21 protein-coding genes and 1 pseudogene (1 of these 22 running past the window's edge) are annotated in these 56,797 nt (G+C 73.8%); 14 read left to right on the top strand and 8 right to left on the bottom strand.

Annotated elements, in window-relative coordinates; all coding sequences use genetic code 11:
- Nucleotides 1-710: 710 nt before the first annotated feature.
- A complete protein-coding gene (locus AB0950_RS32600) occupies nt 711-1,010 on the bottom strand; it encodes a hypothetical protein (RefSeq protein ID WP_360161478.1) in 300 nt (99 codons plus the stop codon).
- Nucleotides 1,011-1,459: 449 nt separating this feature from the next.
- A complete protein-coding gene (locus AB0950_RS32595) occupies nt 1,460-1,621 on the bottom strand; it encodes a hypothetical protein (RefSeq protein WP_360161476.1) in 162 nt (53 codons plus the stop codon).
- Between the two features lie 854 nt (nt 1,622-2,475).
- Between AB0950_RS32595 and nhaA the strand changes: the two genes are divergently transcribed.
- From nhaA to AB0950_RS32580, 3 genes are all read left to right on the top strand, one after another.
- Entirely contained in the window at nt 2,476-4,356 is a 1,881-nt protein-coding gene (gene nhaA / locus AB0950_RS32590; protein WP_366780033.1) for a Na+/H+ antiporter NhaA, read from the top strand.
- Between the two features lie 843 nt (nt 4,357-5,199).
- Nucleotides 5,200-5,940 (top strand): alpha/beta hydrolase, encoded by a 741-nt coding sequence (locus AB0950_RS32585; RefSeq protein WP_366780032.1) that lies wholly within the window; start codon nt 5,200-5,202, stop codon nt 5,938-5,940.
- Nucleotides 5,941-6,163: 223 nt separating this feature from the next.
- Complete coding sequence (locus tag AB0950_RS32580; protein WP_360570011.1) at nt 6,164-6,601, top strand: cupin domain-containing protein; 438 nt, start codon at nt 6,164-6,166, stop codon at nt 6,599-6,601.
- A gap of 446 nt (nt 6,602-7,047) precedes the next feature.
- Here AB0950_RS32580 and AB0950_RS32575 read toward each other — a convergent pair whose 3' ends face one another.
- On the bottom strand, nt 7,048-7,326 hold the full coding sequence (locus AB0950_RS32575; protein WP_360161470.1) for a hypothetical protein: 279 nt from the start codon (nt 7,324-7,326) through the stop codon (nt 7,048-7,050).
- Nucleotides 7,327-7,635: 309 nt separating this feature from the next.
- Between AB0950_RS32575 and AB0950_RS32570 the strand changes: the two genes are divergently transcribed.
- The 4 genes from AB0950_RS32570 (at nt 7,636) to AB0950_RS32555 (ending at nt 10,209) form a co-directional block, all read left to right on the top strand.
- Nucleotides 7,636-7,875: a hypothetical protein gene (locus AB0950_RS32570; protein WP_366780031.1), complete on the top strand. Its 240-nt coding sequence runs from the start codon at nt 7,636-7,638 to the stop codon at nt 7,873-7,875.
- A gap of 473 nt (nt 7,876-8,348) precedes the next feature.
- A complete protein-coding gene (locus AB0950_RS32565; protein ID WP_366780030.1) occupies nt 8,349-9,023 on the top strand; it encodes a TetR/AcrR family transcriptional regulator in 675 nt (224 codons plus the stop codon).
- A 62-nt stretch (nt 9,024-9,085) separates the two neighbouring features.
- Nucleotides 9,086-10,018: an MBL fold metallo-hydrolase gene (locus tag AB0950_RS32560; protein ID WP_360161464.1), complete on the top strand. Its 933-nt coding sequence runs from the start codon at nt 9,086-9,088 to the stop codon at nt 10,016-10,018.
- A gap of 29 nt (nt 10,019-10,047) precedes the next feature.
- Nucleotides 10,048-10,209 (top strand): hypothetical protein, encoded by a 162-nt coding sequence (locus AB0950_RS32555; RefSeq protein ID WP_360161462.1) that lies wholly within the window; start codon nt 10,048-10,050, stop codon nt 10,207-10,209.
- 390 nt (nt 10,210-10,599) lie between these two features.
- Here the strand turns inward: AB0950_RS32555 and AB0950_RS32550 are convergent, their stop codons facing one another.
- From AB0950_RS32550 to AB0950_RS32535, 4 genes are all read right to left on the bottom strand, one after another.
- Entirely contained in the window at nt 10,600-11,814 is a 1,215-nt protein-coding gene (locus AB0950_RS32550) for a lanthionine synthetase LanC family protein (protein ID WP_360161460.1), read from the bottom strand.
- A 165-nt stretch (nt 11,815-11,979) separates the two neighbouring features.
- Nucleotides 11,980-12,150: a hypothetical protein gene (locus tag AB0950_RS32545; RefSeq protein WP_360161458.1), complete on the bottom strand. Its 171-nt coding sequence runs from the start codon at nt 12,148-12,150 to the stop codon at nt 11,980-11,982.
- Entirely contained in the window at nt 12,129-15,077 is a 2,949-nt protein-coding gene (locus AB0950_RS32540; protein WP_366780029.1) for a lantibiotic dehydratase, read from the bottom strand. The genes AB0950_RS32545 and AB0950_RS32540 overlap by 22 nt, the downstream gene beginning before the upstream one ends.
- A 1-nt stretch (nt 15,078) precedes the next feature.
- Complete coding sequence (locus tag AB0950_RS32535; RefSeq protein ID WP_366780028.1) at nt 15,079-15,999, bottom strand: thiopeptide-type bacteriocin biosynthesis protein; 921 nt, start codon at nt 15,997-15,999, stop codon at nt 15,079-15,081.
- Nucleotides 16,000-16,488: 489 nt separating this feature from the next.
- Here AB0950_RS32535 and AB0950_RS32530 point away from each other — a divergent pair, with 489 nt between their 5' ends.
- Together AB0950_RS32530 and AB0950_RS32525 are read left to right on the top strand one after the other, a co-directional pair.
- The gene (locus AB0950_RS32530) at nt 16,489-17,064 is read left to right on the top strand and encodes a hypothetical protein (RefSeq protein WP_360161452.1); all 576 of its coding nucleotides are present in this window, start codon (nt 16,489-16,491) and stop codon (nt 17,062-17,064) included.
- Nucleotides 17,065-17,202: 138 nt separating this feature from the next.
- A pseudogene (locus AB0950_RS32525) lies at nt 17,203-17,369 on the top strand (DNA repair protein); the annotation flags it as partial.
- 138 nt (nt 17,370-17,507) lie between these two features.
- Here the strand turns inward: AB0950_RS32525 and AB0950_RS32520 are convergent.
- Nucleotides 17,508-18,257: a 4'-phosphopantetheinyl transferase superfamily protein gene (locus AB0950_RS32520; protein WP_366780027.1), complete on the bottom strand. Its 750-nt coding sequence runs from the start codon at nt 18,255-18,257 to the stop codon at nt 17,508-17,510.
- A gap of 1,022 nt (nt 18,258-19,279) precedes the next feature.
- Between AB0950_RS32520 and AB0950_RS32515 the strand changes: the two genes are divergently transcribed.
- From AB0950_RS32515 to AB0950_RS32495, 5 genes are all read left to right on the top strand, one after another.
- Nucleotides 19,280-20,974, top strand: coding sequence for an alpha/beta fold hydrolase (locus tag AB0950_RS32515; protein ID WP_366780026.1), 1,695 nt, complete (start codon nt 19,280-19,282; stop codon nt 20,972-20,974).
- A 118-nt stretch (nt 20,975-21,092) separates the two neighbouring features.
- Entirely contained in the window at nt 21,093-21,344 is a 252-nt protein-coding gene (locus AB0950_RS32510; RefSeq protein ID WP_360161446.1) for an acyl carrier protein, read from the top strand.
- A gap of 7 nt (nt 21,345-21,351) precedes the next feature.
- The gene (gene asnB, locus AB0950_RS32505; protein WP_366780025.1) at nt 21,352-23,325 is read left to right on the top strand and encodes an asparagine synthase (glutamine-hydrolyzing); all 1,974 of its coding nucleotides are present in this window, start codon (nt 21,352-21,354) and stop codon (nt 23,323-23,325) included.
- Between the two features lie 16 nt (nt 23,326-23,341).
- The gene (locus tag AB0950_RS32500; protein ID WP_366780024.1) at nt 23,342-33,247 is read left to right on the top strand and encodes an SDR family NAD(P)-dependent oxidoreductase; all 9,906 of its coding nucleotides are present in this window, start codon (nt 23,342-23,344) and stop codon (nt 33,245-33,247) included.
- Between the two features lie 11 nt (nt 33,248-33,258).
- Nucleotides 33,259-56,797 carry the 5' portion of an SDR family NAD(P)-dependent oxidoreductase gene (locus tag AB0950_RS32495; RefSeq protein ID WP_366780023.1) on the top strand. The gene runs 1,775 nt beyond the window's last position, so only the first 23,539 of its 25,314 coding nucleotides appear in the window; the start codon lies at nt 33,259-33,261; its stop codon lies off the right edge, out of view.

Below are 56,797 nucleotides of genomic sequence, written 5' to 3'. Positions count from 1 at the left end.
GCTTCAGTACCGCCACGACGTCCTCGACGGCTGCCTCACCGGCACCGGTCTCCGACGCCAGCCACCATGACGACATCACGCATTCAAGGTCAATAACTGATCCCTACGTTGTTCTGCGGGACGCGGTGAGCCCTTCGTATGGTTCACCCACCCAGGGGCGCCGAGTGTGGCTCTAACTGGTCTGCTGCTCGTCCAGGCGGTGGCAGGACGGTTGGCCGGGGCCGCGGATGTTGCTCAGCGGGCCCGTGCAGTCACACCCCGGCACCCGCCCACGCGGGCGCGCCCATGTGCCCCGCACATCCGCACTGACGTGCCCGGATCACGGGCTCAAGATCACGGGGGCCGCCCTCCGCCCCGCAAAGCGTCACTTCCCTGCACAACCCCCACACCCGGTGACCAGCGGTGCACACCCCCCGTGACCTGTGCATACGGGCCCGCTACACCCCCCTGTGCACACACCTACCGGCACACCGCTGCCCGCACACCTTCTGATCTAGGGAGATCGCGCGTCATTGTTGTTCAGGCGCCTACCCTGGGCACGCGGCGTGCCGTGCGCGTCTGGCGGGGGCGAATCGGGACACAGCCGTTTCGATCACGGGTGCCATCCGAGTCGGGTGCGCTCTTGCACTCCTGAGAATTTTCGGGGCCCCTCCCGATCCCCCGAAATCTTGCGCGCTATGCCGACCTGATGCGTAACCGGCCCGGATCCGTCAGGCTGCGTCGAAGTCCGACCGGGGCCGGACCTCCACGATGAAGTCCGCATCCTTCCTGTCGCCCTCTTCTTCGTGCCAGAGGAAGACCCGCACGTGCATCGCGTGGTGGAGGCCGGTCATCTCCCACTCGGTCATCAGGTCGGCGACGATGCGGCCGATGGCGTGCTTGGCGCCCTCGGCCGTGTCGGGCGCGGCGATCGTGCCGTGCCACCGATCCGGGTCACTGCCGTAGGGGCGCCAGCCCTCGGAGCCGTGCGGCTCGAACACCCGGTACACCCAGTCCGTATTGGTGTTCATATCACCGATCCTGCCACCGCAAGGAGCCTCATGCGCCGCATCGGATCGACGCCCGCCGCGCGCGGGCGTTCCTCGCTGCTGGCGCCGACGTCATTGACTCCCTCCTGATTGACGCCGTCCTGATGGCGCACAGCGGGCACACTTCCACCTCCGCCACCTGCTCGCCGAGGCACGCTGCCACCTCGTCCTCGTCCCATGTAGCTGCCGCCGTGAACCCGGCCCTGACGACAGGATCGAGGCCGCGCTCGACGCGCACTGCACCGACATCAGCGCGGCCATCGGCGAGCGCGGCGAGGAGCCGGACTAGCGTGGTACCCCCGCCGCACTGGGCGTCGAGGGCGTCGGCCGGGTGTCGCCGTCGGCCCCGGTGTCCAGGGGATCTCCGTCGGTGACCGTGTGGTGGCGCATGAGGCGCCTCACCGCATTGCAGGCCCGGGACGCACCGGGGCTCACCACAGGGCAACGTCTCTGATCACCAACGGAGGCGGCAGCACCGGCTCCCTGGCCATCCAGCCGGCGGCGGCCGCCGGCGTGGAGGTGACGGCAACAACTTGCCGTCCGCCGACGAGCGCCGCCGCAGCCTCGGAGCCGCCGAGGTCATCGATGACCACGACCCGGCATGGTCTGCGGGAGCACAAGGCGGGTCCGATGCGGCCCTGGCTGCCGCCCCCGCACGTCAGCGACCGCCTTGCCCCTCCCCGCGACCGAGGGCGACCGTGCTCTGTGACCTCCGACGCGCCCAACCCCGAGCGAGAGATCACCAGTACCCATCTCTGCGTACGACCCGATTCCGCGCAGCTCGCCCGACCCACAACCGACCTCGCGCAACGGCTGCTCCGTCTCACCTCCGAACCTCTGCCACCGACGGAGGGACCGGTCGCATTCGAGCGGGTGGCCACTGGCCGGACAGCAGGCCGAAAGCTGGGCTCATACCCTGAGCCACGCATGAGGGCAGCGCCACATGACTCCAGCCGCGTGGTTTCCGGTGAGGCAGGGGCGGGGCGTGCGGGATGGTGGCACCCCCGCCTGGGGAGACACCGGCCTGGACTGTGTGCGCAGCTCCGGCCCACCGCGGACCGTAGGACCGTCGTGGTGTCTCCCGGATACTCGGATACCCGGATACGGCCAGTCGACGGAGGCATCCCGCCGGGTGCGCGCGGCGCTGTCCGGCCCAGTGGAACTCCTGGAGCCGACGCCGTCTTCCCTCGTTCCCAGAGAGCTTTCCTCGTGGGCCGGCCGGCGTTGCCATCGGCACCTCGTGGCGGATGGGCCGGACGAGTGCGACGTACGGCGTATGACGGGTCGTGTGCTCCAGCGCCTGGACCTGGCCTACGAGGCCCCCGCGAACCTGGCCGTTGCCGCTGCCATGACCCACCAGCCCGCCTGCCTGCCGAACGCCCCACAGCCGACACACCGGCTCTCCGCCCGCAGGCCGATGGCCACGCCTCGAACGAGAATCTGCCCCATGTCCCGTGAACCAGACGCTTACACAGGCCAGACGCTGGGCGGCAGCGGATGGCGTTCCCCGCTGCGTGCCTTCTTGCGCACCGAGACCGGCGGCGCCGCCGTCCTGGTGGTCGCCGCGCTCGCCGCACTCGTCTGGGCGAACGCGGCACCCTCGGCATACACGTCGTTCTGGGACACCCGCCTGTCTGTCCGCTTCGGTACGTACGGGATCTCGCTCGGCCTGCGCGAGTGGGTCAACAGTGGCTTGATGACGCTCTTCTTCTTCGTCGTCGGTCTGGAGGCACGCCGCGAGTTCGACATGGGCGAACTGCGCGAGCGCAAGCGGCTCGCGCTGCCGCTTGTCGCGGGTCTCAGCGGCATGATCGTGCCCATCGCCCTGTACCTCGCCGTCAACGCCGGCCACGGCAGCGAGCAGGGCTGGGGTGCGGCGATGTCCACCGACACCGCGTTCGCCCTGGGCGTGCTGGCCGTCGCGGGCCGCGGCATGCCGCCCGGGCTGCGGGTCTTCATTCTCCTGCTGAGCGTGGTCGATGACTTCCTTTCCCTCTGCGTCATCGCCTTCGCCTACAGCGACCGCATCGCCGTGCCCGCACTCGTCGTGGCCATCGGCACCCTCGCACTCGTCCTGCTCGGCCTGCGACTCGGCGTACGCCACGGCAGCGTGTACGCGCTACTGGGCGTCGTCGCGTGGGTCGCCCTGCTCGAGTCGGGCGTGGACCCGGTCGTGATCGGTCTCGCCCTGGGGCTGCTCACCTACGCCTACCCTGCCTCGCGCGCCGACCTTGAACACGCGAGCGGACTGTTCCGGCTGTTCCGCGAGCAGCCCACCCCGGAACTGGAGCGGTCCGTCCGCGCCGGCATCGCCTCGGCGATCTCCCCCAACGACCGCCTGCAACGGATCTACCATCCCTGGACCAGCTACGCGGTGGTCCCGCTGTTCGCCCTCGCCAATGCCGGCATCGAGATCAGCAGCGACCAACTGGCACGAGCCTTCACCTCGCCCGTCACCCTGGGCATCCTCATCGCCTACGTCCTGGGCAAGCCGCTGGGCATCGTCGGGGCCTGTGCGCTCACCACGCTCGCCTCCCGCGGGCGGCTACGCCTCCCGGTCGGCTGGGGCGCGGCAACCGCCGGCGGTTCGCTGTGCGGGGTGGGGTTCACCGTTTCCCTGCTCATCGCGACCCTCGCCTTCCACGGTGCACGCCTCAACGAGGCCAAGCTCGGCATCCTCGCCACACTCGTCTGCTCCTTCCTGACAGCCCGGCTCGTCACCGCAGCGATCGGCCTCCTGCAGCCTTCGCTGCGGCTCCGGGCCCTGCTCGGGAAGGCGGAGACGATCGTCGACCTGGCCGTGCCCGTAGACCCCGACCACGATCACATCCGAGGGCCACACCACGCCGCTGTCACCGTCGTGGAGTACGGCGACTACGAATGCCCCTACTGCGGGCAGGCCGAGCCCGTGGTCCGTGAACTCCTCGCCGACTTCGGCGACTTGCGCTACGTATGGCGCCACCTTCCCCTCACCGACGTGCACATCCACGCCCAACTCGCCGCCGAGGCCTCCGAAGCAGCCGCACGCCAGGGCCGCTTCTGGGACATGCACGACCTCCTGCTCAGCCATCAACAAGCCCTCCGCGTCGAAGATCTGCACGCCCACGCGGTTGCCATCGGCCTGGACGCTGAGCGCTTCGAACGAGACATGCGCGCCCACGCCGGCGCGGCTCGCATCGCCGAGCACGTCGAGTCAGCCGACCTCAGCAGCGTGGCCGGCACCCCCACCTTCTTCATCAACGGCCGCAGACACCACGGCGCCTACGACCTGACCAGCCTGACCGCCGCCGTCCGCGCAGCCCGCGAACGCGCCTCCGTCACCGCCTGACGGACCACGGCAGAGGGGACTCGCCGTACGCCATCGGTCATGTGGCTCGCGCCGAGGCCCGGCCCGCGACTTGAGCGCTGAGTCCCTCACGTGTGCGGATCTTCGAAGGAGCCAACGCACCGCTGCCCCCGACCGACGCGAGACCTTACGGGAGGACATCGCCAGCACGTCCTCACCCACGATCCGGCATCGCGACCCACCAGTCCCGCCAGGGCGAACACACCACCGGCGAACCGGACCTGGCCAGGCGTTGTAGACGATCGGCAAGGTTCGGACGACCAGTTGAAGCAGCCGCTCCCGTCCCTGATCACTGAGGCGGCGGCGCTGTCCGCCGCCGGAGCCGGACTCCGCCGGTACGAAAGGGGTACGGCACTGATCGGGGCGGGGGCGGACGCGGCCGTCGACATCGTTCGCCATCTGCTTCCCCCTGCTCCGGCTGCCTGGTATCGGGTCGACCCATCGGATGGGCCGGTGCAGTTGCTCAGCGCGTAGTGACGTCAGGCGGGGCACGTCGGTGGGGGAGAGGCGGTGCGGTGCCAGCGCGGCCACGCCGCCACCGGCCGCGGGGGCCCCGGGTGCCTTTGTTCACGAGAACCGACAGCATCCGACACGCCAAGTAGCCCTGCGTAGGGTCTCCGTGGCATCGGACCATGGAGGCTCCGCAAAAACCGTTTGGCGGACCAGGGGCGACCGCTGCTAGATTTCCGGGGGCCGTGCGAGAGATCGAGGAGGTGGTACCCGTGAACGCAGTATCGACATGGGTGCTCCCCTCCGGGGTCACGGTCGGGCGATAGACAGGTCGTCCGGGAGCGCCGTTCCAGTGCACTCCCGAAAGGCACGACCATGCATTTCACTTCCGAGCAGCGCCTCGACGAAGGCGTCCTCGAACGCGAATTCACCCTCGGTGAGATCCCCGGCATCCTGTGGACACCCGCATCGGCATCCGCATCCGCACCGGCGCCGCTGATCCTGCTCGGCCACCCTCCCCTCGGGTTGCGCAAGATGTACCCCCGACTGGTGGCCCGGGCCCGGCACTCCGCGGCGGATGGCTTCGCCACGGCCACCATCGAGCTCCCCGGCAGCGGCGACCGGCCCCGTTGGCCCGCCGTCGAGCAGGCGCGCGCCGACCTGCGCCGGGCGATGCAGGCCGGCGAGCCGGTCAGTGACGAGATCGTCGACGCCCTCACCCTCCCGCTGGTCGAAAAGGCCGTCCCGGAATGGCAGGCCACCCTGGACGCCCTCCTTTCTCTGCCCGAGATCGGCGGCCCGGTCGGGTACTCGGGGGGAGTGATCTCCATCGGCATCCGGCTGGCGGCGGTCGAGCCGCGCATCTCGGCCGCTGTTCTGTTCGCCGGGAGTTTCGTGCCCCGCGCCATGCTCGAGGAAGCCCGGCGGATCACCATTCCACTGCACGTCCTGCTGCAGTGGGACGACGAAGGGAACGACCGGCAGGCGGCCCTGGACCTGTTCGACGCCTTCAACTCCAAGGAGAAGTCGCTGCACGCCAACATGGGCGGGCACAAGGGCGTCCCGCAGTTCGCGGGGGACGCCGCGGCCCGGTTCTTCGCCCGGCACCTGAAGTGAGGCCGGGCTGTCAGACCACCAGCAGACGGTGAGCCATGTTGGCCAGGTGCTCCTCATCGAGGGCCGGCACCGGCGTCCCTCTGATGCCGATCAATACCTGGAGACGATGCGGTCCGATGCCGCTGGCTCCCGGATTGTGGCGGCCGCCGACGGGAGGCAGGGTGATGTCGTGGTGGCCAACGCACGACCGGCCATTCCGGGCAGGCTTACGGAGGTGTGGTACATGTCCGCAAAGAACTCAGAGCACGGGAGCGTCCACGAGGTCTCCTTGCCGCCCGAAGTCAAGTTGCTGCAGGAGGTCACTCCGCCCTTCTTTCCCGAAGGTGGTTCGGGAATGACGATCCTCGTCGAGTGGCCTCCCGGTCACCCCGGGCTCCCTCCGCATCGCCACTCGGGCCCGTCCTTCGGCTACGTGATGGAGGGCGCGCTCCGGTTCGAGCTGGAGGGTGAGCCGGAGCGTGTGGTCGAGGCCGGTGGGACGTTCTGGGAACCAGGCGGTGACGTGATCCACTACCAGGACGGCAACGCCCTGTCGGACGCACCGACCACGTTCGTGGTGACCATGGTCTGCGCGCCGGGTCAGCCGATGCTCAAGCTGGTCGACGAGGAGGAGCTGAAGGAACGGGCGCACCTGCGCGCCCCGCGTCCCTCCGAAGGCTGACCCGCGAGACCGACAAGAGTGCGGAGTCCGGAACACACACGTCCTGCCACCCGGACCGACTCATGGTGACGCACAGGTGCGCCAACACCCGTGAAGAAGGGCGTACGCCCCGACCCAGACGGCCAGGGCGATGAGTAGTAGCCGGCCGGTGGTCCTACGGCTGGTCGGGCCGGACGGCCAGGACCCCACCCGTCTTCTCGTCGGTGAGGGTGACCCGCGGCTGCACCGTGGTGCCGGCGGATCCCATCCACCTGGTGAACCTGCTACGGGCTGTGGCCTCGCGCGCCCACCATCCGTGCTGCGCCGTCCGGCCGCCGATGGCCAGCAGCAGGTGATACGGCCTGCTTGCTCAGTCATGCCGGCCGGATGCCGCGCGGGCGGTGCCTCTCGTCAGCGGCGGCCGCCCGCCCCCTTTGGGCCAGGGGCGGGCGCGGGCAGTCAGTGGCTCAGCCGGCCTTCTGCCGTTCACGCAGCTCGTGGACGTTGCTGGCGGTGAGGGTGCCGTCTTGCTGCTCGTAGTGGGAGAGGGCGAGGCCGAGGCCGAAGAAGGTGGGTGCCCATTCGCCGACGAAGATGCCCCATCGGTCGGCTCGGTCGAGGCCCACCCCGGGTTCGGCTTTGAGGCTGCCGAACCAGGCGGCGATGCTGAAGCCGATGGAGGCCATGCCGGCGAGGTAGGCGTGTTCGCTGCGGATGCCCATTTCGTGCATCTTCTTGATGATCATTCGATGGGTCTCCGTTCTGTGTGGGGGGTTGATGGGCGGGTCCCCTACCGGCCTGCCGCTATGCGTCTATTTGCCCCTTTATGTCTGCTTCGTATCGTCTGTGCCGCCCATAGTCTGCTGCTCGGGGCTACTACGGGGGTCCCACATGGGCCGGGTCCGCTACCGCAAGGTGTGCGAGCTGGAGGGCCGTGAGGTCGACCAGTCCGAGAAACGGCAAGGGCTACGAGCTGCTCCATCGAGCCGATCAGGATTGCCGAGGGCTGCTACCTGCAACCGGCCGGCCAGGTCGCGGCGAAGCCGTGCAGGTTCTTGGTCGAGGCCCTCGGCCGCTCGACCAGGCTGGACGGCCCCGGCCTCGAGGACCGCTACACCGAGGCCATCGCGCGGATCGTCGAGGCCAGGCGCGATGAGGAGCCGCTCCCTGCGGCCCCGGAGCCCGAGCAGTCGGTCGCGGTGCTCGACCTGATGGCCGCGTTGCAGGAGTCGGTGTCGAGGGTGAAGGCCTCCCGCGGGGAGAGTCCGGGCCGGCCGAGGTGCACGAGCCGGTGAAGCCGAGGCAGGGGGCGACGGCGAAGAAGACGGCCGCCGCCAAGAAGACGGCGAGCCGCCGGCCACGCACCGCACAGGCGAGCAGACCGGCTGCCCCCGGGGCCGCCGTCAGGTAGCAGCCGGGCTTGCCACCGTCGCATGGGGACTGGCGTCGATCCCGGTTCGGCGTTCCGTGACCAAGGAAAGCCTTGCTTGTCGAGGCGCTGCGGAGGTTGCCGAGCACGGCTGGGTGGTGCTCGGCACGCTGCGCACCGAGCACCACAAAGGGGGTGGAAGCCGCGCCGCAGCGGGGCAGGGCCTGGTCGAACTGGCCGACGGGGAGATGTTCCCCTCGTCCAGGTCGGCCACAGCCGCCCCGATGCTCCGGTCGGCGCCAGTGTGCCGCACCTCTGGAACCGCAGCCCCAGGCGAATTGCAGGAGGCTAAATTTGACTGTACTGTAAAGTACAGACTTCGACTGAGGAAGGACCCGCATGGACACGGACCAACCGGGAGTCCGGCGGAAAGTACCTGGACGCCGTAGGTCAGCCTCTGACGAGAAGATCCTCGCGGCGGCGAAGGAGTTGTTCCTTGCCGATCGCTACGACGGCGTCAACCTGGAGCGGGTCGCCGAGCGTGCCGGCGTCTCGCGGCAGACCGTCTACAACCGCTTCGGATCGAAGGAGACCGTCTTCCGGGAGATGGTCCGTCAGCACTGGTCCGCATTCGCCGGTCCGGACCGGCGGACGGTCGGGTGCGACGCGGACGCGAGCCCGGAGGAGGTGTTGCTCGGGTTCGCCCGGTCGCTGGAGCGCTTCGCGGCCGAGACGGACCAGATCCGTTTCGCCCGGCTCGTGGTCGCCGAGTCCGCACGTCTGCCGTGGATCGCGGACGAGTTCTACCGGCTGGGGAAGGGGCCGGTGGTGGCGGCGTTCGTCGAGTGCCTGGAGAGCCTCGTCCGCAGCGGTCGCCTGCGATGCGCGGACACCTCCCTGGCGGCACGTCAGTTCATGGGACTGGTGCAGGAGTTCCTCGTGTGGCCGAGGGTCATGGCCTTCGAGGAGGAGACCACAGCCCAACCCGCCGCGGAAGTGGTGATCGAGGAGGCCGTGCGTACCTTCCTGGCCCGCTACGAACCTGCCCCCGACGATTCGCCGCGGCCCGACTGACCGCCGCCCGCCGCGCGACCTATCTGTATCCGGACCCGTCCTGCTCCCGCGGAGGACCCATCGTGCCCGCACCCAGCATTTCACTCGGCGACGTCGAGATCACGCGTGTCGTCGAGTGGTCCGGCCCCATCCGTACTGCCCGCTTCATCATCCCGGACAGCGACGAGGAAACCTGGCGGCGCAACCAGGAGTGGCTGGCGCCTGACTTCTGGACGCCCGCCGACGACGCCTACCGCTGCCACATCCAGACCTGGGTCCTGCGCAGCGAGGGCAGGACCATCCTGGTGGACACCGGGGTCGGCAACGACCGGGAGCGGCCGCAGGTGCCGCAGTTCGCCGGACTACGGACCGACTACCTCGCCCGCCTGCGCGAGGCCGGTGTCGAGCCCGAGGACGTCGACGTCGTCGTCAACACACACATCCACTACGACCACGTCGGCTGGAACACCGAGTTGCGTGACGGTGAATGGGTACCCACCTTCCCCAACGCCACGTACCTGATCCCCCGCGCCGACAACCTGTACTTCGACCCGGCAAGCCCCCGTCGCAGCCGGGCACCGCGCGACGAGCACGAGCGCCTCCGCTGGGAGGGCAGCAAGATCGTGTTCAACGACAGCATCGCCCCCATCCACCACGCCGGGCAGGCGGTGCTGTGGGAGGACACCCACCGCATCGACCGCAACCTGCTGCTGGAGGCCGCACCGGGCCACACCCCCGGTTCGTCCGTCCTCACCCTGCGCTCGGGCACCGAACGCGCCGTCTTCGTCGGGGACATGCTGCACAGCCCTGTACAAGTCCTCGAACCCGGCTGGAACAGCTGCTTCTGCGACGACCTCCAGCTCGCGGCCAAGACCCGCCGTGCCTACCTCTCCCGCGCTGCCGAGCTGCGCGAACTCATCATCCCGGCCCACTGGCCGGGGCACGGGGCCGCCGAAGTCCGGCGAGACGGCGACGGCTTCGCCCTCACCGCATGGGCCGCATTTCCGCGCGGCTGATTCCGGCTGATTGGGATGAGCAGTAGTCGATGAGTTCCAGCCTCGTCTACCTCGTCCTCTGTGAGCTCGCGCGTCTCGTCCATGACCTGATGATGCGGATCCGCCGAGGCCGGCTCAGGCGGCTTGTCGAGGCCGGCGGCGGTCAGGTCGTGGTCGCGCGCGAACCTGCTGCACTGTCAGCCGGGCATTGACGGCCTCCACCCCGAACACCCGGTGGACGCCTCCGGCATCGGCAGCACACTCACGGCTCCCGGGGTGCGGCACCAGTAGTGCTGAGGCCCGGAGGGAGGATCGGCCAGATCGACGCCGGCGACGAAAGTGGCCACGGTCGGTGGAGTCCCCCGGAAGCTGATGCCCGCCAGGTGCCGTACCGCACCGTCCGCGCCGTCCGCGCCGGCCAGATGACATCCTTCGTATGTCCTCCCACCGGCCGTTCCCCTGACCCGTCGGCATCCTGCTCATCCGCTGCCCGTCGGTGGTCCTCAGCAGCGTGAGCACCTCCAGCGTGTGCGGGTGCACGGCGATGGCCTTGGCCAGTCTGCTGGGGCCGCCGTCACGTTCAAAGACGCACCCCAGGCGCCTCAGCGCAGCCCGAGGCACGGCAGCCACGCCCGGGGCGCGCCGTGCGCCGTGGTCAGCAGGACGCACAACGGGCCCGCCGCTCCGCCGAGGAGCCCCATGCCCTCCGCGCCGAGCACGCGCACCTGGGGCAGGCGCTCCAGCAGGTGCGCGAGCAACCGTGCCTTCAGCGCGGCCGCGGCGGGCAGGCGGGCGTGGTGGTCGAAGGCGTCGGCCACCGCCAGCACCCCCGCCGCGCCGTGACACAGGGCCAGGACGTCGGACGGGCGGTCGCCGAAGAGGTGGAAGCTCTCGTCGTAGTGTTCGGCGAGTGTGGTGAAGGCCGCGCCGGCCCACGCGGCCGCGTCCCGGTCGCCCAGCGCGTCCGCCGCGTCCCACAGCGCCCAGGAGACCCCGGGCGTCCCGTAGCACCAGGCCTGACGGGCGCGCGGTGCCGTGGGCGGCGGGCCGTCGAGACCGGCCCCGTCCCAGGTGCGGATGGAGCGGGCGTCGTCGAAGGACTGGCGCATGAGCCATCCGGTCGCGTGACGCAGGGCGCGGGTCAGGTCGGGCCGGGGGCCTGTGTGGCGTACCGCGGCGGTCAGGGCGGCGACGACCCCGGCCACGCCGTGGCCCATGCCGGTATTGATCCGCCCGTCCAGCCAGCCAAGGTACGGATGTCCGGCATAGCCGGCGGTCCGCAGCCGCGGCAGGTCCTCGTCGTCGCAGAGCGCTGCCAGATGGCCCACGAACGGCGCGAGTTGCGCCGGTGTCGGGCGGTCGCCGGCGCACAGCGCGAGCAGCGTGCCGGCGGGCCCGACGATCAGGTCGTAGTCGGGAAGGGTCACATGGTCCAGGCGGCGGCCGCGCGGCGGCGCGGTGCCGAGCAGGCGGTCGCGCAGCCGGTCGGCGGCCAGGTGCAGTCTCGGGTGCAGCCGGGCGCCCAGGCGCAGGCCGACCAGGGTTCCGGCCAGGCCGCCGTCGTACAGGCCCGCGCGGCCTGGTCCCCGGCCGGCGGTGCGGGCCCACACGGCGACCGCGCGGGCCGCCGACCGGGCGGTGCCCGGCCCCCCGACAGCGTGCGCGAGGGCCGCCAGGGTGGGCACACCAGGATCGGACGGATGCTCGGCGGATGGGGCGCCGTCGCGCGGCCGGGCGGACCAGGCGTCGAGGACCTGGCCGACGAGGACGGGCACCGCGGTCCGGGCGCGCTCGCCGTTCTCGGTGCGCTGCGACATGGCATCTCCTCGGTGCGAAGGCGACGGCTACGGCCCGCGAGGGGAGCGGAAGACATAGGCGGTGGAAGCTACCGCCAACGGGGCGCGAGGTGGCCGGCGCCCCGCCCGGGCGGGATCGGGCCGGGCCGGGCGGGACGCCGGTGCTGTGCGACGGCGCGCTGAAGGTCAGCGGACGGTGCCGTAACAGACCACCGCCGTGTCGCAGACGATCACGGTGCACAGGCCGCTGCACGCGGAGCTGTCGGCCTCCGCCGTCGGGAGCGTGCTCTCGGTGATGCGGGCGTCCAGGTCGCCGATGAGGGCGTCGAGGTCGGTCAGTGCCATGGTGTCGGGCATTGCTGTCCTCCTTCAGGAGAGCGGATGGTGTGGGCCGCCCCGGTGACGGCGCGCCCCTTGGGCGCGTGCGTCCCGGGGACGTCGGGACCGCCGGACAGCGCGGCGGCGGCGAGCGTCGCGAGTTCCCCGGCGCTCTGGTCGCAGGGAAGTCTCAGCAGCAGTTGAGCGGCCACGGCGGCACCTTCGTGCAGGGGGTCGCGCAGCAGCAGCCCGCCGGGGCCGGGGAGCATCTCCTCCACCAGGAGATCCGCGCCGGATTGCCGCGCGGTGATCCGGTCCAGCAGGTGCAGGGAGGTCAGCGCATCGAAGTCCACGGGCACCGGTTTCGCGCCGGCGGCTGCCCGCACGAACGCGAAGCGGGGCAGTCCGGCAAGCACGCGCTGGGCGGCGAGCGTGCGCGCCTTGGCGGTTTCGCTGTCGCCGGGCCGCCACAGCCGTTCCCGCGGTACCCGCCACACGGCCGGGCTGACGACCAGTTCCCCGCCGACGGTCACCCGGGGCAGCCGCTCGGTGCGGGGGAACGCCTCGGCGAGGCCGTCCAGGCGGATGACACGCGAGGCGGCGGGGTGGCCGGCGGCCAGCAGCAGCCGCACCAGCACGTCGTACGGCGGCAGGGGCGTGCGGGTGGCGTGATGGACGGGCAGGAGGCGCCTGCCGTCGGCCTCGGCGACCACCTGAGGGCCGACGCGCCGCAGCGTGATGCGATCCAGCGGCAGATAGCGGGCCGCAGAACCGGCAGGGCCCAGGTACGGCCCGGGGTCCGGATCCCCCGTCCACCAGTCGGTGACGACCGGGCGGCGCACCGCGTTGGCGGCGCGCTCGGCCAGCGGCGGCACCAGCAACTCCACGAAACGTGCGCCCGTCAGCCGCTCAACGCGGGAGAGGAAGGCCCGGTAACCGGGTGGGTTGGCATAGCTCCCGTACAGACTGTGCAGCGCGTCGGCGAACCGGGCGTCCAGCACGCCGGCGGGCGAGGCCGTCTCCAGTACCGCGACCGGTTCTGGGCCAGGCAGCGGGCGCATCAGGCAGTCCAGGGGCCAGGGCGGCAGCGCTGTCCGCGCCGGTGGGGCCCCCAGGGCATCCAGCAGGCCTTCGTCCAGATCGACCTGCTCCTCGCCGGCCCGGGCGGCCAGATGGGCCAGCAGCCTGGCATAACCGGAACCGCAGGTGACGGCGGGATGCCAGCCGGCGTACCGGCGCAGGCTCTGCGGTGCCGGTGGCGGGCAGGTGCCGTCGGGCAGGAGACGGGCGAGGATCTCCCCCAGGGGGCGCGGCCGTTCGTCGAGCACCGCCGCTTCCGGGGGCACCGCACCTGTGTCCGGCGCCTGTTGCCGGTCGGCCTCCCGCAGCCATGCCACGCGTGCGGCGATCCCGAGTCCTCGCTGCACGCGCTCGACCGCTCGGCGGGGCACCGCGGTGCTCACAGTGCGGTAGGAGTCGAGGAACCAGGCACCGCGGTGGGCGGCTTGGGCGGGCGCAGGTCCGCACGCGGGCCCGTGCAGGGGCGAACAGCCGGGTGCAGATGGCGGGTTGGCGGCTCGGCTCGGCGGTGCGGAACGCGGCGGTTCGGGTACGGCCGGGCCTCCCGTTGCCGGTACGGAGCAGGAGACTGCGGGTGGGGGAGCACAGTCGGCCTCCGGCGCGGGCAGGGCCCTCGCTGAGCCGCTGTAAGTCACCAGCGGGGCCTCATGTCCGACAGTACAGAGGCACGTGCCGCTGCCGTAGCCGCCGTTCGGTGTCTCGGGCGGTGGTGCGGGGCACGGTAAGGCATCGGCCTCGCAGATCTTCTCGGCGGCGACCCACTCCGTGCCGTGGCGGCGCGGGACCGTGCAGATCTGGAGGACTCCGAGTTCGAGGAGGTGGGCGAGGAATCCCCGCAGGACGCCGGGGCCCGGGTCCGCCGCGCGGATCGCTGCCGTACCCAGCAGGGCCGCTTCGCAGACTTCCAAGGTCCGCGGGCCGTCGGAAAGTTGGGCCAGCACGCTTTCCAGGGGGCGGGTGCGCCGGAGGACGACCTGCCGCATCCTTCCCCGCTCGCGCGGGTCGATGACCCAGCAGCGCAGGACGCCGGGGCCGGTGCCGGTTCCCGCCGGGTGGAGGAAGTGCAGCGGTGCGGGCGCCAGGAGGGTCGTCGGGCCGGCGGCCCTGAGGTCCAGGGTCCGGAGCCGACCACGCATGAGGTGGACGTTCTCCACCGCCTCGGCGGCGACGGCGCCGAGGACCGTGCCGGGCGGGACGAGTGGCGGCGGCTCGGTGTCGTGACGGGTATCGGCGTCCGTGGTTGCCCTGGTGAGCGGGACCGGAGCGACCTGGCCGGCCCACCCGCGCGGGGTCGTCTTCGCGGCTGCCCGGCCGAGGGCCCGCCACAGATACGCGCCGCTCTTGCGCAGCCGTTGGCCGCTCCAGGACTCGCCCTTGGCAAGCCGCCGTCGCACATCGGCCATGACGGCCGGTGCCGATTCATGAAGGAACGCCCGCATGATCGGGTCGGCGCACACCAGGGACCAGGCCAGGGCGCCGATCCGCTCCCGCTCGGCCGCCACCGCGTGCTCCAGCGTGCGCAGGGTGCGGTCTGCCGACTCGGCGTCACGGCGCAACTGGGCGGCCTGCCCGGAGACTTCCCGGGCGGCGGCCAGTCCCGCGAGCAGTCGGCAGTCCGCCGGGCCCGGAGCGGCGCCGGAGTGCAGCCGTCGCCGCAGGTCGAGTACGGCGCGACGGTCGGTGGCGGTCAGTTCGGGGTGCGGTACGACGGTGGCGCCCAGCCGTTCGGCCAGTGAGCGGGCGCGTTCGGCGCGATGTTCGCTGTCGCGGGCGTGGTCGGCGAGGTGTGCGAACAGTTCCGGGTTGCCCGCCGCCGCCCACGCGTCCAGGGGCATGCCCGCCACCCGCAGCAGCGCCGCAGCGCCCAGAGCCGGTTCCTCGGCCATCTCAGCACCTCCCGTCGCCCGCGAGGGCGTGGGTCAGCAGGCTCTGGCGGGCCAGGGACAGCCGCCCCCGGTTCCAGTGGAAGATGACGTAGTAGGCGGCGGCGCGGCGCGGACCGATGGTCGCGGCGCCGGACTCGAAGTAGCCGGTGCGCCACTGCCCGGCGGCCCGGCGCACCGCGTCCGCGTGTGCCTCCACCGCCGTACGCCGCGCCTCGGACAGGGAGCCGAGCAGGGCTTGCGGGCCGGCCTGCCAGGCGCCGAGGATGCCGGCGGCGGCGCGCAGGGTGCTCTGGTCCGGGCAGGGGCCCAGCCTGCGGCCGGTGTCGTCGCGTACGACCTCCCACACCCCGCGGTGTTCCCAGCCGACGACGCCGAGGCCGTCGAGGAGTCCGCCGAGAAGCACCAGGGACAGTCGCCAGTCGGCCAGCGGCGCCGGGCCGCCGTCCGCCGTGGCGGCGGTGTGGTGTTCGAGCCAGGCGAAGGAGTCCACCGTGAACAGGTCGTGCACGAGCCGCATCGACAGCGGGCCTCCGAAGAGGTATGTCTCGGGCTCGTACACTCCGCAGACCGGTGGACGCGCCTGCCCTTCGAGCGCGCGGAAGCGGCGGGTCAGCTCCGCCCGCAGCCGGCCCCGGTCCGGTGCGCAGGCCTCGAACCGGACGCGTAGACCCGGGGGTTTGTGCATGAAGAAGAAGCGACGGACCGCGCCCGAGGCGATCAGCTCCTGGGCGGTGTCCGCGACTGCCTGGTAGGTCCGGCGCCATGCGGCCGGGCCGGGTGCGAGGTTGACCTGGACCCAGTTGGTGTCCGGGGCGCCCTCTTGCAGCGCGGACAGTCCCGCTGTCAGAAAGGTGCGCCGGGCCGCCGCGTAAGCGGGGCCGTCGGAGGAGACAGGAACCGGGCTCAGGGGAATGTCACGCACATCCCGGAGGCAATCGGCCAGCAGGTGTTCGACTTCCACCATGGTCCCTTCCCTCGCGGCATTCGCTCCTCTCCTCGGATTTCCGCACTTACGCACACCCGAAAAACAGAATCCAATTCTTCATATGATCAACAGGGTTACGCCCGGTGCACCGGCGGCACGCAACGCGCTCACGGCGCACCCCGAGCGCCCCATGAGGGCCCGGTGAACCCCTCCCTGCGTGCTGCTGCGAGCTGAGAGTGGGGGTCGGCCGCCGGTCAGGACCATGAACACCTGGATTCTGCCCGACGCATGTGATGTTTGCCGCAGTTGTTTGAATGTAGTGCCCGAGTTCGACAGGGGAGAGATCTGGGCTTCCCTCACATGAGTGTAACGGGCACGTTCTTGTCGGCGGCTGGGTCTCCGTGAGGTGTCATCTCTGCGGGAGCCCGCGGCAACAGCCGCAGGCAGCGGCCGGTGACGGCCGCCCGAGCAGAGAGGACGTCCACGATGTCCACCCCCCACCGCATCCTTGCCCGCCTGGTGCCGGCCATGGCCGCCGTAGCTCTCTGTGCTACCGCCACGCCCGCCCAGGCGGCCGGTCCCGACATCCGTCACCAAGAGATCGTCGACAAGGCCGACGGCGGTCGGCTCAGCACATGGGACGACAACGCCAGCGCCGGCGTTGCGGCGTCCACCATCCGTCAGCCCAACAGTGACTACGAGAGCCGCACCAGCGTCATGTGGGAACTGGAGCAGCAGGACGACGGCTCCTGGGTGATCCGCAACGAGAAGAACGCCACGCTGTGCCTTCAGCCGTCCTCTGATCCCGCCCCCAACGTCCTGGTCGTCGTCCAGGTGTGCAACGGCTCGGCCCTGCAGTCCTGGCGACTGGTGCCCGAGCAGACGGACCTGGCCGCCTCCGCCGGGAGCACCGGCTGGTGGAGCCTGCGCCCCGCTTCGAACACCAGGTTGGCCGCGGCACCGTCCACGACCGGCGGCGCGTACAGCGACATCCGCCTCTTCCGCGCCACCAACAGCGACGACCGCCTGTGGCACCACCAGCCGGCCCGCCACAGCTGGTGACAGCCGGCGAGCGGCCCGGGATGTCGGCCTCCGCAACAGGCCGTCATCCCGGGCCGATGGTGGGGGGGCAGGGGGGTGGTTCCTGCACGGGGAGTCGAGGTGGTTACCGATGGAACTTGCCGCTGGCGGGCGTGACGCGAGGTGGTTCCCTGGCGCTGCCAGCGCAGGCTGATCACCGACGCGTTGATCGCCGCGGGGTGGAGGTCGTGCACATCAAGTCCCCCACGACCGCGAAGCCCGCGATCCTGGACAAGCACGCGCGGGTCCGGCACGGGCACGTGAGCTCCCCACCCGACTTCTCGTAATCTCCGCACCTCTGCGTTCTGCGGTTCCGTCTTGGGGGGCGGTGAGAGTGCGGGGCAGGGCCCGGCATCCCCTGATGTCCGAACGCGGGCGCTTGGAGAGGGCAGGGCCGGCGGGCGCAGGCCGCGGTCGCGGGATTGCTAGACGTGAGTTCGGTCCGAGGGCCCGGGGGACGTGACCGCGGCCGTGGTGGAGGCGGGGGCCAGGACGGCGGTCACCACCAAGCCGTCGTCGACCAGCCAGCGGCCCGTGAACTCGCCGGCCGGACCGGTCACCGCCGCGACCGCGGGCGGCAGCGGCACCAGCAGCCGCGCCGTGAACGTGCCGCGAACCCCCGGCCCGGCCGCGTCCGGCTCGACTGCCAGTCGCAGCCACGCCTCCTTGAAGCCCAGCATCCGGCCGGCGTGCGGCGACCACGCCTTGTAGACCGACTCCTTGGCGCTGAACAGCAACCGGCCCCACGGCACGGCGGGTTGCTCCCAGGCGAGCCGTGCGAGGTCCGCGCGCTCCGCCGGCAGTGTCACCGCCTCCAGGACGCCGTCCGGGGACGGTTCGGCCGGCTCGGCGTCGATGCCCAGCGCCGCCATGTCGGCGGTGCGCGCGACGGCCGCCACCCGGTAGCCGGGACAGTGCGAGATCGCGCCGACGAACCCAGCGGGCCATCCCGGCGCACCGCGGGGGTCCGGCAGCAACGGCACAGGCGGATGACCGAGTTCGGCCAGCGCACGCCGCGCACAGCGCCGTCCGGTCGCGAACTCCCGGCGGCGCTTGTCCATGGACTTCTGCACCAGCGCCTCCTCCGCGGGAAACAGCGGAGGTTCCGTCAGATCGCCGCGTACCTCGCCCACCGCCACCGTCTCCGGCAGCAGCCGGCGCATCAGCGGGCGCACGGCGCGCCCGACGACCTGGGGGACCAGTGATGCCGGTGCGGTGTGCGGTGGTGCTTCCGGCGGGCGATGTCCGCGACGGGGCTCACCACCGGGACCCCTCGCGGGACGTGGACCGCGCCCCGGCAGGACGACCGTGCACTGGCAGGGGACATGGGAACACTCTCTGTGCGGTGGGGCGCGCCCTTGAGCGCCGAGGCGGCGTGGCTCGTCAGGTGCCCAGTGGTCAGTTCTGTTCGGGGGCCGATGAACGGCACATGCCGTCCATCGTGCGCCTGGGCCGGAACCGAATCCGTGTGTGGCGCGGAAAACTGCGGCTTTCCCCAAAAGTGGGCCGGGGATAACCGGCCTGGTGTTGTGCGCCGGAGGGCGAGACCGGCCGTGGAGGGTCCGGTCCGCGGCACCAGGGCCGGCCGTGCTCCATGGAACTGCCCCCTCGCCGGCCGAGTGAACCCCGCCGCGGGTCGCGTGCGGCAGGCCTGCACCCTCGGTGACGGCACCGACCGGCCCGGCCCTCGCCGCCAACGGCGTTGCGGCAGAACGGCCTGCCTTCCGAACGCCGAAGGACCGACAACATGCCCACCCGTGCCGACGCCCCCCGGTCCGCGCCGGGCACGGCCGGGCCGACGCGGCGGAACCGGCCGCGCCGGCCGTCGCCCCGCCCGCCGGCCCCTCCGCCTCCCGGCGATACCCGCGCACCACACTCGCGCCGGGTTGCGCACGGGAACCGCCTGGCTTGCGCGCGCGTACCGTCGATCGCCGCTCGCCCGGCGAATGGCCTGCTGAAAGGCCGGAAACGTCGTGACTAGGGAATTCCTTAGCCGATCACTCACTAGCGTTGCGAGAGTAGATGCTGATCCCTGATCCCCCCACGAAAGGCTGGCGGAAGTGACGGCCGCGCGGAGCTGCGAATTCTGCTACTGCAGGAGCGTTGGGCACTCACGGAGAGCCGGTGTCCCGGCTTCCGGCAGACCCTCGTCCTCACTGGCCCGGTTATCCCTTCCGCAGCGGCCGGTGAAGCCGACGTGAGCTGGACCTCCGCCCCCCAAAGGGCCGTTCCCGCGGTGCTGTTCCCCGGGCAGGGATCACAGCGCCGGGGCATGGGCGCCGGACTGTTCGACCGCTTCCCCGCGCTGACGTCGCTCGCCACGGACGTCCTCGGTTACGACCTGCCACGGCTGTGCCTGGAGGACCCCGACGGCAGGCTCGACGACACGCGCTTCACCCAACCCGCGCTCTACGTCGTCAACGCGCTCTCCTACCTGGCCTCGCTGGAGGATGGTGAACCGGAGGGCACCTACCTGCTCGGGCACAGCCTCGGGGAGTACAACGCGCTGCTCGCGGCGGGCGCCTACGACTTCGAGACCGGTCTCAAACTCGTCATGAAACGGGGCGAGTTGATGGCCGGGGCCGGACACGGCGGCATGCTGGCCGTCGTCGGCATGGAGGACTCCGACCTCACGCGCTTCCTCGCCGACGAGGGACTGCGGGGACTCGACATCGCCAACCTCAACACCCCGGTGCAGACCGTGCTGTCAGGGCCGGCCGAGGACATCGCCCGTGCCGAGGGCCTGCTGACGGGCCGCCGGGTGCGCACCTCACGCCTGCGTGTGTCGGCCGCGTTCCACTCCCGGTACATGGAGCCGGCCCGCGCCGAGTTCCGCGCGTTCCTCCAGGGCTTCGGGTTCGCACCGCTGCGCGGCACCGTGATCGCCAACGTCACGGCACAGCCGTACACCGACGGCGAGATCGCCCGGCTGCTGAGCGACCAGATCTCAGGGCCCGTGCGGTGGGTGGACAGCGTCCGCCTCCTGCTGCGGCACACGTCTCCCGAAGCCTGCCGCGAGGCCGGCGGCAGCGGTGTGCTCACCCGCATGCTGGGGCAGATCGCCCCGCCCCGGACGGAGACCGGCAGGGCAGCCGCTCGTCCGGCGGCGCCCGGGGCCGCCACCGAGGCTTCCTCGGCGCACCGGCATCAGGCCGCGGGTGCCCCGGTGACCCGGCCGCGCCTGTTCTGCGTCGCCTACGCGGGCGGCGACGAACGCGCCTACGCCGGACTCGCCGAGCAGTGCCCGGACGTCGAGGTCGTCACCCTCGAACGCCCAGGACGCGGCCGGCGGCTGTCCGAGCCGCTGCTGCGCGACCCCGGCAGCATCGTCGACGACCTCGTCCGGCAGCTGCGCGACCGCCTCGACGCGCCGTACGCGCTCTACGGGCACAGCCTGGGCGCCCGTCTGGCGTTCCTGCTGTGCCGCAGGCTGCGCGCCGAGCGGCTGCCCGCGCCACGTCATCTGATCGTCTCCGGCGAGTGCGGGCCGGCGCTGCCGAGCCGTGAGCGGGACACCTGGCGGCTGCCCGCCGACGCCTTCTGGGACCACCTGAAGCAGTTGGGCGGCCTCCCCGCGGAACTGCTCGACCACCAGGACCTCATGGCGTTCTACGAGCGGATCCTGCGCGCCGACTTCGAGGCGCTGGGTGCGTACACGCACCGCACCGAGCCACCACTCGACGTCCCGGTCACCGTGCTGACCGGCTCCGACGAGTGGCTCACCGAGCAGGACATCGGCGCCTGGCAGCAGGAGACCACCCGTCCCCTGACCGCGCACCGGCTTCCCGGCGGCCATTTCTTCATCCGGGACCACTGGGCCGAACTGGCGCGGATCGTCGTGTCCGCGCTGCGCACCGACGGCGCGGCGGACCCGCTGCCGACCGTCGTCTGACCCCGCCTCACACCATCCACCGCCCACTGCGGGCCGTGCCGTGGCGAGGCGTGTCGAGACATGCCTCGAAAACACCTATATGTACACCTTCATCCTCAGGGAGCGAGAGAGGTCGATCATGGATGAGCTGAAGCGGTACATGGAAGAACGTTTCCTCTTCACCTTCGACGAGAACACCACCGAGGACACCGACCTGTTCAAGGCCGGCATCCTCGACTCCTTCGGCTACATCGAGCTGATGTCGCACGTCGAGGAGACCTATGGGGTGAAGTTCAGCGAGGAGGACCTGCTGAACGGGGTCATGGTCTCCTTCTCCGGCATCCGCGACTTCGTCGGCTCCGCGCTGCGGCAGAGCACCGGGAGCAGGTGACGACCTCATGTGCGGGATCGCAGGGTTCTACGGCAGCCGGCTGCCGGCCCCGTCCTACGGCGACGTGATGCGCGGCATGCTCGCCCATATCGAGCACCGCGGTCCCGACGAGGCCGGCTGCTTCCTCGGCGACCACCTGGCGATGGGCACGGTCCGGCTCGGCATCATCGACCTCACCAGCGGATCCCAGCCCGTCGGCAGTGCGGACGGCCGTCACTGGCTCTGCTACAACGGCGAGTTGTACAACTACGTCGAGCTGCGCGAGGAACTGACGGCGCTCGGCTTCGCCTTCCGCACCGAGTCGGACACCGAAGTCGTCCTCCAGGCCTGGATCGCCTGGGGCCGGGACTGCCTGCGCCGCTTCAACGGCGCGTTCGCCTTCGCCCTCCACGACACCGTCACCGGCGAACTGCACCTGGTGCGCGACCGGTTCGGCAAGCGCCCGCTGTACGTGGCCCGCCACCAGGGCGCCTGGCTGTTCGCCTCCGAGATGAAGGCGTTCCTGGCCTACCCCGGCTTCGAGTTCGCCTTCGACCCCGACCAGCTCGCGTCGATCTTCGCGACCTGGACGCCGCTGCCCGACCAGAGCGGCTACCGGGGCATCGAGCAGATCCCGATGGGCTCCTACCTCCGCCTCGACGGCCACCGTGTCGAGCGTGGCCGCTGGACCGGCCTCGACCTCACCGCGGGGCCGGCCCCCGCCACCGAGGAAGAGGCCCTGGAACGCATCCGCGAGGAAGTGGCACGCGCCGTCGACGTACGGCTGCGCAGCGACGTCGAGGTCGGCGTCTACGCCTCCGGCGGCCTCGACTCCTCGATCGTCGCCCACCTGGCCGCCCGGCGCACCGGCCGGCAACTGCGCACGTTCTCCGTCCGCTTCGACGACCCCGAGTTCGACGAGTCCGCCGAACAGGACGAACTCGCCGCCCACCTCGGCACCCGGCACACCGCCGTGCAGGTGTCCGACGCCGACGTCGTCGAGGCGTTCCCGGACGCCGTACGGCACGCCGAGGTCCCCGTCTTCCGCACCGCGTTCGTCCCGATGTACCTGCTGGCCGAGGAGGTCCGCCGGCAGGGCATCAAGGTCGTGCTGAGCGGCGAGGGCGCCGACGAGGCGTTCCTCGGTTACGGCATCTTCAAGGACACCCGGCTCCTGGCAGCCTGGCACGAGCTCGACGACGAGACGCGGCTGCGCCGCATGGCCCAGCTCTACCCCTATCTGCGGCACTTCAACGGCGAGGACGGCCACCGCCGCATGCTGGGCCTCTACCAGCAGTTCACCGAGGAACGCCTGCCCGGCCTGTTCTCCCACCAGATGCGGTTCCAGAACGGCCGCTTCGCCACACGCCTGCTGAAGAACCCCGGCGATCCCTTCGCCGCCGCCCGGCGCCTCGTCGCCGAGGAACCCGGCTACGACCGGCTGACCCCCGTCCAGAAGGCCCAGTGGCTGGAGTTCCGCACGCTGCTCGCCGGTTACCTGCTCTCCACCCAGGGCGAACGCATGGCGCTCGCACACGGCGTGGAGAACCGCTGCCCCTTCCTCGACCCCGCCGTGGTCCGCCTGGCCGCCTCGGTCAACCTGCGCTTCGACGACGGCTACGACGAGAAGTACCTGCTCAAGCGGGCCTACGAGGACGTCCTTCCGCGCCGCATCCTGCAGAAGGGCAAGTTCCCCTACCGCGCCCCGGACAGCGCCGCGTTCGTGCGCTCCCGGCCGGACTACCGGGACCTGCTCCTCGACGCCGGCACCCTCGAGGACATCGGCGTACTCGAACCCCGCTTCGTCACCGCCTTCGTCAACCGCGTGTTCGACACCCCGCCCGAGCGCATCGGCACCAAGGAGAACCAGGCGTTCGTCCTGCTGTCCTCCCTGGTCTGGCTGCACCACTGGTTCGTCCGGCGTGCCGGAGCCGAACGCGCACCCAAGGACCTGGCCCTGCACGTCGTGGACCGGCGCAGCAGCAGCGCCGTGTCGGTCTGATACGGAGAAGGACCCCATGCCCCAGGCACACACGGCCCCCGTCACCACCGACGGCGACCAGGACGTCGCCGTCGTCGGCACCGCCCTGCGGCTGCCGCGGTCGCACACCATGGACGAGTTCTGGACCCACCTCGCCGAGGGCCACTCGCTGATCAGCGAGGTACCGGCCAGACGGTGGCGGAAGGAGGACCACGCGGGCGATCCGCGCCGCGAGTTCAACAAGACCAACAGTGTCTGGGGCGGCTTCGTCGACGACATCGACTGCTTCGACGCCGAGTTCTTCCATCTGTCGCCGCGCGAAGTGCAGTCCATGGACCCGCAGCAGCGCATGGCCCTGGAACTGAGCTGGCACGCCCTGGAGGACGCCGGCTACCGCGCCGACCGGCTCGCCGGCTCACGCACCGGCGTGTTCATGGGCGTCTGCCACTGGGACTACGCCGAGCTGATCGAGCAGGAAGTCGCGGAGATCGACGCCTACTACCCCACGGGCGTCGCCTACGCGATCATCGCCAACCGGGTCTCCCACCACTTCGACTTCCGCGGCCCCAGCGTCGTCAACGACACCGCCTGCGCCAGCTCCCTGGTCGCCGTGCAGCAGGCCGTGCAGGCGCTGCGCGCCGGGGACTGCGACTACGCCCTCGCCGGCGGCGTCAACCTGTGCTGGTCGCCGCGCCACTTCATCGCCTTCAGCAAGGCCGGCATGCTCTCCCGCGACGGCCGCTGCCGCGCCTTCGACGCCGACGCCGGCGGCTACGTCCGCGGCGAGGGCGGCGGCGTGCTGCTGCTGCGCCGCGCCGAGGACGCCGTACGCGACGGCGACCCGGTGCACGCGCTCGTCAAGGGCATCGGCAGCAACCACGGCGGCCGCACCAGTTCGCTGACGGTGACCAACCCGGCCGCGCAGGCCGAGCTGATCGCCGACGTCTACCGGCGCGCCGGGGTGGCGCCGGAAACGGTCACCTACATCGAGGCGCACGGCCCGGGCACCCGGATCGGCGACCCGATCGAGGTGCGCGGCCTCAAGCAGGCCTTCGCCGAGCTGCGCGACGGCCGTGGAACGGCACCCGGCTCCGACGCCGGGCCCCCGGCCGGGACCGGGCACCGCTGCGGCATCGGCTCCGTGAAGTCCAACATCGGCCACCTGGAGGGCGCCGCCGGAGTCGCCGGCATCCTCAAGGTGATCGCCGCCATGCGGCACCGCAAACTGCCCGGGACTGTCGGCTTCCACCGGCTCAACCCGCTGATCAAGCTCGACGGCACTCCCTTCTACATCGTGGACCGCCTCACCGACTGGGGCACCGACGAGTCCGCCGTCCCGCTGCGCGCGGGCGTCAGCTCGTTCGGCTTCGGCGGCACCAACGCCCATGTACTCCTGGAGTCCCCCGGGCGCGGGCGGGACGAGACCGGCCACGGCACGCAATGCGCGGACCACGACGGCGAGGCGGGCCCGGGCGAGCAGTGGCTGCCGGTGTCCGCGCGCGACGAGGAGCGCCTGCGGGAGACCTGCGCCCACCTCGCCCGCTGGGCGCGCGCCCGGCTCGCCGAGGACGAGGACGCCGTGCCGGACCTCGCGGACATCGCGCACACCCTGCGCGAGGGCCGGGTGCCCATGCGGGAACGCGTCGTCTTCCGCGCCGCCGACCTCACCACCTGGGCCGGGCAGCTGGAACGCTTCGCCGCCGGCGAGGACCTGCCCGACGACTGCCTGCGCGGCCGGGCCGGTGCCGACGGCGAGACCCCGCAGCTCGGCGCGTTGGACACCGAGGACCTGGTGGCGCTCGGCGCGCGCTGGATCGAGGAGGGCCGCCCGGAGAAGTTCGCGGCGGCGTGGGCCGGCGGACTGCCCGTCGACTGGTCCCAGTGGCCCGGCGGCGGCCGGCGCATCCACCTGCCGGGCTACGCCTTCGCCCGCACGCCGCACTGGTTCCGGCCCACCGCCCCCGCGCCGGAGCACACCGCGGCCCCGGCCACGCGGCCGGCCCCGCCGCTCGGCGAGGGCCGCCGGGAGGACGGCGAGTGGCGCTTCCCGCTGCTGTTCGACGCCGGGCACGACTTCGTCCGCGACCACCTCGTGGGCGGTGCGCCCATCGTGCCGGGCGTCATGGTCCTGGAACTCGTCACCGCCGCCGCCCGGCACACCGCCGCGCACGGCGACGTACCGGCCGACGGCAGCCCCTGCGTGCGCAACGCCGTGTGGATCCGCCCGCTGCGCGTCGACGGCCCCCGGCTGTCCGCCCAACTGCGCCTGGTACCGCGGGGCGACGGCCACGAGTACACGGTCCTCGACGCCTCGGGCGCGCCCTGTGCGCGGGGCCGCGTCGAATGGCGCCCGCTCACCGAGGAGACGACCGACCTCAAGGCGCTGCGCGGCCGGCACACCCGCCCCGTCGACGTCGCCGCGGGGTACGCCGCCCTGCGTGCGGCCGGCATCGCGCACGGCACCGCACTGCGCGGCCTGGACGCCGTGTACGGCGGCCCGGACGGCGTCCTGGCCCGGCTGGTCCTGCCGGCCGGCGCGGCCGGCGCAACGGCGCTGCAGCCGGCGATCCTCGACTCCGCGCTGCAAGCCGCCCTCGCCGTGGGCGCGGACGCCGACGGCACCGGCTGGCGGCGGCCCGACGCCCCGCAGGTGCCGTTCGCCCTGGACGCCCTGGAGGTCCACGCGCCCACCACGTCCGTGATGTGGGCCCTGCTGAGGACCGGCGAAGGACGCCACACGGAGGTGCCCAAACTCGATGTGGACCTCTACGACGACAGTGGCCGGCTGTGCGTGCGGATGCGCGGCTACGCGGCCCGCCCGCTGACCGCCGCCGCGGCCGAGGCGCCCGCCCCGCAGGAGGCAGCCGCCGCTGCCGCACCGGCGGCACCCGCACCCGCCGCGACCGTCCCCGGCCGACAAGACACCGTGCCCCCGCGGTCCGCCCCCGAGGACCGGCTCATCGAGGTCACCCGCGCCTGGCGGGCCGCCCCGGCGGCCGCCGGCCCGCCCGATCGGCCCGCCCCGGTCGTCGTCCTCAACGCCGCCCTCGACGACGCGCACGTCCCGGCCGCCGCCGCCCGCCTCGGCGCGGACATCCTGCCCCTCCCGGTCGCACGGCCGGCCGGGGAGGGCGGACCGCATGACGAGGCCGCCGCCGCGAAGGACGCGTTCGACGCCTGCTGCGCGCACCTGCGCCGGCTGCTCGGCGACCGCGACTCCGCCCGGCGGGTCCTGGTCGTCGCACCCGGCGCCCCGGACTCCCCGGTGCACGCCCCGCTGGCCGCCGTGCTGAAGACCGCCCACCAGGAGGAGCCGTCGCTGCGCGGCAGGCTCGTCCTCGTCGACGGCCTCGACCCGCACGACAGCGCCCGGTTCGAACGCGTCGTCCGCGCCGAGGCCGCCGCCGACGACGGCGACGAGAGCGCCTGGGACCGGCAGGACCGCCGTACCCGCTGCGTGACCGTGGAACTGCCCGCCCCGACCACCGGCGGCGACAGCCTGCTGCGCGCGGGCGGCGTGTACTGGGTCACCGGCGGCGCCGGCGGCCTGGGCACCCTGCTCGCCGAACGCCTGGTCCGCCGGTACGGGGCGACCGTCGTGCTGAGCGGACGCAAGGAGCACAGCGAAGCCGTCGACCGGCTCCGGGACCGCCTCGCCGGTCTCCCCGGTGAGGCCGTCTACCGCCCGGCGGACGTCACCGACGCCGACAGCGTGCGCGAGGCCGTCGCCGGGATCCGCGGCCGGTTCGGGCGCCTCGACGGCGTCTTCCACGCGGCGGGCGTCCTCGACGACGGCTACCTCGTGGCCAAGCCCCCGGCGCGCACCGCGGCCGTCCTCGCGCCGAAGCTCGACGGCACCGCCCACATCGACGCCGCGACCCGCGACGCCCGGCCGGACTTCCTGATGCTGTTCGGCTCCGTGGCCGGCGCGTTCGGCAACGCCGCGCAGGCCGACTACGCCGCCGCCAACGCCTACCTCGCCTCCTACGCCGTCACCCGGACCGGCCCGGAGTGGGCCCTGCGCGTCGTGGAGTGGCCACTGTGGGCCGAGGGCGGCATGCGGGTCGACCCCGCCAGCCTCGCCTATCTGCGCAAACGCAACGGCGTCGTCCCGCTCCCCACCGAGGCCGGCCTCGACGCGCTGGAGCGCGCCCTGGGCACCGACGGGCCCGTACGGCGCGCGGTGCTCTTCGGGGAACCGGAGAAGCTGCGCCGCTACGCGGGCATTCCCGGCGCGCACGAGGAGCGTGCCGCGGCGCGGTCCGGCGGGCGGCGCGAGATCGGGGAGCAGGAACTGCGCACCCTCACGCACGCGTACCTGCGCCGCGCCTTCGGCGAGGTCACGCGGCAGGACCCCGACACCATCCAGGTGGAGGAGAAGCTCGAGCACTACGGCATCGACTCCATCGCCATCGTCGACCTGACCAGCCGGCTGGAGGACGACTTCGGCTCGCTGCCCAAGACGCTCTTCTTCGAGTACGTCGACCTCGCGGGCGTCGCGGACTACTTCGTCACCGAGCACCGGGACCGGCTGCTGGACCTGCTGGCGCCGGCCGAACCGGACCCGGAACCGCAGGCGCGGCCGGAACCCCGGCCCGCAGTCGGCCCGGAGGCGGACACCCCCGCGACACCCGCCGCCCCGCAGCCGGCCCCCGTCGCGGTGACCGCCCCCGCTCCCGCTCCCGCACCGGACACCGACCCCGGCCGGCACGACATCGCCGTCGTCGGCATGGCCGGCCGCTACCCGGGCGCCGACACACTGGAGGAGTTCTGGCGGCTGCTCAGCGAGGGGCGGCACAGCTTCGAACCGGTGCCCGAGTCGCGCTGGCGGCACAGTGACCTCTACCACGACGAGCGCGACGTCCTCGGCAAGACGGTGGTGCGCACCGGTACCTTCCTGCGCGACATCGACGCCTTCGACCCCCGCTACTTCTCCATCTCCCAGCGGGACGCCGAAATCCTCTCCCCCGAGGTCCGCCTGTTCCTGCAGGCGGGTGTCACGGCCCTGGAGGACGCCGGCTACTCGCGCGAGACGCTGCGCCGCCGGTACGACGGCGACGTCGGCGTGCTCGTCGGGTCGATGAACAACAGCTACCACCTGTACGGCTTCCAGAACATGCTCACCCGCGGCTCGGTGACCAGCGGCAGCGAGATCGGCGTGATCGCCAACATGCTGTCGTACTACTACGGGTTCACCGGCCCGTCGATGTTCCTGGACGCCATGTGCGCGTCCTCCTCGGCCTGTGTGCACCAGGCGGTGCGCATGCTGCGCGCGGGGGAGTGCCGGATGGCCGTCGTGGGCGGCGTCAACCTGATGCTGCACCCGTACGACCTGATCGCCACCTCGCAGGCGCACTTCACCAGCAGGACCGCCGAGGTCGTGCGCAGTTACGGCGTCGGCGCCGACGGCACCATCCTCGGTGAGGGGGTGGGCGCCGTCGTCCTCAAACCGCTCGCCGAGGCCGTCGCCGACGGCGACCACGTCTACGGCGTGATCAAGGGCACCGGCATGACCAACGCCGGGGTGCGCAACGGCTTCACCGTGCCGAGCCCGCACCTCCAGGCCCGCGCGATCGAGAAGGCCCTGGACGACGCCGGGGTCGACGCGCGCACCATCAGCTACCTGGAGGGCCACGGCTCGGCCACCGCGCTCGGCGACCCCATCGAGATCAAGGGCGCCGGCCTCGCCTTCGGCCGGCACACCGGTGACCGGCAGTTCTGCGCCCTCGGCTCGGTCAAGTCGAACGTGGCCCACCTGCTGTCCGCCTCCGGCCTGGTCGGACTGACCAAGGTGCTGCTGCAGCTGCGGCACCGCACGCTGGTGCCGTCGCTGCACTCCGAAACGCCCAACCCCTCCGTCGACTTCACCACCACCCCGTTCGTGGTGCAGCGCCGCCTGGAGGAGTGGCGCCGCCCGCGCGTCCCTGCGGGCGACGGCACCGTCGAGGCACCGCTGCGCGCCGGCATCACCTCCATCGGCGCGGGCGGCGCCAACGTGCACATCGTCGTCGAGGAGCACGGCGGGCCGGCGGTGTCCGCGCCGGAGAGCGGACGGCCCCAGCTGCTGGTCTGTTCCGCGATGACCTCCCGCACCCTCGGCCGCGTGCTGCGCGACCTGCACGCGTACGCGCGCGACACGGGCCCCTCCCTGGACGCCCTGGCGCACGCCCTGCAGACCGGCAAGAACGAACTGCCCTGCCGGCTCGCCTTCGTGGCCACCGACCGCGCCGACGCCGTACGGCAGCTGGAGCGGCTGAGTGCCGTCGACTGGACGGCCGACGCGCCCACGTTGCCCGGCGGCGCGCACTACACCGCCAGCATCCTGCGGCAGCGGCGCACCACCGACGCCGCCGCCGTCGAACGAGCCCTCGACGAGCGGGCCCTGGACGACCTCGGCCGGTACTGGGCGCAGGGCGCGGCCCTCGACTGGGACCGGCTGTGGCCCCGGGGCGCCCGCCCCGCCAAACTGTCCCTGCCGGCCTACCCGTTCGAGAAGGTGCGCTGCTGGTACCCCGGGCACGAGGACGCGCCGAGCGTGCTGCGCCCGCTGGCCTTCGCCCGGCGCGCCCACCCCTGGATCGGCGCCAACCGGTCCGACCTGCGCGGCGTGCGCCACGGCCTGACCCTGCGCGGTGACGAACTGCTCGACTACGTCCACACCTCGGGCCGCACCCGCCGCTACGTCACGCTGGCGCTGGCCGACGCGGCGTCCGCCTTCGCGGAACTCGCCGGACTGACCGGACCGTTCCGCGTGGAGCGCGCCCGCTGGGGTGCGTTGCCGCTGCCGGCCGACGGCCCGGCGGAGCTGGAATGGCGGCTCGGCGCGGCCGGGGAGGGCCGGCACCGCGTGGAGCTGTGGCACGTCGGCGGCGCCCGGCCCACGCTCCGCTTCCACGCCGACGTGGTCCCCGCACCGCCCACCACCGCCGAGACGGCCCCCGAAGCGGCCCGTCACACCATGGCGCTGGACGGCGAGGCGTTCTACGCACGGCTCGCCGAGGCGGGCGTGGACACCCGGCCCTACGGCCGCTGCGTGACCGGCGCGACCGCGCTGGACGACGGGCGCCTGCTGCTGCGGATCGCCGCGCCCGCCCGGTGCCAGGACCCGTACAAGCAGCGCGTGCGCGTGCCGGCGTGGGTACTCGCGGGCGTCACGCAGGGGGTGATGTACCTCCACGCGACCACCGGCCCGACCGGCCGGAACGAGGCCGGTACCCTCTCCCCGGCCGCCCTCGGCGCCCTGCACGGCGACGGCTTCGACCGGACCCGCACCGTGGTGCTGACCTCGGAGCGCGGGGAGACATGGCGCGTCGGCGCGGTGTTCCTCGACGAGCAAGGCGAGGTGCTGGGCCGCCTGGACGACGCCCTGTTCGGCAGCGGGCCGCTTCCCGAGTCCCTGGGCGGGGAATCCGCCCCCGCCCACGGCACGCCGCCGGCCGTGGCGACGGCGGCGTCCGTCCCCGCGCACACCACCGCCACGCCGGCACCGGTGCCACCCGCGGCGCCGGCACCCCGGGCCGCCGCGCAGCCGGTCGGCGGCGACCGGCCCGACACGCTGGTGGAGACGCTGCGGCACATCGTCGCCGACCTGCTGAAGTTCGAGGTCGCGGACATCGACGCCGACACGCAGTTCTCCGCCTACGGCTTCGAGTCGATCTCGCTGGCCAACCTCGCCACCGAGGTCAGCGCCGCGCTCGACGTCGAGGTCACCCCCACGCTGTTCTTCGAGTGCCCGGACATCCGCAGCCTGAGCCGGCACCTGGTCGAGCGGTACGGCGACGGCCTGCGGCCCGCGGAGACCGGACCCGGCGCCAGGAGCGCGGCGCCGGAACCCGTACGACCGGAGCACGACAGCCGGCCGCTGACCGCACCCGCGCCGGCCCCGGCGGTGGCGGATCCCGCCCCGGCTCCGGGGGCGGCGCCCGTCGCGCCCGAGCCCCGGCACCACCGCACCGCCGCCGACCGCCCGTCGGCCCCGGCCGGCGCGGTCGCCATCGTCGGGGCGGCGGGACGCTTCCCCGGCGCGGACGACCTGGACGCCTTCTGGGCGAAGCTGCGCGAGGGCGCCGACCTGGTCCGCCCCTACCCCGGGGACCGCTTCGACGGGGCCTACGCCGATGTCGTACGGCGGTCGGACTTCCCGAAGTGGGCGGGGCAGCTGGACGGGGTCGACCGGTTCGACGCGGACTTCTTCCACCTGTCCCGGCTGGAGGCCGAGCTGATGGACCCGCAGCAGCGCCTGGCCCTGGAGACCGTGTGGGCCGCGCTGGAGAACGGCGGCTACGCACCCGCCCGGCTGCCCGGGAACACCGGCGTGTTCTTCGGCGTGTCCGGCTACGACTACCACCAGTTGCTCAACGCCTCCGGCGTCGCCCCCGACGGCTACACCGCCACCGGCAACGCCCACTCCGTGCTGGCCAACCGGATCTCGTTCGTGCTCGACGTGCACGGTCCCAGCGAGCCGGTCGACACCGCCTGCTCCAGCTCGCTGATCGCCCTGCACCGCGCCGTGGAGAGCATCCGCAGCGGCCGTTGCGAGATGGCCATCGCCGGCGGGGTCAACCTGCTGCTCAGCGTCGACACGTTCGTATCCACGCAGATGTCCGGCATGCTCAGCCCCGACGGCCGCTGCAAGACCTTCTCCGACCGGGCCGACGGCTACGTGCGCGGCGAGGGCGTCGCCGCGGTGCTGCTCAAGCCGCTGGAGCAGGCACGCCGCGACGGCGACGCCATCTGGGGCGTGGTCATCGGCAGCGCGGAGAACCACGGCGGGCGCGCCCAGTCGCTCACCGCGCCCAACGGCGCGGCGCAGGCCGCCCTCGTCCAGGACGCCCTGCGCGGCATCGACCCCGACAGCATCGGCTACGTCGAGACCCACGGCACCGGCACCCGGCTCGGCGACCCGGTGGAGATCAACGCGCTCCACCGGGCCCACCGCACCCTGCGCGAAGCCCGCGGCGCGCGACGCGCGGACGGCACGCCCAACCCGCCGTGCGCGCTCGGCTCGGTGAAGACCAACATCGGCCACCTGGAGGCCGCGGCCGGCCTCGCCGGCGTGCTGAAGGTGCTGCTCGCCATGCGGCACGGCGAGCTGCCGCCCACCCTGCACTGCACCGACCTCAACCCGCTGCTCCCGCTGGACGACGGCGACTTCGAGGTCGTACGCGAACTGCGGCCGTGGCGGCGGCGCGTGGACGCCGAGGGCCGGCCCTGGCCGCTGCGCGCCGGAGTCAGCAGCTTCGGCTTCGGCGGCGCCAACGCCCACGTGGTCCTTCAGGAGCCGCCCGTCCCGCCGGTCCTCGCGCCCGCCCCGTCCGAGCCGCAGGCGTTCGTCCTGTCCGCCCGCGACCCGGAGCGGCTGCGCGCCTCGGCCCGGCAACTCGCCGACCACCTCGACCGGGCCCGCCACGAGGGCCGCGCGCCGGACCCGGCCGACCTGGCGTTCACCCTGCAACTCGGCCGCGCCGCCCTGGAGGAGCGGCTCGCCTTCGTCGCCCGTGACGTCGACGAGGTGAGCGGCGTGCTGCACCGGTTCGCCGACGGCACCCCGCCCGCCCACGTCAGCACCGGCAGCCTGCGCCGCTCCCGCGGGACCGGCGTGCCACGCGATCCGGCGCCCTCTCCCGAGATGGCGCAGGCGCTGCGCGAACGGCGTCTGGACGCCGTCACGGCCGCCTGGTGCCGGGGCGAAACCGTCGACTGGCGGCCGCTGCACCCCGCCGGACGGCGGCGCACCCTGCGCCTGCCCGGCCATCCCTTCGCGCGGGGACGGTACTGGGTGCCCGCCCCGGACGCCGTCCTGCCGCAGCACGCCCCGGACACCGGCCGGTTCCCGACGCCCGCCCCGCCCGCACAGCCCCCGTTCGACGCCGAGGCCTACGCGGCGGCACTCGACGCGGTGCTCGACGACCGCGCCGGGCTGGACGCCCTGACCGGAACCTGACGGAGCCCGCCATGACCGTCGAGCCCCCCATCCCGGAGCCGAGCCTTCCCCCTCTCGCACGAAAGACCTCCATGGACACCACACCCCCCGCACGGCAAGACCCCGCGAGCCGGGACCTCCTGCTGACGCCGCACTGGCACGACCGGCCCCTCGGCGAACGGACCCGCGCCGTCGCGCCCGCCCGGCGTCTGATCGTGCTGTGCGACGCCGACGACGCCCACGAGGCCGCCGTGCGCCGCCGCCTGCCCGGAGTGTCCCTCGCCCGAGTGGACAACGCCGGTGACGGCCCGGCCGCGACCTACCGGCGGGCCGCCACCCGGCTCCTCGGCGAACTGCAGCGCCTGCTCGGGCAGCCGCACCGTGAACGGCGCGTCGTCCAGGTGGTCTGCCCCGCGCGCAGCCCCCACGGTCACGCCGGGCTGCTCGGCATGCTGCGCAGCGCCGCCCTGGAGGAGCCGGCGCTGGCCGTGCAGCTCGTCGAGTTCACCCCGTGGCCGTCCGCCGAGGACCTGGCCGGGATCCTCCAGGCCGAGCAGGACGCCGGGGACGAACACGTGCGCTACGTCGACGGGCACCGGCAGCTGCCGCAGTGGCGGCCCGCCAGGGACCTCCCGGCGGCCGAGGCGCGGCTCTGGCGCCCCGACGGGGTGTACCTGGTCACCGGCGGCGCGGGCGGCATCGGCCGGCTGCTCGCCGCCGACCTCGCCCGGCACGCTCCCACGGCCCGCCTGGTCGTGTGCGGGCGCCGTGCGCCCGACGGAGTGGACCGGCGCGGGCTCGCCGCCGCCGAGTACATCCAGGCCGACGTCACGGACGCCGCCGCGGTCGCCGAGGCGGTCGACGGCGTCGTACGGCGGTACGGGCGCCTCGACGGCATCGTCCACGCGGCCGGGCTGCTGCGCGACGGCTACGTCCTGCGCAAGAGCCACCAGGAGCTGCACGAGGTGCTGGGGCCCAAGGTGGCCGGCCTGGTCCACCTCGACGAGGCCTGCAGCCACCTTCCGCTCGACTTCCTCATCGCCTTCTCCTCCGGCTGCGGCAGCCTCGGCAACCCCGGTCAGGCCGACTACGCCGCCGCCAACGGCTTCATGGACGCCTACCTGTCCCACCGCCGTCACCTCGTGGCGTCCGGACTGCGGCACGGACGGAGCCTGTCCCTCGCCTGGCCGCTGTGGCGTGAGGGCGGCATGCGCGTTGCCGCCGACGACCTGCCCGCACTCGCCGAGCGCTTCGGCCACCCCCTCGACACGGCCACCGCGCTGGGCGCCCTGCACCGGGCCGTGCGGCTGGACGCGCCACACCTGCTGGTCACCGACCGGCACGGGACCGGGACGGACACCCTCGCGCGGCAGGCCACCGGGGCGGCGGTTCCGCGCTCCGCCGCTCCCGCGCAGGCGGCACCGTCCGGCACCGCATTGCGCGCCGACGTGCTCCCCAAGGTCAAGGAACTCCTCGCCACCACGCTGCGACTGGATGCCGACCGGCTCGACGCCGACGCGCCACTGGACGGCTTCGGCATCGACTCCCTCGCCGTCACCCGGCTCAACCGGCACCTCGAGCGGTGGTTCGGCACCCTGCCCAAGTCGCTGCTGTACCAGCACCCCACCCTGCGGGAACTCGCCCACCACCTGGCCGACCAGCACCCGGAGGGCTGCCGGAGCTGGCTCGACGGCGAACCGTCCGCGGCCGCGCCGATGACCGCGTCCGGGTCCACGGACACCGCCGCACGCCCCACCGTCCCGGGCGAGCCGGTGGCATCCTCCGCGCCCACCGCCCCCGCAGCCGCTTCGCGGGCCGCCGCGACCGCCCGCCCCCTGCCGGCCGACGAGCCGATCGCCGTCATCGGGCTGAGCGGCCGCTACCCCGACGCCCCCGACATCGCCGCGTTCTGGCGCAACCTGCGTGCCGGACGCGACAGCGTGCGCGAGATCCCCGCCGAGCGCTGGCCGCTGGACGGCTTCTTCGAGCCGGACGCCCAGCGCGCCGTACGGCAGGGCGCCAGCTACAGCAAGTGGGGCGCGTTCCTGGACGACTTCGCCCGGTTCGACGCCGCGTTCTTCGGCATCGCCCCGCGCACCGCCGCCGACATGGACCCGCAGGAGCGGCTGTTCATCGAGTGCGCCTGGGCCGTGCTGGAGGACGCCGGGTACACGCCCGGGCGGCTCGCCGAGCGGCACGGCTCCCGGGTGGGCGTGTTCGTGGGCGTCACCAAGACCGGCTTCGACCGGCACCGCCCCGACGCGCCGGACGGCGACGTGCCGCCGGCGCCCCGAACCTCGTTCGCCTCCCTCGCCAACCGCGTGTCGTACCTCCTGGACCTTCGCGGCCCGAGCATGCCGGTCGACACCATGTGCTCGGCGTCCCTGACCGCCGTCCACGAGGCGTGCGAGCAACTGCGGCGCGGCGCTTGCGAACTGGCCATCGCCGGCGGCGTCAACCTGTACCTGCACCCCTCGACCTATGTCGACCTGTGCCGCTCGCGCATGCTCGCCTCCGGCGAACGCTGCCGCAGCTTCGGCGAGGGCGGCGACGGCTTCGTGCCCGGCGAGGGAGTCGGCGCCGTCCTGCTCAAGCCGCTGTCCCGGGCGGAGGCCGACGGCGACCCGGTGCACGCGGTCATCCTCGGCTCCAGCGTCAACCACGGCGGCCGCAGCAACGGCTACACCGTGCCCAACCCGCGCGCCCAGGCCGCCCTGGTGCGCGAGGCCCTGGCACGCGCGGGCGTGACCCCGGCTCAGGTCGGCTACGTCGAAGCGCACGGCACCGGCACCCGGCTCGGCGACCCGGTGGAGATCGACGGCCTCACACAGGCGTTCACCGAGGGCCTGCCGGACACCGCGGACCGCCCGTCGTGCGCCCTCGGCACGGTGAAGCCGAACATCGGCCACCTGGAGGCCGCCGCCGGCATCGCCGGTCTGACGAAGGCGGTCCTCCAGCTCAAGCACGGCGAGCTGGTGCCGAGCCTGCACGCCGAACCGCCCAACCCGGAGATCGACTTCGCCGCGACCCCGTTCACGGTGCAGACCCGGCGGACACCCTGGGCGGCCCCGGCCGACGGCCGGCCCCGCGTGGCGGGCGTGTCCTCCTTCGGCGCGGGCGGGGCCAACGCGCACGTCGTCCTCGCCGAGTACCGGGCCCCCGCCGACCGCGTCGCCCCGCCCCCGTCGTCCGGCCGGCCCTTCCTGCTGCCGCTGTCCGCGCGCACCCCGGAGGCGCTGCGCGCCCGCGCCGAGCGGATGGCGGCGTGGCTGGACGACGCCGGTGCGCCCGTCGACCTCGGTGCCGTCGCCTTCACGCTGCAGACCGGACGCGAGGAGATGGATGAGCGGCTGTGCTTCGTCGCGGCACGCGCCGACCAGTGGCGGGAGCAACTGGCCGCCTACCTCGCGGGCCCGGACGCCGACGGACCCTGGGGCCGCGACCGCGTGCGCACCACCCGGGAGACCCGGGCGGCGCTGGCGGACAAGCCCGAGGTCCGCGAGCTCGTCGGCCAGTGGACCGCCCGCGGCGAGTGGCTGCGACTGGCCGCCTTCTGGGCCAAGGGCATGCCGCTCGACTGGACCCGGCTGCACGACGGCGACCGCCCCCCGGCGCGCCTGCACCTGCCGACGTACCCGTTCGCCGGCCCCCGCTACTGGTTCGACACGACCAGGTCCCTCGCCGGCCCCGCGACCGCCTCCGCCGCGGTGGCCGGCGAGGTCTGCGCGCCCACGGCACCCGCCGCCACCCCCGGGGCCGACGCCCGTGAGGTCGAGCGCGTCGTCCTGGCCACGGTCGGCGACGCCCTCCAGATGCCGGCCGAGGAGATCGACCGGCGCCGGCCCTTCGCCGACCTCGGGCTCGACTCCATCCTCGGCGTGAACGTGGTGCAGAGGCTCAACGAGACGCTGGGCACCGCACTGGAGACCACCGACCTCTTCGACCACGGCTCGGTGGAGCGGCTGCGCACGTTCATCGTGCGGACCTACGGCGACACCCTGCGCCCCTCCGCGGCGCCGGCCGCCTCCCCGGCGGCCCGTCCGCGCCCCCTTCCGGCCGGCGAACCCATCGCCGTCGTGGGCCTGGCCGCCCGCTTCGCCGACGCGCCCGATCCGCGAGCCCTGTGGCGCCACATCGCCGCCGGGGACGACCTGGTCGGCCCGGTCACCCGCTGGGACCTCGACCGCGAGGCACCCGGCGTGTCCTGCCGCGCCGGCAGCTTCGTCGACGGCATCGACCGGTTCGACCCGGTGTTCTTCGGCATCTCCGGCGTCGAGGCCGCCGCCATGGACCCGCAGCAGCGGATCTTCCTGGAGGAGTGCTGGAACGCCCTGGAGGACGCCGGTTACACCGGTGAACGCCTCACCTCCGGCACCTGCGGCGTCTACGTCGGCTGCTACGCCGGCGACTACCACGAGCACCTGGCCGACCAGGCCCCCGCCCAGGCCCTGTGGGGCACCATGGGGTCGGTGGTGGCCTCCCGCATCGCCTACCACCTGGACCTGACCGGTCCCGCCCTCAGCGTCGACACCTCCTGCTCCAGCTCCCTGGTCGCCCTCCACCTCGCCTGCCGCGACCTCAGGGCGGGCGCCGCCGACATGGCCCTGGCGGGCGGCGTGTTCATCCAGACCACCCCCCGCCTGTACGTCGCCGCCGACCGCGCCGGCATGCTGTCCCCGAGCGGGCGCTGCCGCAGCTTCGACGCGGACGCCGACGGCTTCGTGCCCGGCGAGGGCGCCGGCGTCGTCGTCCTCAAACGGCTCTCCGACGCCGAACGCGACGGCGACCACGTCTACGGCCTGATCCGCGGCACCGGCGTCAACCAGGACGGCACCACCAACGGCATCACCGCGCCCAGCGCCGTCTCGCAGGAGCGGCTGCTGCGCGCCGTGCACGAGGAGTGCGGCATCACCCCCGGCGGCATCCAGCTCGTCGAGGCCCACGGCACCGGCACCCCGCTCGGCGACCCCATCGAATTCCGCGCCCTGCGCCGGGTGTTCGAGGGCGCCCCCGCGGGCGGCTGCTCCCTCGGCTCGGTCAAGACCAACCTCGGCCACACCCAGTTCGCCGCGGGTGTCGCCGGGGTCATCAAGGCGCTGCTCGCGCTGCGCCACCGGCAACTGCCGCCCACCCTTCACTTCAGCCGCGGCAACCCGGCGATCGCCCTGGAGGGCAGCCCGTTCCGCGTCGACACCCGGCTGCGCCCGTGGCCGCGGCCGGACCACGGGCCGCGCCGCGCCGCCGTCAGCTCGTTCGGCGCCAGCGGCACCAACGCGCACGTCGTCCTCGAGGAGTACGCACAGCCCGCGCACACCGACGAGGGCGGCACCGAGCACGCCTTCCTGCTGTCCGCCCGCACCCCCGAGGCCCTGCGCGACGTGGCGCGGCGCCTCGTCGACCACCTCGGCGCCGCGCCCGCCCTGGCGGCCGGCGCGGTCGCCCACACCCTCGCCGCCGGCCGACGGCACTTCGGCCACCGGCTGGCAGTCGTCGCCGCCGACCTGCCGGCCCTCGCCGCGCACCTGAGGGCCTGGCTCGCCGGCACCGGAGGCCCCGACGTCCACCAGGGCGAGGTCTCCGCGCAGGCCGCCCCGTACGCCGCCCCCGCGGCGCGGCCGGCCCCGCGGGAGCTGGCCCGCGCCTACGTCGAGGGCCGCGTCGACCGGTTCGCCGACCACCTCCCGGCCGGCGCCCGCCGGGTGGTGCCCCTGCCGACGTACCCGTTCGAACGCGACCGCTACTGGGCCGAGCGGGCCGTGCCCGCCGACGGGCAGGCCACCGCGCCCGCCGCGTACCGGTGGCCACTGACCGGCACCGAGTTCTTCCTGGCCGACCATCACGTCGGCGGTCGCCCGGTCCTGCCCGCCGTGGTCTCCCTGGAGGCCGTGCGCCGCGCGGTGTCGGGGGAGTCCTTCACACCGCTCGGCCTGCGCGACGTCGTCTGGCCGGCCCCCTTCGCACCGGATGCCGACGGCTCGGGGACCCGGCCGGCGGAACTGCGCGTCGAACTCGGCACCGGCCGCACCGGCTTCCGCGTCCACCGGGCCGGCGCCGCACCGCACGAGGTGCACGCCCAGGGCCGGATCGCCACCCCCGCCGCGGCACCGGCCGACCGGGTCCGGCTCGAGGAACTCCGGGCCCGCTGCGACCGGCACACCCTGACCCGCGAGCAGTGCTACGCCGCCCTCGGCGCCGTCGGCATCCGGCACGGAGAACGCCTGCGCGCCCTGGACTCCCTCGCCGTCGGCGACGGCGAGGTGCTGGCCCGGCTGGTGCTGCCCGAAGCGGCCGGTGACGCGTCGTACGCGCTGCACCCGGCGATGCTCGACGCCGCGATCCAGGCGGTCGTCGGCCTGTACGGCGACGGCACCGGCGCCCTGGCCGACCACGCCGGCGCCCCCGCCCTGCCGTTCGCGCTCGACGCCGTCGACGTTCTCGGCCCGACCACCGACCGCATGTGGGCCCACCTGCGGCACAGCGACGGCTACGCCCCGTCCGCGCGGCGCGGCGTACAGAAAGCGGACATCGACGTGTACGACGACGAAGGACGCCTTCGCGTCAGCCTGCGCGGCTACTCCTCCCGCCACCGCACCGCACCGGACGCCATCCTCGGCACGGCACCGGCACCGGAGCCCGCGCGGACCGCGCCCGGGGCCCCGCAGTCCCCGTCCGAGCCCGTCCGCACCGCGTCCGGGCAGCCGCGTCCCGCGTCCGACGCGCCGAAGGCCTGTCTGCTGGCCCCCGTCTGGGACGCCCTGCCGGCCGGCCCCGCGCCCCGCTGGCCCGCGCCCGCCACGCGCCTGGCCGTCCTCGGCGGCACCGCCGGGGAGCAGGCCGAGATACTGCGCCGCTACCCGAACGCCACGCTCCTCGGCCTCGGCGACGCCGACTCGCCGCAGCGGCTCGCCGCGCTGCTGCCGTCCGGCGTCGAACACGCCGTGTGGCTGGCCCCGGAGCGCACCGCGCCGCCCGGCAGCGGCACCGACACCGTCCTCACCGCGTTCCGCCTCGTCAAGGCGCTCCTCGCGGACGGCGCCGACGCCCGCGAGCTCGGCCTGACCGTGATCACCCGGCAGGCGTGCCGGCTGACCGGCGACCGTGCCGTCGACCCGGCGCACGCCGGCGTGCACGGCCTGTTCGGCACCGTCGCCAAGGAGTACCCGCACTGGCGGATCCGGGTGGCCGACATCGGGGCCGGCACCGCCGTCCCCTGGGACGAGGTGCTGGCCCTGCCCGCCGACCCGCGCGGCGAGACGCTTGCCCACCGGGACGGCGAGTGGTACCGCCGGCGCCTGCTCGAACTCACCGCGCCCGTACCCACGCCCGGCGAGGAACACCTGCGGCCCGGTGACGTGGTCGTGGCCATCGGCGGCGCCGGTGGCATCGGCACCGTGTGGACCGAGCACGTGATGCGCCGCCACGGCGCCCGGGTCGTCTGGATCGGCCGCCGCCCCCTGGACGAGACCATCGAGGCCCGCCGCACCGCGCTCGCCGAGCACGGGCCGCGCCCCGACTACGTACGGGCGGACGCCACCGACCCGGCCGCGCTGCGCGCCGCCTGCGAGGAGATCGTCCGCCGGCACGGCCCCGTGCGCGCCGTCCTGCACACCGCCATCGTCCTCGGCGACCAGAGCCTGGCCCGCATGGACGAGGACCGGTTCCGCGCCACGTACGCCGCCAAGGCCGACGTGTCGGTCAACCTCGCCGACGCCTTCGGCGACCAGCCGCTGCGGTTCGTGGCGTTCTTCTCCTCCATGCAGGCGTTCTTCAAAGCGCCGGGACAGGCCAACTACGCCGCCGGCTGCACCTTCTCCGACGCCTGGGCGGAGCACCTGCGGGACCGCCTGCCCTGCCCGGTCAAGGTGATGAACTGGGGCTACTGGGCCGGCGTCGGCATCGTCACCGCCGACGACTACCGCCGCCGCATGAAAGAGGCCGGGCTCGCCTCGATCGAACCCGACGAGGGCATGGCCGCCTACGACACCCTGCTCACCTCGCCGTACCCGCAACTCGCCCTGCTGAAGGCCACGCACCCGCGCAGCATCGACGGCCTGTACGGCGAGGACGCCGTCGAACACCACGCGGTCCGCACCCCGTCCCTGATCGCCGCCCTGCGCGACGGCCGCCCCGACCGGCGCGACGAGATCGGGCGACTGCGCGTCGCGGCCGACGGGCACGCCGGCTCCATGCACGACGCGCTGCTGCGCATCACCTGGGCGCTGCTGCGTTCCCTCGGCCTGTTCGACGGCACACGCGCCGCCACCGCCGACGAGTGGCGCGCGACGGGCGGCATCACCGACGACTACGCCCGTTGGACGGCGCACACCCTGCACGTGCTGACCGAGGCCGGTCACCTGCGACGCGACGCCGACGGCCGCTACGCGGCGACCGCCCCCGGCCCCGTGGACCTGGACGCCGCCTGGCGGGACTGGGACGCCGCTCGCGCGCTCTGGGAGGCCCAGGACGCCAAGCGCGCCCAGGCCGTCCTGGTCGACACCACGCTGCGCGCCCTGACCGACATCCTCACCGGCCGCCGCCCTGCGACCGACGTGATGTTCCCCAACTCCTCGCTGCGCCTGGTCGAGTCCGTCTACCGGAACAACCCGGTCGCCGACTACTTCAACGACGTCCTCGCCGACACCCTCGTGGACTACCTGCGCCGCCGGATCGCCGACGACCCGGCCGCACGCATCCGGATCCTGGAGGTCGGCGCCGGCACCGGCGGCACCAGCGCGGTCGTCTTCCGGCGGCTGCGGCAGTGGAGCGAGCACGTCGAGACCTACTGCTACACCGACCTGTCCAAGGCGTTCCTGCTGCACGCCCGCCGGGAGTACGGCGACATCGCCCCCTACCTCGACGAGCGGCTGCTGAACATCGAACGGCCGCTCGCCGGACAGTCCGTGCGCCCCGGCGACTTCGACGTGGTCGTCGCCACCAACGTGCTGCACGCCACCCGCAACATCCGCACCACCCTGCGCAACGTCAAGGCCGCGCTGCGCCCGCACGGCGTGCTGCTCCTCAACGAGCTGAGCGACAACGTCTTCTTCAGCCACCTGACGTTCGGACTGCTGCAGGGCTGGTGGCGCTACGACGACCCGGCGCCGCGCATCGCCGGCTCGCCCGGCCTCACCCCCGCCACCTGGCGGCGCGTGCTCGGCGACGTCGGTTTCCGCGGTGCCTTCGTCGCCGCCGAGGGCGCCGACGACCTGGGCCAGCAGGTGATCGTCGCCGAGAGCGACGGCGCGATCCGCCAGCCGCGCCCCGACGGGGTCTCCGCTTTCCGCGGTGTCGCACCCCCGCAGGACCGGCCCGCTCCGGCGGACGTTCCGGCTCCCACGGCAGCCCCGCCCGGACCCGACGGCACCCCTGCGCCCGTGCAGGCTCCTTCCGCGCCCACGGCCACCGCGACCGTCCCCGCACCGGGCGAGGACCTGGCGGCGCGACTGCGCGAGGCGGCCCGCGACTTCTTCCGCGCGCTCGTCGCCGACACGCTGCGTCTGCCGCTGCCGGACATCAAGGCCGATGTGCCCCTGGAGCGTTACGGCATCGACTCCATCCTCGTCGTGCAGCTCACCGAGGCGGTCCGCGCGCATCTGCGCGATGTCGGAAGCACCCTGTTCTTCGAGGTCCGCACCGTCGACGGCCTGGTGGACCACTTCCTGCGCACCCAGCCGGACGAACTCGCCGCACTCGTCGGCGTCGGCACCACGGCACGAGCCGCCACGGCGGCACGGCCGGACCAAGGAGCCGGACGGGCCGCGTCCGCCGAGGAGCGCCCTCCGGCCCCCGCACCCCTCACCCGGGAACCGGCCGCCCGCGACGGCGGCGGCACGGCCATCGCCGTCGTCGGCATGGCCGGCCGCTACCCCGGTGCCCGGGACCTGGACGCCTTCTGGGAGAACCTGCTCGCCGGCCGGGACAGCATCACCGAGATCCCCGCCGAGCGCTGGGACCACGACCGGTTCTACGATCCGCGCCGTGGTGTCCCCGGCCGGACCTACAGCAAGTGGGGCGGCTTCATCGACGGCGTCGACGAGTTCGACCCGCTCTTCTTCGGGATCGCGCCCAGCGTCGCGTCCACCATGGACCCGCAGGAGCGGCTGTTCCTGCAGTGCGCGTACGAGACGTTGCAGGACGCCGGCTACACGCGTGACGCGCTGCGCTCGGCCGCGCGGCGCCGTGTCCACCGCGACGCCGGGGACATCGGCGTCTTCGTCGGCGCGATGTACACCGAGTACCAGCTCCACGGCGCGGAGGCCATCGCACGCGGAGAGCACGTCGTCGTCCCCGGCAGCCTGGCGTCCATCGCCAACCAGGTGTCGTACTTCTTCGACGCGAGCGGCCCCAGTGTCGCTGTCGACACCATGTGCGCCTCCGCGCTGACCGCCCTCCACCTGGCGTGCGCCGCGATCCGCAGCGGCGAGTGCGCGATCGCGCTGGCCGGCGGCGTCAACGTGTCGGTGCACCCGAGCAAGTACCTGATGATCGGCCAGGGGCAGTTCGCCTCCAGCGACGGCCGCTGCCGCAGCTTCGGCGAGGGCGGCGACGGCTACGTGCCCGGCGAGGGTGTCGGCGCCGTCCTGCTGCGCCCGCTCGCCGACGCCGTCGCCGACGGCGACCGCATCCTCGGCGTGATCCGCGGCACCGCCGTCAACCACGGCGGCCGCACCCACGGCTTCACCGTGCCCAACCCGCACGCGCAGGCGGCGGTGATCCGCAGCGCCTGGCGGCAGGCCGGCATCGACCCGCGGGACATCCAGTACGTCGAGGCCCACGGCACCGGCACCTCGCTGGGCGACCCCATCGAGATCGCCGGTCTGAAGTCCGCCTTCACCGAGTTCACCGACGACCGGGCCTTCTGCGCGATCGGCTCGGCCAAGTCGAACATCGGCCACCTGGAGAGCGCGGCGGGGATCGCGGGCCTGGCCAAGATCCTGCTCCAGATGCGGCACGGCCGTCTCGTGCCGTCGCTGCACGCCGAACGCACCAACCCGCACATCGACTTCGCCGACACCCCCTTCGTCCTGCAGCGCGAGGCCGCGCCGTGGCCGCGCCCCGAGGGACGGCCCCGGCTCGCCGCCCTCTCCGCCTTCGGCGCCGGCGGATCCAACGCCCACCTCGTCGTGGAGGAGTACGTCATGTCCGACCCGGGCCCCCGGCGCACCGGTTCCGTCGTCGCGGTGCTGTCCGCCCAGGACACCGACCGGCTGCGCGACTCGGCGCGGCGGCTGTCCGGCGCACTGCGCTCCGGCTCCTGGAGCGACGACGACCTCGCCGACATCGCCTACACCCTCCAGGTCGGCAGGGAGGCGATGGACGTCCGGTTCGCCGTGGTGACGGACAACCTGGCGGACCTGCTCGCCGCGCTCGACGCGTGCGCCGACGGCACCGAGCCGCCGACCGGGGCGTACCTGCGGGACGGCACCCGGCGCACCGAGCCGGCCGCCGCGTTCGCCGCCGACGACGACTTCCAGGACACCGTCGCCCGCTGGGCCGCCCGCGGCAAGCTCGCACCCCTCGCCGAGGCGTGGACGCACGGCCTCACGGTGGACTGGACCCGCCTGTACGGCGACGGGCCGGCCCCGCGTCGGGTGGGTCTGCCGACCTACCCGTTCGCCCGCGAGAGGTACTGGTTCACCGACACGCTGCCGCAGACGGCACAACCGTCCGCCCCGCAGCCCGCCCCCGCCCGGGAACCGGCACCGCGGGCAACCCCGGCGCCCGCAGCGCCGGCAGCCGACGCCCCCGCCGTACTTCCCGCCGGACACCTCACCCTCGCCCCCGTCTGGGAGCCGGTACGCCGCGACAGGGCCGCGGATGAGCCCGGCACGGCGGAACGCGTCCTTGCGGTGAACCCGTCCGCGCGGGACGCCGACACCCTGCGCCGCCTGCACCCGGACCTGCTCACCCTCCACACCGCCGACCGCGCGATCGACGACCTGAGCCGCGAACTGGCGTCGTACGGCCCCCTCGACCGCGTGGTGGCCGCCTTCCCGACGACCCCGGCCGCGTCCGGCGCCCGCCCCGGCCCCGGCGCGCGCGGCGACGCACTGCGCCGCGCCTTCCGCTTCGTCAAGGCGCTGCTCGCGACCGGTGCCGCCGACCGCCCGCTGGAGCTCACCCTGGTGACCCGGCACGCTTTCGATCCCGGCGGCACCGCGGGCACCGACCCCGAACAGGCCGGGCTGCACGGCCTGTTCGGCGGACTGGCCAAGGAGTGCCCGCAGTGGCGGGTCCGTGCGGCCGACCTCGCCGACGGCGAACCCCTCGACCCCCGCGAGGTGTTCGCCCTGCCGGCCGACCACCGCGCGCACCCCTGCGCCCGGCGCGGCGGCCAGTGGCTCCAGCGGCGCCTCATCGCCGTCGACACCACCGGGGCGACGGCCGCGCCGGACGCCCCCGCATTCCGCCGCGACGGCGTCTACGTCCTGATCGGCGGCGCCGGCGACCTCGGTGTCCGGCTGAGCGAGCACCTGGTCCGGCGCTACGGCGCACACGTGGTGTGGGTCGGCCGCCGCGCCGAGGACGCCGCGATCCGCGAGGCCGCCGCCCGCGTCGGCACGCACGGCCCCGCTCCGCTGTACCTGTCCGCCGACGCCACCGACCGCGACGCGCTGGCCCGCGTGCGCGACGAGGTGCTGCGCCGCCACGGCCGTGTCGACGGACTCGTGCACATGGCGATGGTGTTCACGCACACCCCGCTGACCGAGATGGACGAAGCCGAACTGGACGCCGCACGCACGGCCAAGGCCGCACCGTGCGAGCACCTCGCCGAGGTGTTCGCCGGCCACCGCCCGGACTTCGTGCTTCTGGTGTCCTCGCTGGTCAGCCAGATCCGCAACCCGCACCAGGCGCACTACGCGGCGGCCTGCGCCATCGAGGACGCGAGCGCGTCCGCGCTGCGCAGGGCGCTCGGCTGCCCGGTGAAGGTCGTCAACTGGGGCTACTGGGGCAACACACCCGCCGAGCACCTGCGGGAACTGGCCTCGCTGGGCGTGGCGGCGATCGACCCGCAGGCCGCCATGGCCGCCCTGGAGCGGCTGCTGGCCGGCCCCCTGGACCAGATCGGCTTCATGCGGACCAGCCGCCCGCTGCCCGTCGAGGGCGCCGTCGCGGGGGAGGTGCTGAGCCCGCAGCCCACCGGGCCGGTCGCGCACCACGACGTCCCGGGCCTGCCGCTCCCGCCCGCGCTCGCCGCGTACGGCGCCGGACCGGTGCCCGGCGAGATCGACGACCACCTGTGCCGCTGCCTCGCCGCCGAACTGCGCCGCGTCGGCCTGGACCAGCCGCGCGACGCCGACCACTGGGCGCGGCGCACCGGCGCCGGCACCCGCTTCGGCGCCTGGCTCACCGCCACCCTGCGCGCCCTGACCGAGCACGGACTGATCGACGCCGAGGGCCGCTGGGCGCCCGGCGCGCCCGGCGGTGCCGACGCCGACGCCCTCCGTGCCGGCCTCGCCCGCGCCGGCACCGGCTGGGCCGCGGCCAACGCCGACCTGCGCGCCCCGCTGGCCCTGCTCGGCACGACCCTCCCGGCGCTCGGCGACATCCTGCTCGGCCGCCGCGCCGCCACCGACGTGCTCTTCCCCGGCGGCAGCTTCGCCCTGGTCGAAGGCGTCTACCGGGACAACCGGGTCGCCGGATACTTCAACGCGGTCCTCGCCGACCAGGTCGTCGCCCACCTCAGGGCCCGCCGGCGCGTGGACCCGCAGGCCCCGCTGCGCGTCCTGGAGATCGGCGCCGGCACCGGCGGCACCACCGTGCCGGTCCTGGACCGCCTGGAGGAAGAAGGCCTGCGTCTGGACGCGTACTGCTTCACCGACGTGTCGCAGGCGTTCCTGCAGAACGCGCAGGACACCTTCGGCAGCCGGTACGCCCCGCTGGACTACCGCGTCCTCGACATCGGCCGGGCACCCCGGGAACAGGGCTTCGGCGCGGGCGAGTACGACGTCGTCATCGCCGCCAACGTGCTCCACGCGACCAGCGACATCCGCCCGGCCCTGCGGCACGCCAAGTCGCTGCTGCGCGGCGGCGGACTGCTCGCGCTCAACGAGATCAGCGGCTTCTACCTCGTCAACCACCTCACCTTCGGGCTGCTCGACGGCTGGTGGCAGCACGACGACACCGAACTGCGCGTCCCCGGCAGCCCGGCGCTGTCCCCGGAGAACTGGCAGGCGGTGCTCGCCCAGGAGGGCTTCACCGGGATCCGGCACCCGGCCGCCCCGGGGCTGGTCCTCGGCCAGCAGATCGTGGTCGCCGTCAGCGACGGCGTCGTCCGCCTGCCGCGCGCGGCGGACACGACGCCCGGGCGGGGCACCGCGGAGGCGGTCGTCCCGACGGCGGAACCCACCGAGGTCCCCGCCGTCCGGACTCCAGGTCCGGCTGCGGCACCGTCTCCGCTTCCCGCCGAGGCCGTGGCGGACGTCGTCCTCGGCGAACTCGCCGGCGCACTGCGCATGCCGGCCGAACGGATCGACACCGACCGGGCGTTCGCCGACTACGGCCTGGACTCCATCGTCGGCGCGAAGTTCATCCAGCGCGTCAACGACCGGCTCGGCCTGGACCTGATGACCACGGTCATCTTCGACCACCGCAGCGTGCGGCAGCTGGCCGCCCACATCACGGAGAGCCACGACCCGGTGCTGCCGACGGCAACCGCGGCACCGGCCGCTGCCGAGGCACGCACCGCGACCGGGGAACCCGCCGCGCCCGCGCAGGCCCCCGGCCCTGCCCCCGTCCCGGCCGCCTTCGCCGGTCCCGCCAGGCACGTGACCCGCGAGCCCATCGCCATCGTCGGCATCAGCGGCCGCTTCGCGGGCTCCGCCGACCTCGACGCCCTGTGGGAGCACCTGGCCGCCGGCCATGACCTGGTCGGCCCCATCGAGCGCTGGGACCTCTCCGGCGTCGGCGAGGACGAACTGAGCTGCCGGGCGGGCAGCTTCCTCGACGGCATCGACCGCTTCGACGCCCGGTTCTTCCAGATGACGGGCCTGGAGGCCACCTACACCGACCCGCAGCAGCGCCTCTTCCTGGAGCAGGCCTGGATAGCGCTGGAGAACGCCGGTCACGTCGGCGCCTCCCTCGCCGCACTGCGCGGCGGGGTCTACGTCGGCTGCACCGGCGGCGACTACACCGAGTGGTTCGACGACGCGCCGCCCGCCCAGGCGGTGTGGGGCAACGCGCCGTCCATCGTGCCCGCTCGCATCGCCTACCACCTGGACCTGCACGGCCCGGCGATCGCGGTCGACACGGCCTGCTCCAGCTCGCTGGTCGCCGTCCACCTGGCCTGCCAGGGGCTGTGGACCGGTGAGACCGACATCGCCGTGGCCGGCGGTGTCAGCGTGCAGACCACACCGCTGACCCATCTGGCCGCCGGCCGCGCCGGCATGCTCTCCCCGACGGGCCGCTGCCACACCTTCGACTCCCGCGCCGACGGCTTCGTGCCCGGCGAGGGCGTGGGCGTGGTGGTGCTGCGGCGGCTGTCCGACGCGCTGGCCGACGGCGACCACGTGCACGCCGTGATCCGCGGCTCCGGCCTCAACCAGGACGGCGCCACCAACGGCATCACCGCTCCCAGCGCGCTCTCCCAGGAGCGGCTGATCCGCCAGGTGTACGGCGACTTCGGCATCGACCCCGCCGACATCGGCCTCGTCGAGGCGCACGGCACCGGCACCCAGCTCGGCGACCCGATCGAGTTCGACGCGCTGCGCAAGGCGTTCGGCCCGGCCGCCGGCCCCGGTTCCTGCGCGCTCGGCTCGGTCAAGACCAACCTCGGGCACACCACCTCGGCGGCGGGCGTGGCCGGCCTGCTGAAGGTCGTACTGTCCCTGCGCCACGAGCAGATCCCGCCGACCCTGCACCACCACGAGCCCAACCCCGCGATCCGGCTCGACGACAGCCCCTTCTACGTCAACACCGAACCGCGCCGCTGGGCACCCAACGCCCATGGCCGGCGCATGGCGGCGGTCAGCTCCTTCGGCTTCAGCGGCACCAACGCCCACCTGGTCGTCGAGAGCGCGCCCGCCCGGCCCCCGCGGCAGGCCGACGGACGACCGCACCTGTTCGTGCTGTCCGCGCCCCAGCCCGAGGCGCTGCACCGGCTGACCGCCGACCTGGCGGCCCATCTGCGCCGCACGCCCGACGTCCTGCCCGGCGACGTCAGCCACACCCTGGCGCTCGGCCGGCGGCACTTCGCGCACCGCGCGGCCTACATCGCCGACGACTGCCAGGCGCTCGTGCAACTGCTGGAGGGCGACGGCGGTGCGCCGCCCACCGACTGCGGCGACCCGGCCCTGGAAGACGCCCGCAGCCGCTACCTCGACGGCGCCACCGTCGACTTCGCGCCCCTGTTCGCCGGACGCGACGTGCGCCGCACACCCCTGCCGACCTACCCGTTCCAGCGCAAGCGGTACTGGGTGGAGGGCTCCCGCCGCCCGGACCTCGACGTCGGCCGTGGCCGCCCGGCGCGCCGATCCGCGCAGTCCGTGCCGCGCCGCGCGCCCGCCGTACGGCGCAAGCCGGAGCACGACCCGCGGCAGACCGCGATGAACGGCCTCCTCCTCGACCTGCTCCAGGTGCAGCTCGACGCCTCGGGCCTCGACCTGCGCGTCCCGTTCACCCCGGACGAGGCGGTCGCCCGCACCGGCGCGCAGGGCGTGCTCGCACGCTGGCTGACCGCGAGCACGGACCGGCTGGAGCGTGAGGGCCGACTGCGCCAGGAGGGCGAGCGGCTGTGCGCCGACCGCCTGCCGGACGCCACCGCCACCTGGCGGGCCTGGGAACGGGCCGTGCCCACCTGGCGGGACGACGAGGGCCTCAGCGCCCAGGCCGATCTCGCCACGGCCATGCTGCGTGCCCTGCCCGCCATCCTCTCCGGGCGGGTCGCCGCCACGGACGTCATGTTCCCCGACGGCTCGCTCGGCCAGGTCGAGAACCTGTACCGGAACAACGGGGTCGCCGACTACTTCAACCACGTCGTCGGCGACGCCCTGGTGGCCCGGATCGAGGAACGGCTCGCCGCCGACCCCGGCGCCCGGCTGCGCATCATCGAGATCGGCGCCGGCACCGGCGGTACCAGCGCCCTGCTCTTCCCCCGGCTGCGGCCCTACGCCGAGCACGTCGAGGAGTACCGCTACACCGACCTGTCCAAGGCGTTCCTGCTGCACGCCCGCGAGAACTACGGCCCGGACAACCCCTACCTGCGCTACCAGACCTTCGACGTCGGCCGGCCGCCCCAGGAGCAGGGCCTGACGCCGGGCTCCTACGACGTCGCCGTGGCCACCAACGTGCTGCACGCCACCGCCGACATCCGCACCACGGTACGGCACGTGCGGGCCCTGCTGGCCGACGACGGGATGCTGCTGCTCAACGAGATCAGCGGCGACCACATCTTCGCCCACCTCACCTTCGGTCTGCTCCAGGGCTGGTGGCTCTACCGCGACGACGAACTGCGCATGCCGGGCAGCCCGGCGCTGCATCCCCACACCTGGCGCCGGGTGCTGCGCGAGGAGGGCTTCGCCGCGGTGACCCAGCCCGCCGCGGACGCCGACGACCTCGGCCAGCAGGTGCTGGTCGCCGAGGCCGGCCCGGCACGCTCCGCCCCGGGCGGCCGTACGCCGTCGGCGTCGCGCTCCGGCACGCCGGCACCGGCCGCACCGTCCGCCGACCCGGTGCCCGCCGCCGCGGCTTCGGACGGGGACGCGCTGCGGGACGCCGTCGCGGACCGGCTGCTCGCCGAGATCTCCCGCGTGCTGATGATGGAACCCGAGGAGATCGACCCGCAGGCGTCCTTCAGCGACTTCGGCGTGGACTCCCTCCTCGGCGTCAAGCTCGTCGGCGAGATCAACCGCGCCTTCGGGCTCGACCTGGCGACGACCACCCTGTTCGAGCACAGCACCCTCGACCGGCTGGCCGACCTGCTCGTCACCCGGCACGAGGCCGACGTCCGCACGGCCGTACCCGCACCGACGGCACCGACGGCATCGTCCGCCCCGTCCTCCCCGGCCCCCGCCCCGGCGGCCTCGCCCCTCACTCCCGTGCCCGCCTCCGACGACGCCGTGGCCGTCATCGGCATCGCCGCCCGCTACGCCCAGTCGTCCGACGCCGAGGCGCTGTGGGCGCACCTGGCCGCCGGCGACGACCTGGTCACCGAGGCCGACCGGTGGGACCTGACGCGGGCGCTGGGCGAGGGCGCCGGTCAGCAGTACGGCAGCTTCCTGGACGACATCGCCCGCTTCGACGCCGGGTTCTTCCGGATCTCCGGCAAGGAGGCCACGTACACCGACCCGCAGCAGCGCGTCTTCCTGGAGGAGTGCTGGCACGCCCTGGAGGACGCCGGCTACGCCGGTGAGCGGCTCGACGGCCGGGACTGCGGCGTCTATGTCGGCGCCTTCCCCGGCGACTACCACGAGCTGATCGGCCGTGACGCGCCCCCGCAGACCATGTGGGGCAACATGGCCTCGGTCATCGCCTCCCGCATCTCCTACTTCCTGGACCTGCAGGGCCCCGCCGAGTCGATCGACACCGCCTGCTCCAGCTCCCTCGTCGCCATCCACCACGCCTGCCAGGACCTGCGCCTGGGCGTCACCTCGATGGCGCTGGCCGGCGGTGTGTTCGTCCAGTCCACGCCCCGCCTCTACCAGTACGGCACGCGTGCGGGCATGCTCTCGCCGAGCGGCCGCTGCCACACCTTCGACTCCCGCGCCGACGGCTTCGTGCCGGGCGAGGGCGCCGGTGTCGTCGTCCTCAAGCGGCTCGCCGACGCCCTGCGCGACGGCGACCACGTGTACGGCGTCATCCGCGGCTCCGGCGTCAACCAGGACGGCACCACCAACGGCATCACCGCGCCCAGCGCCACCTCGCAGGAGCGTCTGCTGCGCGGCGTGTACGAACGGGCAGGCGTGGACCCGGGGAGCATCCAGCTCATCGAGGCGCACGGCACCGGCACCCCGCTGGGCGACCCGATCGAGTTCGAGGCGCTGTGCCAGGCGTTCGGCGACGCCCCCGAGGGCGGCTGCGCGCTCGGCGCGATCAAGACCAACCTGGGCCACACCCAGTTCGCCGCCGGTGTCGCCGGTGTCGTCAAGGTCCTCCTGGCGCTGAAGCACCGTCAACTGCCGCCGTCCCTGCACTTTTCCGAGCCGAACCCGGCGATCGCGCTGGAGGGCAGCCCCTTCCGTGTCACCACGGAGCTGGAGACCTGGCCGGCGCCGGCCACGGGTCCGCGCCTCGCGGGCGTCAGCTCCTTCGGCGCCAGCGGCACCAACGCCCACGTGCTGATCGAGGAGGCCCCCGTGCCGGGCGGCCCACGGCACCCCGAGCGGTCCCACTGGCTGCTGGTTCTGTCCGGGCAGGGCGAGGCCGCGCGCCGCGCCCAGGTCGAACGGTTCCTCGCGCACGCCGAGACGCACGACGACCTGGACCTCGGCGACGTCACCTACACCCTGGCCACCGGCCGCCGCCACTGCACCCACCGGCTCGCCCTCGTCGCCACCGACCGCGCGCAGGTGGCCGGAGTGCTGCGCGCCTGGCTGCGCGACGGCCACGCCGAGGGCGTGGTCACCGGGGAGAGCACCGACAAGCGCGGCCGCGGCGACCGCGTCGGCGCGCCCGTGTCCGGCGACGCCGGGCCCGAGGCGCTGGCCGAACTGGCCGCGGCCTACGTCCGGGGCGCCACGCCGCGCTTCGCGGACCTGTTCTCCGGCGGCGGCTTCCGCGTCGTACCCCTGCCGGGCTACGCCTTCGGCGGCGAGCGCCACTGGGTGGCGCCCGCCGTCACCGGGCGCACCCCGACTCCGGCCGCCGAGGCGCCGCCGCCGTCGCCGCTGGCCGGGCACGCCGTCCCGGGGGACGGCCCGGACTCCGTGCGCCGTACCGAGCTGACCGGTGGCGAGTTCTTCCTCGACGACCACCGCGTGCGGGGGGTGCCGGTGCTGCCGGGCGTGGCCTACCTGGAGCTGGCGTGCGCCGCAGCCCGCGCCGAGGGCCTGCCGGCCACCGGCCTGGTACTGCGCAACGTCGTCTGGTCGCGGCCCGCCCGGATCGAGCGGCCCACCACCGTGGAGACCGTCCTGCGCCGCCGCGAGGACGGCAGTCACGCCTACGAGGTCGCCTCCCGCGGGGCCGGCGGACGCCTGACGCACGGTCAGGGCCGGATCGAGCACGGCCCGGCACCCGCCGCCGAGCGCCTGGACATCGACGCCCTGCGCACCCGCTGCGCCACGCGCGGGCTGGACCACGAGGCCTGCTACCGCGTGTTCGACCGCATGGGCATGGGCTACGGCCCGGCCCTGCGCGCACTGGACCGCCTCGACACCGGCCCCGGTCTGGCCGTGGCCCGCCTGCGCCTGCCCCGGGCGGCGGGGGAGACGGCCGGCTGGACCCTGCACCCTTCCCTTCTCGACGCCGCCGTGCAGGCGACCGTGGGTCTGGCCCTGACCGGCGACGGCGACGACGTGCCGGCCGCGCTGCCGTTCGCCGTCGACGAGGTCCACGTCCTCGCGCCGACGCCCGCGACCGGCTGGGCGGTGGCCCGCTCCTCGGCCGACGACCGCGGCGGCCCGGTACGCCGGGTCGACATCGACCTGTGCGACGACACCGGCCGGGTGTGCGTACGCCTCCTCGGCTTCCAGGCCCGCACCCTGTCCGCGCCCGACGCCCGGCAGGAACAGCCGTCCGAGGGCGACGACGCCTCGCTGATCCTGATGCGCGTCGACTGGCAGGAGGCCGAACCCGCGCCCGGCGAGCGGCCGTTCGCCCGGCACGACGTGCTGCTGGCCGGCCTCGACCCGGTCGACCCGGCAGCCGTCACCGCCGCACTCGGCCGCCCCTGCACCGACCTGTCGGCCGGCCCCGGCGACGCGGCCCAGCGCTACACCGCCCGCGCCGCAGCACTGCTGACCCATCTGCGGCAGGCGGTCCTCGCCACGCGTGACGGCGAGGTCCTGGTGCAGCTCACCGTCCCCGCGTACGGCGATGACCGGCTCACCACCGGCCTCGGCGGCATGCTGGCCTCCGCCCGGCAGGAACACCCCCGCCTGATCACGCAGCTGATCGAGGTGGACCCCACGGCCGGCGCCGAGGCCCTGGCGGCCGTACTGCGGCAGGAAGCCGCCGGCGCCGCCGACGAGACCGTGCGCCGCACCGGAGGCCGTCGTCTGGTGCCCCGCTGGGAAGCGGTCGAGGACGCCGTCCCCGACCAACCCTGGAAGGCCGGCGGCGTCTACCTGGTGACCGGAGGGGCCGGCGGCCTCGGCGCCCTGTTCGCACGGGAGATCGCACGACAGGTCCCCGGCGCCACGCTGGTGCTCTGCGGCCGCTCGCCGGAGGGCCCGCGCCAGGCCGAACTGCTGCGTGAGCTGCGGGCCTCGGGCTCGGACGCGCGCTACCGATCGCTGGACGTGGGCCGGCGCGACGACGTCACCGCCTGCGTCCGCGAGACGGTCGCCGCCCACGGCCGCCTCGACGGCATCCTGCACACGGCGGGCGTGCTGCGCGACGGCTACCTCGCCCAGAAGACCGCCGAGGACCTGCGCGAGGTCTTCACCGCCAAGGTGTCCGGCTTCGTCCACCTCGACGAGGCCAGCGCCGACCTGCCGCTGGACTGGTTCATCGGGTTCTCCTCGCTGTCCGCGTTCGGCAACCCGGGCCAGGCCGACTACGCCGCCGCCAACGCCTTCCTGGACGCCTACGCCGCCCGCCGCGCCGACCAGGTGACGCGCGGCGCACGCCACGGCCGGACGCTCGTGGTCGGCTGGCCGCTGTGGGCCGACGGCGGCATGCGCGTCGACGAGGCCACCGCGCGCGGACTGCACCGGCGGGCCGGCATGCTGCCGATGCCCGCCCGGCAGGGCATCGCCGCCCTCTACCACGCCTACGGCACCGGGCTGCCCCACGTGATGGCGGTCTACGGCGACCGCGCCCGCGTCGAGACGACCCTGCTGGCCGCGCCGAAACCCGCCCCCGCCGCCCGGCGGGCCGCCGCCCGCACCGAGGCACCCGCCCAGGACCGCGCCGCACGGCGCACGGCACTGCTGCGGTCGCTGATCACCGACGTGTCGGTGCTGCTGGAGGTCCCTGAGGACGACATCGACGGAGCGGTGGAGATGAGCGAGTACGGATTCGATTCCATCTCGCTCACCGAGTTCGCCACCAGGCTCAACGACCGCTACGACCTGTCCCTGGCACCGACACTGTTCTTCGAGTACCCGACGCTGGGCGAGGTGGCCGACCACCTCCTCGACGAGTACGGCGACCGCGTGGCCCCCGTGGCCGCGGCGGAGCCCGGCGACACGGAGGCGGGCGAGGCGAAGGAGCCCCAGCCACGGGCCCCCGAGCCGCCGGCCGCCGGGGCCGCCGCCGAGCCGCACGTCCCCGGGGACGGTCCGTCCGCCGCACCGACGTCACCGCCCGAACCGCGACCGCGGACCCGGAACAACCCGGCGCCGGCGTCCGAGCCCGTCGCCGTCGTGGGCGTCAGCTGCCGCTTTCCGCAGGCCGGGGATCTGCACGCCTTCTGGGAGAACCTGCGGGAGGGCCGCGACTGCATCGGCGAGGTTCCCGCCGACCGCTGGGACTGGCGCGCCCACTACGGCGACCCCGTGAAGGAGCCCAACACCACGAACGTCAAGTGGGGCGGCTTCATGGACGGCGTCGGCGACTTCGATCCCATGTTCTTCGGCATCTCGCCGAAGGAGGCCATGCTGATGGACCCGCAGCAGCGGCTCCTGATGCTGTACGCGTGGAAGGCCCTGGAAGACGCCGGCTACTCCGCGGACGCGGTCGCCGGCAGCGACATGGCGATCTTCGTCGGCACCACCAACACCGGCTACGGCAACCTGATCGCCCGCCACGTGCCGGTCGTCGAGGGGTACTCCGCCACCGGCTCCGTGTCCTCCATGGGCCCCAACCGGATGAGCAACTTCCTGGACGTGCACGGGCCGAGCGAGCCGGTCGAGACGGCCTGCTCCAGCTCCCTGGTCGCCATCCACCGCGCCGTCCAGGCCCTGCGCGAGGGACAGTCCCAGCTCGCCGTCGCGGGCGGCGTCCAGACGATGGTCGGCGTCGACGGGCACATCAGTTTCTCCATGGCGGGGATGCTGGCGGTGGACGGGCGGTGCAAGACGTTCTCGGACCGGGCGGACGGCTATGTGCGCGGTGAGGGCGTGGGGATGCTGGTGCTCAAGCGGTTGTCGGACGCCGAGCGTGACGGCGATCATGTCTATGGGGTGATCCGGGCGACCGGTGAGAACCATGGCGGCCGGGCGAACTCGCTGACCTCGCCGAACCCGCGTGCGCAGGCGGACCTCATCCGCAGGGCGTGGACGCGGGCCGGGGTGGATCCGCGCACGGTGGGCTACATCGAGGCTCACGGCACGGGGACGTCGCTGGGTGACCCGGTGGAGGTCAATGGTCTGAAGGCGGCGTTTGCGGAGCTGTACCGGGCGCACGGCGTGACGGTCGGGGAAGCGCACTGCGGTCTGGGCTCGGTGAAGACCAACATCGGGCATCTGGAGCTGGCGGCGGGGGTCGCGGGCGTGATCAAGGTGTTGTTGCAGTTGCGGCACCGCACGC

This window comes from Streptomyces sp. NPDC007189 (assembly GCF_040703635.1).
Classification (GTDB): Bacteria; Actinomycetota; Actinomycetes; order Streptomycetales; family Streptomycetaceae; genus Streptomyces.
Note: the sequence above shows the minus strand (reverse complement) of the source record. Positions and strands in the feature narration are given on the sequence as shown.

Coding starts and splice junctions, on each gene's coding strand:
- AB0950_RS32600 (WP_360161478.1), bottom strand. CDS start 1,010: ATGAACACCAATACGGACTGGGTGTACCGGGTGTTCGAGCCGCACGGC.
- nhaA (WP_366780033.1), top strand. CDS start 2,476: ATGTCCCGTGAACCAGACGCTTACACAGGCCAGACGCTGGGCGGCAGC.
- AB0950_RS32585 (WP_366780032.1), top strand. CDS start 5,200: ATGCATTTCACTTCCGAGCAGCGCCTCGACGAAGGCGTCCTCGAACGC.
- AB0950_RS32580 (WP_360570011.1), top strand. CDS start 6,164: ATGTCCGCAAAGAACTCAGAGCACGGGAGCGTCCACGAGGTCTCCTTG.
- AB0950_RS32575 (WP_360161470.1), bottom strand. CDS start 7,326: ATGATCATCAAGAAGATGCACGAAATGGGCATCCGCAGCGAACACGCC.
- AB0950_RS32565 (WP_366780030.1), top strand. CDS start 8,349: ATGGACACGGACCAACCGGGAGTCCGGCGGAAAGTACCTGGACGCCGT.
- AB0950_RS32555 (WP_360161462.1), top strand. CDS start 10,048: ATGAGTTCCAGCCTCGTCTACCTCGTCCTCTGTGAGCTCGCGCGTCTC.
- AB0950_RS32550 (WP_360161460.1), bottom strand. CDS start 11,814: ATGTCGCAGCGCACCGAGAACGGCGAGCGCGCCCGGACCGCGGTGCCC.
- AB0950_RS32545 (WP_360161458.1), bottom strand. CDS start 12,150: ATGCCCGACACCATGGCACTGACCGACCTCGACGCCCTCATCGGCGAC.
- AB0950_RS32540 (WP_366780029.1), bottom strand. CDS start 15,077: ATGGCCGAGGAACCGGCTCTGGGCGCTGCGGCGCTGCTGCGGGTGGCG.
- AB0950_RS32530 (WP_360161452.1), top strand. CDS start 16,489: ATGTCCACCCCCCACCGCATCCTTGCCCGCCTGGTGCCGGCCATGGCC.
- AB0950_RS32510 (WP_360161446.1), top strand. CDS start 21,093: ATGGATGAGCTGAAGCGGTACATGGAAGAACGTTTCCTCTTCACCTTC.
- asnB (WP_366780025.1), top strand. CDS start 21,352: ATGTGCGGGATCGCAGGGTTCTACGGCAGCCGGCTGCCGGCCCCGTCC.
- AB0950_RS32500 (WP_366780024.1), top strand. CDS start 23,342: ATGCCCCAGGCACACACGGCCCCCGTCACCACCGACGGCGACCAGGAC.